The 56,550-nt window shown below is 68.2% G+C and carries 48 protein-coding genes and 1 pseudogene (2 of these 49 only partly in view); 21 read left to right on the top strand and 28 right to left on the bottom strand.

From position 1 onward, the window contains the following. Positions 1-432, bottom strand: partial view of an SPFH domain-containing protein gene (locus tag HWX36_RS17440; RefSeq protein WP_175953285.1) — the start only. The gene continues 624 nt to the left of window position 1, outside the view; the window shows 432 of its 1,056 coding nt (coding positions 1-432); the start codon lies at positions 430-432; the stop codon falls past the left edge of the window. Between the two features lie 27 nt (positions 433-459). Next, positions 460-846, bottom strand: a complete 387-nt coding sequence (locus HWX36_RS17435; RefSeq protein WP_011354425.1) for a DUF350 domain-containing protein — start codon at positions 844-846, stop codon at positions 460-462. 136 nt (positions 847-982) lie between these two features. On the opposite strand from HWX36_RS17435, the gene HWX36_RS17430 reads away from it, so the two are divergent. The 6 genes from HWX36_RS17430 to HWX36_RS17405 all read left to right on the top strand — a co-directional run bounded on the left by HWX36_RS17430 (position 983) and on the right by HWX36_RS17405 (position 6,699). Next, positions 983-2,497, top strand: a complete 1,515-nt coding sequence (locus HWX36_RS17430; RefSeq protein WP_175953284.1) for a polyamine aminopropyltransferase — start codon at positions 983-985, stop codon at positions 2,495-2,497. Continuing rightward, positions 2,497-4,116: an NAD(P)-binding protein gene (locus HWX36_RS17425; protein ID WP_175953283.1), complete on the top strand. Its 1,620-nt coding sequence runs from the start codon at positions 2,497-2,499 to the stop codon at positions 4,114-4,116. Before HWX36_RS17430 ends, HWX36_RS17425 begins: the two co-directional genes overlap by 1 nt. Positions 4,117-4,240: 124 nt before the next feature. After that, entirely contained in the window at positions 4,241-4,993 is a 753-nt protein-coding gene (locus HWX36_RS17420; RefSeq protein ID WP_175953282.1) for an N-acetylmuramoyl-L-alanine amidase, read from the top strand. Between the two features lie 54 nt (positions 4,994-5,047). Then, complete coding sequence (locus tag HWX36_RS17415; protein ID WP_175953281.1) at positions 5,048-5,437, top strand: lysozyme inhibitor LprI family protein; 390 nt, start codon at positions 5,048-5,050, stop codon at positions 5,435-5,437. Between the two features lie 93 nt (positions 5,438-5,530). After that, positions 5,531-6,109 carry a hypothetical protein gene (locus HWX36_RS17410; protein WP_175953280.1) on the top strand — a complete coding sequence of 193 codons (579 nt, stop codon included), beginning with the start codon at positions 5,531-5,533 and terminating at the stop codon, positions 6,107-6,109. Positions 6,110-6,159: 50 nt separating this feature from the next. After that, positions 6,160-6,699: a GNAT family N-acetyltransferase gene (locus tag HWX36_RS17405; RefSeq protein ID WP_175953279.1), complete on the top strand. Its 540-nt coding sequence runs from the start codon at positions 6,160-6,162 to the stop codon at positions 6,697-6,699. Here HWX36_RS17405 and HWX36_RS17400 read toward each other — a convergent pair. Continuing rightward, positions 6,694-6,834 (bottom strand): hypothetical protein, encoded by a 141-nt coding sequence (locus tag HWX36_RS17400; RefSeq protein WP_175953278.1) that lies wholly within the window; start codon positions 6,832-6,834, stop codon positions 6,694-6,696. The genes HWX36_RS17405 and HWX36_RS17400 overlap by 6 nt on opposite strands. A 30-nt stretch (positions 6,835-6,864) precedes the next feature. On the opposite strand from HWX36_RS17400, the gene HWX36_RS17395 reads away from it, so the two are divergent. Then, positions 6,865-7,050: a hypothetical protein gene (locus HWX36_RS17395; protein WP_244136440.1), complete on the top strand. Its 186-nt coding sequence runs from the start codon at positions 6,865-6,867 to the stop codon at positions 7,048-7,050. A gap of 26 nt (positions 7,051-7,076) precedes the next feature. Here HWX36_RS17395 and HWX36_RS17390 read toward each other — a convergent pair whose 3' ends face one another. The 3 genes from HWX36_RS17390 to HWX36_RS17380 form a co-directional block, all read right to left on the bottom strand. Beyond that, positions 7,077-8,423 (bottom strand): glutamine synthetase family protein, encoded by a 1,347-nt coding sequence (locus HWX36_RS17390; protein WP_175953277.1) that lies wholly within the window; start codon positions 8,421-8,423, stop codon positions 7,077-7,079. 152 nt (positions 8,424-8,575) lie between these two features. Next, entirely contained in the window at positions 8,576-9,133 is a 558-nt protein-coding gene (locus tag HWX36_RS17385; protein WP_021163465.1) for an XRE family transcriptional regulator, read from the bottom strand. 17 nt (positions 9,134-9,150) lie between these two features. Then, positions 9,151-10,440, bottom strand: a complete 1,290-nt coding sequence (locus HWX36_RS17380; protein ID WP_175953276.1) for an FAD-binding oxidoreductase — start codon at positions 10,438-10,440, stop codon at positions 9,151-9,153. Positions 10,441-11,138: 698 nt separating this feature from the next. On the opposite strand from HWX36_RS17380, the gene HWX36_RS17375 reads away from it, so the two are divergent. Both HWX36_RS17375 and HWX36_RS17370 read left to right on the top strand, forming a co-directional pair. Further along, positions 11,139-11,876 (top strand): sulfite exporter TauE/SafE family protein, encoded by a 738-nt coding sequence (locus tag HWX36_RS17375; protein WP_175953275.1) that lies wholly within the window; start codon positions 11,139-11,141, stop codon positions 11,874-11,876. A gap of 298 nt (positions 11,877-12,174) precedes the next feature. Beyond that, positions 12,175-12,504 (top strand): annotated as a pseudogene (locus HWX36_RS17370) (amino acid permease); the annotation flags it as partial. An 8-nt stretch (positions 12,505-12,512) separates the two neighbouring features. On the opposite strand, the gene HWX36_RS17365 reads toward HWX36_RS17370, so the two are convergent. The 5 genes from HWX36_RS17365 to HWX36_RS17345 all read right to left on the bottom strand — a co-directional run bounded on the left by HWX36_RS17365 (position 12,513) and on the right by HWX36_RS17345 (position 17,721). Next, on the bottom strand, positions 12,513-13,091 hold the full coding sequence (locus HWX36_RS17365; protein ID WP_175953274.1) for an NnrU family protein: 579 nt from the start codon (positions 13,089-13,091) through the stop codon (positions 12,513-12,515). A 316-nt stretch (positions 13,092-13,407) separates the two neighbouring features. Continuing rightward, on the bottom strand, positions 13,408-13,941 hold the full coding sequence (locus HWX36_RS17360; protein WP_175953273.1) for a TfoX/Sxy family protein: 534 nt from the start codon (positions 13,939-13,941) through the stop codon (positions 13,408-13,410). Further along, positions 13,938-15,047, bottom strand: a complete 1,110-nt coding sequence (locus tag HWX36_RS17355; RefSeq protein ID WP_175953272.1) for a malate/lactate/ureidoglycolate dehydrogenase — start codon at positions 15,045-15,047, stop codon at positions 13,938-13,940. Before HWX36_RS17355 ends, HWX36_RS17360 begins: the two co-directional genes overlap by 4 nt. A 68-nt stretch (positions 15,048-15,115) precedes the next feature. Further along, positions 15,116-16,570, bottom strand: coding sequence for a M20 family metallopeptidase (locus HWX36_RS17350; RefSeq protein ID WP_175953271.1), 1,455 nt, complete (start codon positions 16,568-16,570; stop codon positions 15,116-15,118). An 80-nt stretch (positions 16,571-16,650) separates the two neighbouring features. Next, the gene (locus HWX36_RS17345; RefSeq protein ID WP_175953270.1) at positions 16,651-17,721 is read right to left on the bottom strand and encodes a nitronate monooxygenase; all 1,071 of its coding nucleotides are present in this window, start codon (positions 17,719-17,721) and stop codon (positions 16,651-16,653) included. A 55-nt stretch (positions 17,722-17,776) separates the two neighbouring features. On the opposite strand from HWX36_RS17345, the gene HWX36_RS17340 reads away from it, so the two are divergent. The 3 genes from HWX36_RS17340 (at position 17,777) to HWX36_RS17330 (ending at position 22,025) form a co-directional block, all read left to right on the top strand. Further along, positions 17,777-18,058 carry a hypothetical protein gene (locus HWX36_RS17340; RefSeq protein ID WP_175953269.1) on the top strand — a complete coding sequence of 94 codons (282 nt, stop codon included), beginning with the start codon at positions 17,777-17,779 and terminating at the stop codon, positions 18,056-18,058. Between the two features lie 94 nt (positions 18,059-18,152). After that, a complete protein-coding gene (gene adiC, locus HWX36_RS17335; RefSeq protein ID WP_175953268.1) occupies positions 18,153-19,685 on the top strand; it encodes an arginine/agmatine antiporter in 1,533 nt (510 codons plus the stop codon). A 3-nt stretch (positions 19,686-19,688) separates the two neighbouring features. Next, the gene (locus HWX36_RS17330; RefSeq protein ID WP_175953267.1) at positions 19,689-22,025 is read left to right on the top strand and encodes an Orn/Lys/Arg decarboxylase N-terminal domain-containing protein; all 2,337 of its coding nucleotides are present in this window, start codon (positions 19,689-19,691) and stop codon (positions 22,023-22,025) included. A 76-nt stretch (positions 22,026-22,101) separates the two neighbouring features. On the opposite strand, the gene HWX36_RS17325 is transcribed toward HWX36_RS17330, so the two are convergent. Both HWX36_RS17325 and ftrA read right to left on the bottom strand, forming a co-directional pair. Further along, positions 22,102-22,827, bottom strand: a complete 726-nt coding sequence (locus HWX36_RS17325; protein ID WP_175953266.1) for a hypothetical protein — start codon at positions 22,825-22,827, stop codon at positions 22,102-22,104. Positions 22,828-22,967: 140 nt separating this feature from the next. Then, positions 22,968-23,942: a transcriptional regulator FtrA gene (gene ftrA / locus HWX36_RS17320; RefSeq protein WP_175953265.1), complete on the bottom strand. Its 975-nt coding sequence runs from the start codon at positions 23,940-23,942 to the stop codon at positions 22,968-22,970. A gap of 111 nt (positions 23,943-24,053) precedes the next feature. On the opposite strand from ftrA, the gene HWX36_RS17315 reads away from it, so the two are divergent. Beyond that, complete coding sequence (locus tag HWX36_RS17315; RefSeq protein WP_175953264.1) at positions 24,054-24,479, top strand: rhodanese-like domain-containing protein; 426 nt, start codon at positions 24,054-24,056, stop codon at positions 24,477-24,479. Positions 24,480-24,580: 101 nt separating this feature from the next. Continuing rightward, a complete protein-coding gene (locus HWX36_RS17310) occupies positions 24,581-24,907 on the top strand; it encodes a superinfection immunity protein (RefSeq protein ID WP_175953263.1) in 327 nt (108 codons plus the stop codon). A 15-nt stretch (positions 24,908-24,922) separates the two neighbouring features. On the opposite strand, the gene HWX36_RS17305 is transcribed toward HWX36_RS17310, so the two are convergent. The 7 genes from HWX36_RS17305 to HWX36_RS17275 form a co-directional block, all read right to left on the bottom strand. Then, complete coding sequence (locus HWX36_RS17305; protein WP_175953262.1) at positions 24,923-26,098, bottom strand: cytochrome P450; 1,176 nt, start codon at positions 26,096-26,098, stop codon at positions 24,923-24,925. Between the two features lie 101 nt (positions 26,099-26,199). Next, positions 26,200-26,466 (bottom strand): YodC family protein, encoded by a 267-nt coding sequence (locus HWX36_RS17300; RefSeq protein ID WP_175953261.1) that lies wholly within the window; start codon positions 26,464-26,466, stop codon positions 26,200-26,202. 339 nt (positions 26,467-26,805) lie between these two features. Then, on the bottom strand, positions 26,806-27,666 hold the full coding sequence (locus HWX36_RS17295) for an isocitrate lyase/phosphoenolpyruvate mutase family protein (RefSeq protein WP_175953260.1): 861 nt from the start codon (positions 27,664-27,666) through the stop codon (positions 26,806-26,808). 175 nt (positions 27,667-27,841) lie between these two features. After that, a complete protein-coding gene (locus tag HWX36_RS17290; protein WP_175953259.1) occupies positions 27,842-29,509 on the bottom strand; it encodes an ankyrin repeat domain-containing protein in 1,668 nt (555 codons plus the stop codon). 186 nt (positions 29,510-29,695) lie between these two features. Continuing rightward, positions 29,696-30,121 (bottom strand): GNAT family N-acetyltransferase, encoded by a 426-nt coding sequence (locus HWX36_RS17285; RefSeq protein ID WP_175953258.1) that lies wholly within the window; start codon positions 30,119-30,121, stop codon positions 29,696-29,698. A 55-nt stretch (positions 30,122-30,176) separates the two neighbouring features. Then, a complete protein-coding gene (locus HWX36_RS17280) occupies positions 30,177-31,037 on the bottom strand; it encodes a MurR/RpiR family transcriptional regulator (protein ID WP_175953257.1) in 861 nt (286 codons plus the stop codon). 55 nt (positions 31,038-31,092) lie between these two features. Then, positions 31,093-31,446, bottom strand: a complete 354-nt coding sequence (locus tag HWX36_RS17275; protein WP_175953256.1) for a NirD/YgiW/YdeI family stress tolerance protein — start codon at positions 31,444-31,446, stop codon at positions 31,093-31,095. A gap of 232 nt (positions 31,447-31,678) precedes the next feature. Between HWX36_RS17275 and HWX36_RS17270 the strand changes: the two genes are divergently transcribed. The 5 genes from HWX36_RS17270 to HWX36_RS17250 all read left to right on the top strand — a co-directional run bounded on the left by HWX36_RS17270 (position 31,679) and on the right by HWX36_RS17250 (position 35,574). Beyond that, positions 31,679-32,341 (top strand): response regulator, encoded by a 663-nt coding sequence (locus HWX36_RS17270; RefSeq protein ID WP_175953255.1) that lies wholly within the window; start codon positions 31,679-31,681, stop codon positions 32,339-32,341. Next, on the top strand, positions 32,338-33,714 hold the full coding sequence (locus HWX36_RS17265) for an ATP-binding protein (protein ID WP_175953254.1): 1,377 nt from the start codon (positions 32,338-32,340) through the stop codon (positions 33,712-33,714). Before HWX36_RS17270 ends, HWX36_RS17265 begins: the two co-directional genes overlap by 4 nt. Before the next feature lie 230 nt (positions 33,715-33,944). Continuing rightward, positions 33,945-34,391: a MarR family winged helix-turn-helix transcriptional regulator gene (locus tag HWX36_RS17260; protein WP_175953253.1), complete on the top strand. Its 447-nt coding sequence runs from the start codon at positions 33,945-33,947 to the stop codon at positions 34,389-34,391. Between the two features lie 40 nt (positions 34,392-34,431). After that, the gene (locus HWX36_RS17255) at positions 34,432-34,800 is read left to right on the top strand and encodes an antibiotic biosynthesis monooxygenase family protein (protein WP_175953252.1); all 369 of its coding nucleotides are present in this window, start codon (positions 34,432-34,434) and stop codon (positions 34,798-34,800) included. Between the two features lie 573 nt (positions 34,801-35,373). Then, the gene (locus HWX36_RS17250; RefSeq protein ID WP_175953251.1) at positions 35,374-35,574 is read left to right on the top strand and encodes a hypothetical protein; all 201 of its coding nucleotides are present in this window, start codon (positions 35,374-35,376) and stop codon (positions 35,572-35,574) included. A gap of 478 nt (positions 35,575-36,052) precedes the next feature. Here HWX36_RS17250 and blaPEN-bcc read toward each other — a convergent pair whose 3' ends face one another. Then, positions 36,053-37,003, bottom strand: a complete 951-nt coding sequence (gene blaPEN-bcc / locus HWX36_RS17245; protein WP_175953250.1) for a PEN family class A beta-lactamase, Bcc-type — start codon at positions 37,001-37,003, stop codon at positions 36,053-36,055. A gap of 129 nt (positions 37,004-37,132) precedes the next feature. On the opposite strand from blaPEN-bcc, the gene penR reads away from it, so the two are divergent. Continuing rightward, positions 37,133-38,023 (top strand): beta-lactamase transcriptional regulator PenR, encoded by an 891-nt coding sequence (penR, locus tag HWX36_RS17240; RefSeq protein ID WP_175953249.1) that lies wholly within the window; start codon positions 37,133-37,135, stop codon positions 38,021-38,023. Between the two features lie 496 nt (positions 38,024-38,519). Here the strand turns inward: penR and HWX36_RS17235 are convergent, their stop codons facing one another. From HWX36_RS17235 to HWX36_RS17215, 5 genes are all read right to left on the bottom strand, one after another. Continuing rightward, positions 38,520-38,771, bottom strand: a complete 252-nt coding sequence (locus HWX36_RS17235; RefSeq protein WP_011354368.1) for a hypothetical protein — start codon at positions 38,769-38,771, stop codon at positions 38,520-38,522. A gap of 96 nt (positions 38,772-38,867) precedes the next feature. After that, positions 38,868-41,090: an amylo-alpha-1,6-glucosidase gene (locus HWX36_RS17230; protein WP_175953248.1), complete on the bottom strand. Its 2,223-nt coding sequence runs from the start codon at positions 41,088-41,090 to the stop codon at positions 38,868-38,870. Positions 41,091-41,242: 152 nt separating this feature from the next. After that, positions 41,243-49,300: an autotransporter-associated beta strand repeat-containing protein gene (locus HWX36_RS17225; RefSeq protein WP_175953247.1), complete on the bottom strand. Its 8,058-nt coding sequence runs from the start codon at positions 49,298-49,300 to the stop codon at positions 41,243-41,245. Between the two features lie 655 nt (positions 49,301-49,955). Next, on the bottom strand, positions 49,956-50,615 hold the full coding sequence (locus HWX36_RS17220; protein WP_175953246.1) for a YdcF family protein: 660 nt from the start codon (positions 50,613-50,615) through the stop codon (positions 49,956-49,958). 234 nt (positions 50,616-50,849) lie between these two features. Further along, positions 50,850-51,890: a rod shape-determining protein gene (locus HWX36_RS17215; protein WP_175953245.1), complete on the bottom strand. Its 1,041-nt coding sequence runs from the start codon at positions 51,888-51,890 to the stop codon at positions 50,850-50,852. A 270-nt stretch (positions 51,891-52,160) separates the two neighbouring features. Here HWX36_RS17215 and HWX36_RS17210 point away from each other — a divergent pair, with 270 nt between their 5' ends. After that, positions 52,161-54,581, top strand: a complete 2,421-nt coding sequence (locus HWX36_RS17210) for a patatin-like phospholipase family protein (protein WP_175953244.1) — start codon at positions 52,161-52,163, stop codon at positions 54,579-54,581. A 57-nt stretch (positions 54,582-54,638) separates the two neighbouring features. Here HWX36_RS17210 and HWX36_RS17205 read toward each other — a convergent pair whose 3' ends face one another. After that, a complete protein-coding gene (locus HWX36_RS17205) occupies positions 54,639-55,262 on the bottom strand; it encodes an NAD(P)H-dependent oxidoreductase (protein ID WP_175953243.1) in 624 nt (207 codons plus the stop codon). Positions 55,263-55,570: 308 nt separating this feature from the next. After that, positions 55,571-56,550: the 3' portion of an ATP-binding protein gene (locus tag HWX36_RS17200; protein WP_175953242.1), read on the bottom strand. The gene runs 151 nt beyond the window's last position; only the last 980 of its 1,131 coding nucleotides appear in the window; the start codon falls outside the window, past its right edge; the stop codon is at positions 55,571-55,573.

The following is a 56,550-nucleotide window of genomic DNA, read 5'->3' as shown; positions in this document are numbered from 1 at the left end:
GCGATAGAACGCGCCCGCGTCGACGATCCGATACGAGTAGATGCCGAACGCACGCACCTGCACGAAGCCGAATTCGCGGTCGCGGATCGTCACCGGCTGCGCGGTGCCCCAGCGCCGGCCGAGCTGCAGCCGCGTGCTGAAGAAATAGACGTCCGACTTGAAAGGCGACTGAAAGAGTTTGTCCCAGTTCTTCAGGTACGTGAGCACCGGCAGCGTGTTCGTTTCCAGCGTGTACAGCCCCGCCTGGAAGATGTCGGCGACCTTGCCTTCGTTGACGAAGATCGCGACCTGCGTTTCGCGCACGGTCAGCTTGCCGCCGTAGCGGATTTCCATGTCTTCCATCGGATAGCGCCAGGCCAGCACGCCGTCGGTGTCTTCGGTCCATTGCAGGACGTCGACGAACTGCTTGCGGATAAACGATCCCAGACTCATGTCGGTCTCCTCGAAACGCGTGGCGCGTCAGGTCAGGCAGGCGGCATTGATGATGCCGACGACGAGCGATGCGGTGCCCATCAGGCCGCCCATCGCGACGTTGCGATCCTCGATCGCATGGTTCATGCCGGGCATCAGGCGCGTCAGCGCCGCATAGGTGATCAGTTGCACGGCCATCGCGCCGACGGCCCAGATCACGACTTCTCCGAGCGTGGAATTGTGCGCGATGCTGGATGCGAGCGTCAGGCAGAAGCCGATCAGCGCACCGCCGAACGACAGCGTCGCGGCCGCGTTGCCGTCGCGGATCAGCGCCAGTTCGTCGAACGGGGTGACCTTCAGGTACACTGCCGCGAACACGAGCAGCAGCACGAACGCCGACAATAAATGAACCGCATAGAGATAGGCACTATTCATTCTTTCCCTCGGATCTTGTGCTCGGTTCGCCGCCCCGTCGCCAGCCGGCTTGTACGGGGCGAGCGGACGGACAGACGCCCCGCAAAAGTCCGCGCCAGTATATCCACATTGCCGACCGCTGCACAACGGACGCACCATGCTGCATAGGCGCGCGCTCGTCCTGTCGATTCTCGTGCTCGCGTCGTGCGGGCTCGGCTACGAACTGATCAGCAGCGCGCTGTCCAGCTACCTGCTCGGCGATTCGATCCTGCAGTTCTCGTCGGTGATCGGCTGCTACCTGTTCGCGATGGGGATCGGCTCGTGGCTCGCGAAGTTCATCGACGACGACGACGTGCTCGACCGCTTCGTCGACATCGAGCTGCTCGTCGGCCTGCTCGGCGGCGTGTCGGCCGCGCTGCTGTTTGCCGTGTTCGCGTGGCTCGCCGCGCCGTTCCGCGCGGCGCTCTATGCCCTGGTGCTGGCGCTCGGCCTGCTGATCGGGATGGAGATCCCGCTCGTGATGCGCGCGTTCCAGCAGCGACGCCAGGCGTTCCGCCATACCGTCAGCGAAGTGCTGACCTTCGACTATCTCGGCTCGCTCGCCGTGTCGCTGATCTTCCCGCTGGTACTCGCGCCGCGTCTCGGCCTGTTGCGCACGAGCTTCCTGTTCGGGCTCCTGAACGCGTTCGTCGCGCTGTGGACGACGCACCTGTTCCGCGACGAGATCCGCAACGTGCGCGGCAAGCTGATGCGCGCGTCGCTCGTGATCGGCCTGCTCGTCGCGGGCTTCGCGCTGTCGGACCGCATCACCCACTGGGCCGAGCACGGCGTGTACGGCGACGAGACGATCTATTCGGAAACGACGCCGTACCAGCGCATCGTGCTCACGCAGTGGCACGACGACATGCGGCTGTACCTGAACGGCAACCTGCAGTTCTCGTCGCGCGACGAGCATCGCTATCACGAGGCGCTGATCCACCCGACGATCGAGGCGCTGCCGTGGGCGAAGCGCGTGCTCGTGCTCGGCGGCGGCGACGGCCTCGCGGTGCGTGAACTGCTGAAGCACCGCAACCTCGAACAGATCACGCTCGTCGATCTCGATCCCGCGATGACGAAGCTGTTCTCGACGTCCGCACCGCTCGTCAAGCTGAACCAGGGCTCGCTGAAGGACCCGCGCGTACACGTGATCAACGACGATGCGGTGCGCTGGCTCGAATCGAATGCCGACGTGTACGACGCGATCGTCGTCGACTTCCCCGACCCGACCAACTTCGGGCTCGGCCGGCTGTATTCGGTGCCCGTGTTCCGGTTGCTCGCCCGCCACCTGTCGGAGAACGGCTACGCGGTGATCCAGTCGACGTCGCCGTATTTCGCGCCGCACGCGTACTGGACCATCATCGCGACGCTGCATGAAGCCGGGCTCAACACGTGGCCGTACCACTGCTACGTGCCGTCGTTCGGCGACTGGGGCTTCGTGATCGCCGGCAAGCGCCGCGACTTCACGGTGCCGACGCACTACTCGGTGCCGACGCGCTGGCTCGACGCGCAGACGGCCGTCGAGATGTTCCACTTCCCGGCCGACATGCCGGCGCTGCCGATGACGCCGAACGAACTCAACGACCAGCCGCTCGTGCGCCGTTTCGACGACGACTGGAAACACGTGCTGCGCTGATGGACCGCCGCACGTTCCTCGTCGCGTCGGCGGCCGCGTCGCTCGCCGCCTGCGGGCGCACCGGCTGGATCGAGACGACGCCGCGTGTCGACTACCCGGGCATGCGCGAAGGCCATGCGCTGCGCGACCATGCGACGCTGCCGCCGCCGTCCGGCTCGATCGAGACCGACATCGCGATCCTCGGCGCGGGCGCTGCCGGGCTGTCATGCGCATGGCAGCTCGCGCGTGCGGGGCACAAACGCTTCACCGTGCTCGCAGGGCCCGAATTCGGCGGCAACGCGGCCGGTGGGCGCTTCGGCGATCTCGGTTATCCGAAAGGCGCGCACTACCTGCCGCTGCCATCGCTCGAATCCACGCATCTGCGCGACATGCTCGCCGATCTCGGCGTGATCGAATCGGCGCCGTTCTCCGCGCGCCCCGTGTACGACGAGCGCGTGCTCGTCCACGCGCCCGACGAACGGCTCTTCATCGCCGGGCAGTGGCAGGACGGCCTCGTGCCGACGGCCGGCCTCGGCGCCGACGAGCTCGCGCAACAGGCACGCTTCTTCGCGTACACGGACGGGCTGCGCAGCGCGCGCGGCGCCGATGGCCGCAAGGTGTTCTGCATCCCGATCGCGGAATCGTCGCGCGACCCGCGCTGGCGCGCGCTGGACCGGCGCTCGTTCCGCCAGTGGCTGCTCGACGAGGGCTACACCGCGAAGGCGCTGCACTGGTACCTGAACTATTGCTGCCGCGACGACTACGGCGCGGGATACGAGCACGTGTCTGCGTGGGCAGGCCTGCATTATTTCTCGTCGCGCGGCGGTCACGCCGGCGATGCGAGCGACGGCGCGGTGCTGACCTGGCCCGACGGGCTGCACACGATGGTGACGAAGCTGGGCGATTCGATCACCGCGCGCACCGGCTCGAACGCATGGTCGCGCGACGGCTTCGCCGTGCGCGCGACCGAACGCGCGGGCGGCGTCGACGTGCTATGCGCGCGCATCGGCAACGACGGCGCGCTGTCGACGTTCATGCTGAAGGCGCGGCGCGTCGTCAGCGCGATGCCGCTGTTCGTCGCGGTGCGCGTATTTCCGCAGCTTGCCGCGTACGGCTTCGATCCCGCGCGCGACCTGCCGCCGCGCGCGCCGTGGCTCGTGTCCAACTTCCTGCTCGACGGCATGCCGGCCGAAGCAGCCGGCGTGCCGCTCGCGTGGGACAACGTCGTCTACGACGGCCCAGGGCTCGGCTATGTCGTGTCGACGCACCAGCTGATCCGCATGTCGCCGCCGACGCGCTCAGTGTTCTCCGCGTACCAGGCGTTGAGCACGCAAACACCGGACGACACGCGCCGCTGGCTCGCGCAGGCCCAACCCGACGCGTTGCGCGAACAGGCGGCGATCGACTTGCAGGCCGTCTACGGGCGCGATCTGTGGAAACACGCGACAGCGCTCGAGATCACCGTGCGCGGTCACGCGATGGCGACGCCCGATGTCGGCTTCCTGAGCCGGCCGGGGCTGCTCGCGCTGCGCGATGCCGACGGCCCGGTCGTGTTCGCGCATGCCGATCTGTCGGGGCTGTCGCTGTTCGAGGAAGCGTCGTACTGGGGCATGCTCGCCGCCCGGCGCGCGCTGGCCTGACGGTCGTCGTCCGTCATTGCGGCGCCACCGCCACCCGCTATAATCGCCCGACATTCCGACTGCCTTGAGCAGGCCGACGGTGCCGTGCCTCCCGACGCGCCGTATGCCCTCCTCGACAACAACAATGACGAACCGAACCATCCGACGCCTTCGCCCGTTCGTGCGCGCCGCCGCGCGCGTGCTCGCCTGCGCCCCGCTGCTCGGCGCGCCGCTGGCGCTCCATGCGGCCGGCACCGACACCGCACCCGCCTCCGGGCGCTACATCGTCGTCGACACCGGCCATACGCCGGCTCACCCGGGCTCCACCGGCGCGAGCGGCCGCGTCGAATACCTGTACAACCTCGACCTGTCCGCGGCGGTCGCCGAGAAACTCGTCGCGCATGGCGACCGCGTGCTGCGCACGTCGGCCGACGGCCGCGAGATCGCGCTCGACCAGCGATCGACGCAAGCGCCCGACGCGAACCTGTTCGTGTCGATCCATCACGACTCGATGCAGCAGCAGTTCATCGACGCGGGCCGCCAGCGCGAATTCCGCGGCTTCTCGGTGTTCGTGTCGGAACGCAATCCGCACTATGCGGAAAGCCTGCGTTGCGCGAAGGCGATCGCCGAGCGGCTGATCGCGTCCGGCGAGCGGCCGTCGCTGTATCACGCGCAGCCGATCCGCGGCGAGAATCGCCCGCTGATCGACCCGCTACTCGGCATCCACCGCTTCGACGATCTCGTCGTGTTGCGCACCGCGCCGATTCCGGCCGTGCTCGTCGAAGCCGGCGTGATCGTCAATCCGGACGAGGAAGCGCGGCTTGCGCGGCGCGAGACGATCCAGAAGCTGTCCACTGCGATCGCGGGCGGCATCGACGCGTGCACCGCGCCGAAATAAATGACGGCATCCCCCGTCGGACTCAACGGTTTTCATCCAGTCAGGAGCATCACCATGAAAATGAAGAATCTGCTCGCATCCTGCGCGCTGCTCGCGCTTGCCGTTCCGTTCGCCGCGCACGCAGCCGGCTGCGCGAAGCCGCACAGCGCGTTCGACCAGGTGTACTGCAGCAGCACCCAGTTCTCGCAGACCGACCGTGACCTCAACGACGAGTACGGCCGCCTGCGCAAGCAACTGAGCAGCGACCAGCAGGCGACGCTGAAGGCCGGCCAGCTCGCATGGCTGAAGCAACGCGATGCGCAGTGCAGCGAGACGCGCAACAACGGCTATCTCGTGGATCTCCAGTGCGCGACCGACATGACGCAGTTGCGGCTGTCGTTCCTGCGCGAGCTTGAACGCGAATGCACGAGCACGGGTTGCGTGACGTCGAAGCTTGGCGACTAAGAGCTTCGTGCGAGCCGCGCCGCGAAGCGTTTCGCGACGCGGCGTTTCATGCCCTTGCGAACCCTCCGCTGCGGCACCGCGAAAGGAGCGGCGATGCGACAAGCATTCCCTGAAGTCCTCAACGATCTGGTCGACTACTTTCTCGTCGGCGATCTCCTGCTGCTGAACCGCTTCAAGGAACGGCAGGGGCTGCCGGACGACGTCGCGACGGCGTTCACGACGAGCGACAGCGGCGACCGCGCCGTGCTGGAAGGCGTCGTCATTCCGCTAGCCGGCATCGAGAATCATCCGTATACGGTCATCTTCACGCTGGACGACGCGACACCCGAACTGCTGAAGACGGGAAGCCGCCTGCAGCATCGGCGCGACGGGGACGTGCTGCGCGTCGAACATCGTTCGGTCATGCTCTACACGTGGCGGATTCTCGAACGCTTCAACGACGCAACGGTCGATGCGCTGCTCGCGCGTTACCGCGAACCGGGCAGGCCCGTGATTGAAATCGACAACGGCTGGTATGGCGTCGAGATCCTCGGTGGCGAAGTGCCGCGCAACGGCGGGTTCGAGCCTGCGTTCGAATTCGTTTTGAAGAAAGCCGACGTGGCGGGCGATGCATCGCAGGTGGATATCCACTACCGTTTTGCGATCGACGCCAGCCTGGATCCGGCGAATTGAATCCCGCGCGCGACGGCGCGGCACACCGCAATCCATCAGGCGGAGGACACATGACACCGAGCACGATGAACATCGACATCCGCCCTGCCGCGCCCGCCGATGCCCCGGCCATCGCCGCCATCCACGTCGCATCGTGGCAGGCCACCTACCCGGGCATCATGCCGGCCCCGTTCCTCGCCGGCCTGTCGGTCGAAAAGCGCACCGCTTCGTGGCGCCATGCACTCGACGCCGGACGGCCGCGCGTTGCGCTCGCGTTCTCGGCCAGCAGCCCGACGGGCTGGATCGCCTACGGTCCGACGCGCGACACCGACAAGGATCGCGCCTGGGGCGAAATCGAAGCGATCTACCTGCACCCGGCGCATTGCGGGCAACGCGTCGGCGCGGCGCTGGTCGACCATGCATGCGATGCGCTGCATGACATGGGCCATGCGTGGGTGTCGCTCTGGGTGCTGGTCAAGAACCATCGTGCACGGGCGTTCTACGAACGCGAGGGTTTCGTTGCCGAAGACGACATCAAGACGTTCGAGATCGACGGTGTGCCGATCGAAGAAGTGCGGTACTGGCGCGCGTTGCCGAAACGAACGTCATGACGGCATCGCTTCTTTCACCACAAGGCGCGCCTGCATCAGCTGCAGCAACTCGCGGATCTTCGCGTTGACCGAAGACCGGGCGCTTGCCAGGCGCTCGAGGATGCGTGGCATCTCGCGCGTTGCCTCGACGAGCATGGAAAAGGCAGCGACCTCAACGCCGCGCTCGTGTCGTTCACGGTGCGACGCAGCCGGAAAACCGCAGCGATCACGCTACGCGCACGCGCGTTCGCTCACCGGCTGTTCGGCAACGACACGCATGAAGCTGCCCGACAAGCCGATCCGGTCGCCGAAATCGAAGCGCTCGCGAACGCGTGGGGAGCGGGTCTGCCGATGATGCAGGCGCGGGACTGACAAGCCCCGCAAGCGATGGCATGCGGTCACAAGAACCACCGATACTCCCGCGCGCCAATCTCGTTGCGAAAATCCAGTTCCTCCTGCCGCTTGTTCTCGCAATACACCATCACGAACTCGCTGCCGAGCCCTTCGCACACGGCCGCATGATCCCGCATCGACGCGACGGCCGACAGCATCTCCTTCGGAAAGTCGATCCCGCTGCCGCGATCCTCGTTGAGCGGCGCGATCGGCTCGAGCTTCGCCTCGAGCCCGTGCTCCATCCCGGCGAGAATCGCCGCGAGCACAAGGTACGGGTTCGCGTCCGCGCTGGCGAGCCGGTGTTCGATCCGCAGGTTGCGCGCATCCGACTCGGGAATCCGGATGCACGCATCGCGATCCTCGAAGCCCCAGCTCGCGCGACTCGCCGCGTTCACCATCGACCCGTAACGCCGAAACGCGTTGTGATTCGGCGCGAACACGGGCATGCAATGCGGCAGCAGTGCGAGGCATCCGGCCACCGCATGCCGCAGCGGCCGCTTCCCATCCGCCGCGAGCAGGTTGCGCCCCGCATCGTCGTAGAGGCTCACGTGCACGTGCATCCCGCTGCCCGGCGCATGCAGGTACGGCTTGCCCATGAAGCTCGCGCGATAACCGTGCTGCAACGCGACGCCGCGCGTGCTGCGGCAGAACATCGCCGACCAGTCGGCCGCGCGCAGCCCGTCGTCGCAATGGCCGAAGTTGATCTCGAACTGGCCCGGCCCGAGTTCGGCGGTGATCACGGTCGCGTCGATTCCCTGCATGCACGCGACGTCGACCATCTCGTGCAACACGTCGGAGAAGCGCGACAGGCGCTCGATATGCATGTTCGGCTGATCGTCGCGATCATCGGACAGGCGGTCACGCGGATACGTCGGCATCCCCTCTTCGAGCTGCGCGGCGAACAGGTAGAACTCGAGCTCGAATGCGACGACCGGCCGGATGCCGCGCCGCGCGAACCGCTTCAGCACGCGCGCGAGCACCTCGCGCGGCTCGAACTCGACCGGCGCGTCGGTGCCGTCCGTCGTGATCAGCATCTGGCCGAGCGGCTGCTTCTCCCAGGTCACCGGCTTCAGCGTGCCGGGGATCAGCCGGCGCACGGCGTCCGGGTCGCCGTCGTTGAAACAGTAGTCGCCGATCTTGTAGAGGCCACCCTGCGTGCCGAGCAGGATGCAGTTCTGCGGCAGCTTCAGCAGCGCACCGGCCGCCACCTTTTCGAGCGCATCGACCGGATAGCGCTTGCCGTAGAAATGTCCGGGCAGGTCGAGGCAGATCAGGTCGACATAACGGATCTCCGGGTGCGCCTGCCGGAATGCGCGGACTTCAGCGACCAGCGCGGGAACGACGTCAGCCATGTCTCATCCTTTCCATGTCTTGTATGGCGGTGCCGCAGCGCGGCGAACCGGATTCGCGCGGCGCATTCGGCAACGAACGCCGCATTTAAATCAGTACTGCAAACAGGCTGCGCGGCGCGGCGGCCTGCAACGCCGCCCGCCCCGCCGGCAACTCAGGTGAATACCCAGATCACGCGCGTCGGCGCGTCGGTCAGGTTGGCATAGCGAAAGCGCTTGTGCGCAGGAAGCTGGAATGCGTCGTTCGGGCCGAGCGTGACGGGCGTATCGTCGCCGTCGATCCAGATCGTCAGTTCTCCTTCGAGCACGAAGCCGCCCTGCTCGTCGCTGTCGTCGACGGGCCGTTCGCCGCTGCTCGCGCCCGGCGCGAGATGGCTTTCGAGGATCGAGAAGCGCGAGCGCATGTTCGGCGACACGAGGATGTCGGTAATGCCGGCCGCGTAATACACGGTGCGCCGCTCGTCGGGCCGCGTCACCCACGGCACGCTGCGCGGCTTGCTCAGGCTGTAGAAATAGGTGGTCGGCACGCCGAGCGCCTCGCCGATCGCGGTGAGATCCGCAACCGTCGGGCGCGACAGCCCGCGCTCGACCTGTGAGAGAAAGCCGACCGAGCGGCCGATCCGTTCCGCGAGATCGTTGAGCGTGACCTTGCGATGCTTGCGCAGGTCGCGGATCAGGATCGCCAGGCTTTCTATCTCTTCCTGTTCATTCATGGTGAGTTCCGATGCAGTCAGACGGTATCGCGCAGACGGTACCAGGCCTTGCCGATCGCTTCCAGCGGCGCGGCGAATCGGCCGCCGCCGGGGAAGCGCGGGTTGCGGATGCGCTGGTACTGCGCGAGCAGGCGGTCGTCGCCGAGCACCGCGTCGGCCACCGCGCGCGCACCGGCGAGCGTCGGCAGCACGCCGTGCCCCGAGAACCCCTGCAGCCAGAAACGCTGCCCGTGGCGGCCGATGTCCGGCGTGCGGCGCATGCTGATGTCGATATGGCCGCCCCACGCGTAATCGAGCGGCACGCCGGCCAGTTGCGGAAACACGCGTTCGAGGTGCGGGCGCGTCGCCGCCGCGATATCGGCCGGAATGCCGCCGAGATACGTGCAGCCGCCGCCGAACAGCAGCCGGTTGTCGGGGCTCAGGCGGAAATAGTCGGGCACGAACTGGTTGTCGATCACGCAACTGTTCCGCGGCAGCAGCGAACGGGCGACGTCGGGCGCGAGCGGCGCGGTCGCGACCTGATACGTGCCGACCGGCAGCAACCGGCGCGCGAGACCGCGATCGAGCCGGTCGACATACGCGTTGCAGGCCAGCACCAGTACGTTAGCGCGCACTTCGCCGCGCGCCGTGCGGGCAACGTGACCGCCGGCCGTCTCGCGGCACTCGAGCACGCGACTCTGCTCGAAGATGCGGCCGCCCGCGCGCTCGATCGTCTGCGCGAGGCCGAGCGCGAGCTTCAGCGGATTCAGGTGGCCGGCCTCGGGATCGTAGAGCGCCGCAAGATAACGCGTGCCGCCGATCCATTCGGGCATTTCAGCGTGGCCGATCACGCGCAGCCGGTCGTAGCCCCAGCGCTCGGCCGCTTCGTCGCGGGCCTGCGCGAGCATCGCGACACGCCGTGGCCGCACCGCTGCCCACAGGCTGCCGGGCCGGTAGTCGATATCGAAACCGTGCCTGGCCGGCAGTTCGCGCACCTCGGCCGCGGCCCAGCGCATGCTGTCCCACAGCAGGCGCGCGCCGTCGCGGCCGAGCGAATCCTCGAGCGGCTGCATGTCGCACGACCAGCCGAGCAGCGCCTGCCCGCCATTGCGGCCCGATGCGGCCCACGCGACGCGGCTCGCTTCGAGCACGACGACGCGCTTGCCGGCCAGCGCCAGGCGCAACGCCGTATGCAGCCCGCTGAAACCCGCGCCGATGACGAGCACGTCGGTGTCGATGCGCTCGTCCAGTTCCGGACGATGCGGAATCGGCGCCGGGTAGGTGCCGGCGTAGTAGCTTGCGACGTGACGGTCGGACTGCACGAACATGCGGACTTCCGTGAAAATTACGCCGTGAAATTTCATGAAAAATTAGCACGGCAATTTCACGGAGGCAAGCGGGTAAACCGCACCCCTGACGTTGAATGTTCGACGAACTAAGGTTGCGCTCCTGTTAGCCAATTTCGGCGCTGCCTTCCAACATGCATGATCGTACGGTGCGCGACACACGCACCCCGACTGCGACATTCATTTGCTCCGCCGATACGGCGGAGCAACGGCAACGAAGCGCCATCGCGTGGCTGCGATCGACACCCGGTCGCCTGTTCGCCCGCCGGCGCACATGCGTGTCCCCCAGGAAAAGGCGGCCCGATTCCGACGCGCCGGCACCGCGTGGCCGGAATCGACCCCGTCAACAGGAACCGCGTCCCCGAGCCCCCGGGCGCCGGCTGCCCCCAACCCTGCCGGTACTTTCCCGCTGCTCATCAACCAGTCTATTGCGCGCGCATCGTTCGACAACCCGACATTGGCCGCGCGACGTCGTAAGGCCGCCCGTCCACCCGCCCGGGCCGTCATCGACCTTGGTCATGGGCGGTCCGGCACCGTCGCCCGCACCGGCCAGGAAGGCCCGCAACGTCACCGCAATCGCAAAGGTTCACGCCGCCTCCGGTCCTGCATTACCATCGTGCGTTCGCCCGAACCTGCCCGCTTCCGGCAGGCGAGGCCCGTCACCTTCCGCTTCCGCTCCGATGCTCGCACTCGTCATCCTCGCCGGCCTGTGGGCCGGACTGCAGAACACCCTCGCCGGCGGCGGCTCGTTCGTCACGCTGCCCGCGCTGATCGTGTCGGGCATGTCGCCGCTCTCGGCAAACATCACGTCGACGGTCGCGCTGTTTCCCGCGCAGGTCACGACCGGCTGGGCGAGCCGCAACATGGTGCGCGGCGTCGGCAAGCTGTCGTTTCGCGCGATGTTCTTCATCAGCGTGGTCGGCGGTGCGCTCGGCGGGTTGCTGTTGCTGAAGACCCCGTCGTCGATCTTCTCGCGCCTCGTGCCGTGGCTCGTGCTGTTCGCGACGATCGTGTTCGCGTGGGGCAGCTTCTTCCGCAAGCCGAGCGAAGGCACGGCCCACCTCGGCACCGTCCCCGCCGCGCTCTCGCAGTTCATGATCGCGATCTATGGCGGCTACTTCGGCGGCGGGCTCGGCTTCCTGATGATGGCCGTGCTGACGATGGCCGGGCTCTCGCCACGTCACGCGATGTCGACAAAGAACGCGCTCGCGGGCGTGATGAACGCATCGGCCGTCGTGCTGTTCCTCACGTCGCCGCACCTGCACTGGGGCAAGGCGCTCGCGCTCGGCGGCGGCGCGATCGTCGGCGGGCTGCTCGGCACATGGGCGCTGCATCGCGTGAACGAACGCGTGCTGCGGATCGGGATCGTCTGCATCGGCGCGGCGCTGACCGTCGGCTTGTTCGTCAAGCCGATCTGACGCGCACGCGCCTGCCGCCGCTGCGGCAATTGATGAGCAAACGGCAAGGCGTCTTTCGCATACCTCGTTTGCCGTGACGACGGTGTCCGCCCACAATCCTGGGTTGTCGTCGTCATCGCCCTCTCGCGGGCGCCGACCGGCACTTCGCGGCCGCCATTCCGATTCACCGCCGGCGGCCCGGCATATCGCGTCACACACGCTCCCTCGACATCGGCGCCCTTTGCGGCGGCAGCACGCTTGCCGCCGCGCCGCCCGATGCGCTAACGGCCAACGGGCCAACAATAACTAGCGGCAGAAGATGCAGGACAACTCGTTGAGGCAAAGCCTCAAGCAACGGCACATCACGATGATCGCGCTCGGCGGCGTGATCGGCGCGGGCCTGTTCGTCGGCTCCGGCGCCATCATCGCGACCGCCGGCCCCGCGGCGATCCTGTCGTACCTGATCGGCGGCGTGATCGTCACGCTGGTCATGTTCATGCTCGGCGAAATGGCGTCGCGCAATCCCGACAGCGGGTCGTTCTCCACCTACGCAAGCAGCTATCTCGGCGAATGGGCCGGCTTCGCGGTCGGCTGGCTGTACTGGTTCAAGTCGATGATGACGATCACCGTCGAGGCGATCCTGCTCGGCTTGACCGCTCAGCCGAACGGCCGCACGCCGATCAGCCAGCCGTGCAGGAACCGCGCGAAGACGGCCCACACGACGAGCCCGGCCACGATCGCCACGACGTCGCCCGACAGCTTGCCCGCCGGATAGCGAACGCCGTCACGGCGGTCACGCGCGCGCCACACGACGAAATCGACGAGCGACCACACGAAGAACGCGCCGAACAACACGACGGCATGCAGCGTGCCGTTCGCGAGCAGGTGCGCGATCGCCCATACCGCGACGCCGGCCACCATCGGATGGCCGACGAGCGTCTTGATGCGGTTGCCGGGCACATAGGACGCGGCGATCAGCACGAATGCGATCGCGGTCAGCATGCCGGTGAGGTGGCGCACGCCGACCGGCGACACCCACAGCAGCGTCGCGCCCTGGCGCGCGATGCCGTAGCCCCAGACGATCAGCACGAAGCCGATGATCGACGCGATCGAATAGAGGCCCTTCCAGCCTTTCTCGCCGATCCGCTCGATCGTCGCTGACCGCCAGCCGTCCGCGACGATCCGGATCGAGTGCACACCGAGGAAGATCGCTAAACCGAGAATCAGGACGAGCATCGGTTGTCTCCGTCTGGAATGATGAGTGGGGAAGCGTCCCGCGCGGCGTACGATGCGCCGTTCGCGGGGCCGGCGGCGAGGCCGGCCCGGGTCGAGCCAGGCACGGGTGCAACCCGCGCCGATCATAAACGCCGTGGCCGCCGTTGTGAAGCACGGGGAATGTGCAGTGCGGCAAGGTGAATGATTTTGCGCACCCGTTTGGGCGCGCCGCAGAGTACCCACCACGCACGACGCGCGACGCGAATCGCCCCGACACGGCCGAGATCGAAAGAAAGGAAAACGAAATTCGCGAAGTTTTCGCTTCCCTCGATCGGTATCAAGTTTGCTTGCGCTTTGCCGCAGGTTTCGCCGTTGGTTTCGCCGTTGGTTTCGCCGTTGGTTTCGCCGTTGGTTTCGCCGCTGGTTTCGCCGCTGGTTTCACTGCCGGTTTCACTGCCGGTTTCGCTGCTCGCTTCGCCGCCGCTTCCCCTTCCGCCACCGGCTTCGCCACCGCCCGCGCCTTGCGCTTCGGCGGCCCCGCCAGCAACGCCGCGCGATACGCACTGCGGCACCAGTCGAACAGCGCGCCTGCGTCCTCGAGCACGTCGGCCGGCGTTTCGTAATAGCCTTCGAGCGACACCGTGCGCGTGGGCCGCTCGTACAAGAACGACCCCATCCCCGCCGCGACGAACGCCGGACGGTTCACGTCATCCACACGCAGGAACAGCGACCCGCGCGACATGAAGCCGAACATCATGCCGTCGAGCCGCATCGCCGCACCGCTGAAGAACCGCACGACCGTCACGTTGCCAAGCGGCGCGAGCTGATACGCGATCTCCTCGCCGCGCGCCTTTTCCGATTGCCAGCTCATGCGGATCCCGTGCAGCGCTGCGTCCACGCATCGAGCCCGGCTTCGTCGAAGCCGACCGCCGCCGCGCTCTCGCGAATCTGCCGCCACGTCGCGCGATCGACCGGAATGCCGCCGGCGCCGCGTGCCGCGCGGCTGGCCTCTTCCGGCTCGCCCGGCACCTGCACCGGCGCGTCGCCGGCCTGCGGCGACGCCTTCGCCCATGCGACGAACGCATCGGCTTCGCGTTCCGCGTCGGCCGCATCGAACGCGTTCGGATCGATCAGCACCGACAGCATTCCGTTCACGATCGCGCTCGTCTTCTGCAACGTGTCGCCGTAGGTCGTGTGCCCGCCGACCAGCGCGCCGCCGAAAATCTCGCACATCGCCGCCAGCGCGTACCCTTTATGCATCCCGAACGGCAGCAGCGCACCGAACGGCTGCTCGTGCATCACGGCCGGATCGTCGGTCGGCTGGCCGCGATGGTCGATCAGCGAGCCGGCCGGCACCCGCTTGCCCTGGTTGTACGCGACGCGCGTCTTGCCGTACGCGATCGCGCTGGTCGCGAAATCGAGCAGCAGCGGCGGCCTGCCCGCACGCGGATACGCGGCGCAGAACGGGTTCGTGCCGAAGCGCGGATCGGCGCCGTGCAGCGGCGCGACCAGCAGGTCGCCCGGCACGTTGACGAAATGGAACGATACGAGCCCCGCGCGCGCGCACTGCTCGGCCCAGTGCCCGATACGGCCGAGATGATGCACGTCGCGCAGCCCGATCGCGCAGATGCCCATGCGTCGTGCGCGGTCGATCCCTTCGACCATCGCCTCGAACGCGATCACCTGGCCGAAGCCGCGCCCGCCGTCGATCGTCAGCACCGCACCGCCGTCGCGGACGATCGACGCGTGCCCGTTCAATTGCAACTGCCCTTCCCGCCACGACGCGACGTAGTTCGGAATCATCCCGATCCCGTGCGAATCGTGGCCCGCGAGATTCGCGCCGACCAGGTGATCGGCGACGAGCCTTGCCTCCCGCTCGCTGCTGCCGGCCTGTTTCCAGAGCGCCGCGACGAATGCATGCAGCGGTTCGGCGCGCATGCGCAGCGGTTCGGTATCGGGCGTCGGCAGTGCGGTCATCGGCAAGGCTCCGTCAGGTCGGGTCGGGCAGTTGTCACGCCAAGCGCTAAACACTCGGCACCAGACGATCAGCGCGCGGTCGCGATCACGTCCGCGACCGCCGCCGTCAGCTTCTTCGCATACGGCACGTGCAGGAATTCGTTCGGGCCGTGCGCGTTCGACTTCGGTCCGAGCACGCCGCACACCATGAACTGGGCGGACGGGAAACCTTCCTGCAGCACGTTCATCAGCGGGATCGTGCCGCCGAGGCCCATGTACGCGCAGTCGGCGCCGAAGTGGCGGCGTGACGCGGCATCGAGCGACGACGCGAGCCACGGCGCGAGATCCGGCGCGCTCCAGCCCGTCGCGGCGCCCGCGTCCGGCTTGAACGTGACCTTCGCGTTGTACGGCGGATCGAGTTCGAGCAGTGCCTTCAGCTGCTGCACGGCCTGCGCGGCGTCGACGAGCGGCGGCAGGCGCAGCGACAGCTTGAACGCGGTACGCGGACGCAGCACGTTGCCCGCATCGGCGAGCGCCGGCATGCCGGCCGCGCCGGTGACCGACAGCGACGGACGCCACGTCGAATTCAGCAGCGCCTCGCGCGGATCGGTCGTGGTCGGCAGCACCGGCTTGCCGTCCGCGCCGCAGGCCCACGGCAGCCCCTTCCACACGGCGTCGCCGAGAATCGCGGCGGCCGCGTCGGCTTCGCGCACGCGGCTGTCGGGAATCTCGCAATGGAACACGCCCGGCAGAAGGTTGCCGTTCTTCGCATCCTCGAGGCGCTCGAACAACTGGCGCATCACGCGGAAGCTCGACGGCGCGATGCCGCCGAACACGCCCGAGTGCACACCTTCCTCGAGCACCTCGACCTGCAGGTCGCCGGACACGAGCCCGCGCAGCGACGTGGTGAGCCACATCTGGTCGTAGTTGCCGGCGCCCGAATCGAGGCACACGACGAGCGACACCTGGCCGAGCCGGTCGCGCAGCGCATCGACGTACGGCAGCAGGTCGTAGCTGCCCGATTCCTCGCAGGTCTCGATCAGGCCCACGCAGCGCGGCCGCTCGATGCCCTGCTCGTCGAGCGCACCGAGCGCCGCGAGGCTCGCGTAGATCGCATAGCCGTCGTCCGCGCCGCCGCGGCCGTACAGCTTGCCGTTCTCGTACTTCGGCGTCCACGGGCCGAGGTCCGCGCGCCAGCCGTCGAATTCGGGCTGCTTGTCGAGGTGGCCGTACAGCAGGATCGTGTCGGTGCTGCCCGAACGCGTGGCGGGCGATTCGAAGAAGATCACCGGCGTGCGGCCGGGCAAACGCACGATCTCGAGCTTCAGGCCCTTCACGGGCTGCCGCTCGGCCCACTGCGCGGCATCGGTGACGACGCGCTCGAGATAGCCGCGTTTCGCCCAGTCGGGGTCGAATGCGGGGCTCTTCGCGGGGATCGCGATGTAGTCGGTCAGGGCGTGGAGGATTTCATCGTTCCACTTGCGCTCGATGAAGGTAACGAGCTTGTCATGGTCGAGGACGGGGGTAGTGTCGACGGAGGTCATGGTGGGGGTGCCTGGATCGGGCTGACGAAAACCCAGATGATACGCCGATGCTCCCGCGCCAGCGCCCCCTTCCCGGTGGTTCAGGCCGCCTGCGGGAACGCGTCGCGCAGCCCCGCCGCGCACGCCAGTGCGTCGCGCCACAGGCGCTGCGTCAGTTCGCCCGCATCCTCTTCACGTGCAAGCGCCGCGGCCTCGCCCGCCCACAGCAGCGAGAAGTCGTCGCGGCCTTGCCGCTCGAACGCGCCGCGCAGCGGATCGACCGCCGCCGTCGCGAGCGGGAACGCCGGCGCGAGCGCGCTCATCGGCCCCTGCTCGCGCATGAAGCGCGTCAGCAGTCCGCGCGCGGGGCGGCCCGTGTACAGGTTGGTCATGCGCGTGCCGTCGTCGCGCGCGGCGCGCACCGCCGCGCGATGCTGCGCCGAACGGCCCGCTTGCGGCGTCAGCAGGTAGCCCGTGCCGATCTGCACGGCGCGCGCGCCGAGCGCGAACGCTGCCGCGATGCCGCGCCCGTCGGCGATCGCGCCGGCCGCGATCACCGGGGCGCGCACCGCGTCGACGATCTGCGGCAGCAACGCGAACAGGCCCGGCTGCGCGTGGATGTCGTCGGTCAGGAACATCCCGCGATGGCCGCCGGCCTCCGCGCCCTGCGCGACGATCGCGTCGACGCCGCGCGCATCCAGCCAGCGCGCTTCCTCGACGGTCGTCGCGGACGACACCACCTGCGCGCCCGTGCGCCGCACGCGCTCGAGCAGCGTGTCGTGCGGCAACCCGAAATGGAAGCTGACGACGGCCGGCCGCAATTCCTCGACGACCGCGCACATCGCGTCGTCGAACGGCGCGCGGCCGGGGCCGCCCTTCACGTCGGCCGGATCGAGCCCGGCTTGCGCGTAGTAGCCGGCGAGCGCCGCGCGCCAGCGCGCGTCAACCTCGGCATCGGGCGCCGGCGGCGTATGGCAGAAGAAGTTCACGTTGAACGGCGCGGGCGTGCGCGCGCGGATCGCCGCGATCTCGTCGCGCAGTTGCTGCGGGCCGAGCGCCGCGCATGCGAGCGAGCCGAGCCCGCCGGCTTCGCACACCGCGATCGCGAGCGGGCTCAGCGAACCGACCATCGGGGCCTGGATCAGCGGCAAGCGGGAAGGCAGCGTCGTCATCGGAATCGTCCTCGGGGAAGAAGCGAAGCGTGCGCGCGCAGGCGGCGCGCATCAAATGCGCTCGATATTAACCGACAAACCCGCACCCGATTGCCGCGCCATTTACATCACAAATCGATTCAATCGATTCGGAGAAACGATTATTCACGGCAGCTTCGGCGGCGTGATCCCGGCGTCCGGATTCGAGACCGACAGAAACGCCTTCCAGCGTTGCCGCACGGACCACCTCCCCCCGCCTTCAAACGCCGATTTACCGGTTTCAATGACATTCATCAATCTTCAAATTATTAAATACCGGCGTTTACCCTTATTCGAAACCATCCAGGCGATAACATGAACACGTCAATTAAATCGACGATCCGCACCGGAATCGCCGACCGGCGCCCCGCCGCGCCACCTCAACCGCAACACGTCTCGTCAAGGAGCGTCGCATGTCCGATGCCAGCTCGTCCTCGTCCCGCTCCGCCGCCACGCCGGCAGCGGCTTCCGCGCCGAAAATCGGCGTCATTCCCGCCACGCTGATGGTCGCGGGCAACATGATGGGCTCCGGCGTCTTCATGCTGCCCGCGAACCTCGCCGCCACCGGCGGCATCGCGATCTTCGGCTGGCTGATCACCGTCGTCGGCGCCGTGTCGCTCGCGCTGGTGTTCGCGAAGCTCGCGGCGATCGACCCGGCCGCCGGCGGCCCGTACGCGTATGCGCGCAAGTCGTTCGGCCCGTACATGGGCTACCAGACCAACCTGATCTACTGGCTCGCGAACGTGCTCGGCAACGTCGGCCTCGCGGTCGCCGGCCTCGGCTACCTCACGCATTTCTTCCCGGTCCTGAAGGATCCGCTCGTGTTCGCGCTCGCGCAGATCTTCGTGATCTGGCTGTTCACGTACGCGAACATCCTCGGGCCGAACGTCGTCGGCCGCGTGCAGTCGGTCACGACGGTCTTCGCGCTGGTGCCGATCCTCGGGATGGCCGTGTTCGGCTGGTTCTGGTTCAGCAAGGACGTGTATTTCGCCGGCTGGAACGTGTCGGGCACCAACAGCTTCAGCGCGATCGGCGCGACGCTGAACTTCACGCTGTGGGCGTTCATCGGCGTCGAGAGCGCGTCGGTATCGGCCGGCGTCGTCGAGAACCCGTCGCGCAACGTGCCGATCGCGACCGTCGGCGGCGTCGTGCTTGCGGCCGTCTGCTACGTGCTCAGCTCGACCGTGATCATGGGGATGATCCCGAACAAGGCGCTGCTCGCATCGAGCGCGCCGTTCGCGGATGCCGCGCGCCTCGCGCTCGGCGACACCGCCGCGAACGCGGTCGCGCTGTGCGCCGCACTGGGCTGCCTCGGCTCGCTCGCGGGCTGGACGCTGCTGGTCGGGCAGACCGCGAAGGCCGCCGCCGACGACGGCCTGTTCGCCAGCGTGTTCGCCCGCGTGAACTCGAAGAACGTGCCGTCGGCCGGCCTTGCCATCGTCGCGCTGATCATGTCGGTGCAAGTGCTCGCGACGATGTCGCCGAGCGCCAGCGAGCAGTTCGGCAAGATCGCGTCGATCGCCGTGATCATGACGCTGCTGCCGTATATCTACTCGTGCATCGCGATCAAGGTGCTCGGCTACGGCAAGATGCCGTCGCACCAGTTCACGTTCTACACGATCGTCGGCCTGATCGGCGCCGTCTACGCGCTGTGGGCGATGGTCGGCTCCGACGGCCAGCAAACGCGCTGGTCGCTGATCTTCGTCGTCGCGACGATCGTCTTCTACGAGCTGTCGATCAACCGCCAGCGCGAGATCGAGGAAACCCATATCCATCCGGGCGGCCGCTCGCCGCGCTGGGTCCGCTATCTCGCGCTCGGCGTGACCATCGCCGCGCTCGCCGCCACCTTCTGGATCTCCGTGGGCCGTCACCAGGCCGACACCCTTCACGCGCGCTCGCCGGCCGTTGCCGCGAGCGTCCAGGCAACCCAGCAAACGGGGGAATGACACATGACCGCTTCCTTGACCCAACCGGCCTTCCGCCGCCTCGGCATGAAGGCGCTGCTCGTGCAGCACGACATCGATGAACGCACGGCCACCGGGCGCGCCGCAACGGCGCTTGCCGAGGAGCTGCGCACGCGGCTCGTCGACGTCGTGATCGCGACGTCCGCCGACGATGCGTGCGCGGTGGTCGCCGCCGATCCGGCGATCCAATGCCTGCTGCTCAACTGGGAACTCGGCAACGATGCCGGGCACGCACCCGCGCAGGCCGTGCTCGACGCGATGCGCGCGCGCAACGCGACCGTGCCCGTGTTCCTGCTGGCGAGCCGCGCGAGCGCGTCCGCGATTCCGGTCGACGCGATGCGCAAGGCCGACGACTTCATCTGGATGCTGGAGGACACCACCGCGTTCATCGGCGGTCGGATCGTCGCCGCGATCGAGCGCTACCGCGAGACGGTGCTGCCGCCGATGTTCCGCGCGCTCGCGCAGTTCTCGCGCGTGTATGAATACTCGTGGCATACGCCCGGCCACACCGGCGGCACCGCGTTCCTGAAATCGCCGGTCGGCCGCGCTTACTTCGAATTCTTCGGCGAATCGCTGTTCCGCTCCGACCTGTCGATCTCGGTCGGCGAACTCGGCTCGCTGCTCGATCACTCGGGCCCGATCGGCGAAAGCGAACGCTACGCGGCGCGCGTGTTCGGCGCGCATCGCACGTATCACGTGACGAACGGCTCGTCGATGTCGAACCGCGTAATCCTGATGGCGAGCGTCACGCGCAACCAGGTCGCGCTGTGCGACCGCAACTGCCACAAGTCGGCCGAGCACGCGATGACGATGTCGGGCGCGATTCCGACCTACCTGATTCCGTCGCGCAACCACTACGGGATCATCGGCCCGATCATGCCCGAGCGGCTGACGGCGGCCGCCGTGCGGCTCGCGATCGACGCGAACCCGCTCGTGCGCGGCCGCGACGGCATCGACCCGACGCCCGTGCATGCGCTGATCACGAACTCGACGTACGACGGCCTCTGCTACAACGTCGCGCGCGTCGAGGAGCTGCTCGGCCAGAGCGTCGATCGATTGCATTTCGACGAGGCGTGGTACGGCTACGCGCGCTTCAACCCGATCTACCGCGACCGTCACGCGATGCACGGCGATCCCGCGCAACACGACGCGAGCAAGCCGACCGTGTTCGCGACGCAATCGACGCACAAGCTGCTCGCCGCGCTGTCGCAGGCCTCGTTCATTCATGTCCGCGACGGCCGCAACCCGATCGAGCACGCACGCTTCAACGAGGCGTACATGATGCATGCGTCGACGTCGCCGAACTACGCGATCATCGCGTCGAACGACGTGAGCGCCGCGATGATGGACGGCCCCGGCGGCGAGGCGCTGACGACCGACGCGATCCGCGAGGCCGTCGCGTTCCGCCAGATGCTGGCGCGCCTGCATGCGGAATGCGCGGAGAACAACGACTGGTTCTTCAATGGCTGGCAGCCCGATAGCGTCGTCGATCGCAAGACGGGCCGGCGCGTGCGCTTTCACGAAGCGGACGAGACGCTGCTCGCCACCGACCCGTCGTGCTGGGTGCTGCATCCGGGCGACACGTGGCACGGCTTCGGCGATATCGAGGACGACTACTGCATGCTCGACCCGATCAAGGTATCGATCGTCACGCCGGGCGTCGCATCGCACGGCGGGCTGATGCCGGTCGGCATTCCGGCGTCGGTCGTCACCGCGTATCTCGACCGGCACGGGATCGTCGTCGAGAAGACGACCGACTTCACGATCCTGTTCCTGTTCTCGCTCGGCGTGACGAAGGGCAAGTGGGGCACGCTCGTCAACACGCTGCTCGACTTCAAGCGCGACTACGATGCGAACGCGCCGCTCGAACAGGCATTGCCCGAACTCGTCGCGCGCTATCCGCAACGCTACGGCAAGCTCGGCCTGCGCGACCTGTGCGACCTGATGTTCAGCGCGATGAGCGACCTGAAGACGACCGAGATGATGTCGCGCGGCTTCTCCACGCTGCCGAAGCCCGATTACAGCCCGGCCGAGGCGTTCGAGCACCTGGTGCACAACGACATCGAGATGCTGGAGCTCTCGGAGATGGAAGGTCGCACCGTCGCGACGGGCGTCGTGCCTTATCCGCCCGGCATTCCGCTGCTGATGCCCGGCGAGAACGCGGGGCCGGCCGACGGCCCGCTGCTCGGCTACCTGAAGGCGCTCGAGCAGTACGACCTGCGCTTCCCGGGCTTCACGCACGACACGCACGGTGTCGAAGTCGAGGATGGCGTGTACCGGATCGCGTGCATCAAGCAAAAGCGCGATACCCACACGCGCTAAGTGCAGCGCGTGTGCACGGCGACGCCGCGCCGCCGCCCGGCGGCAGGCGTCGTCGCTCGCAGCCGGCGTCGGCCGTTCAGGCCGCCGGCCGCCCCTTCAGTTGGCCGACCCACTCGGCGAGCTGCGCCGCCCCCTCTTCGTCGAGCTTGCCATCGAGTTCGCCGTACCACGACGCGATCGCGTCGGCCGGCTGCGTGGCCTTCAGGATCTCGAGGCTCTTCTCCAGGAACGACGGGAAGAACGGAATGCCGCGCATGGAGAGGAAGGTCGAATCGGTGATGCGCACCTGCGCGTAGACGTCGCGCATCCAGACGAGATGCGGCAGCGCCTCGCGCAGGTGGCCGCTCTGCATCAATGCGGAAATGAAGTTCACGCACGCGGCGACGTCGGACTGCTCGCGCGTGTCGTGATTGACCTGGGCAGCCTTCAGCAGCCACGCTTCGCCGCGCTCCACTTCGCCGCACATCACCGACGTCGTCGCGAGCTGCAGCGCGTTGTGCGCGCTCGGCTCCTGCTCGAACAGCTTGAGCCAGTACGGGAAGGCTTCCGGGTAGCGCGCCATCTCCGAGTACGCGAGCGCGCACAAGCGCGCCGCATCGGCCAGCCGCTCCACGTGCGGCATGGCGCCCGCGATCGCGTCCTCGGGCCGGCCCGCCTGGAACGCGGCCAGCGCGGGCGCGAGTTCGGGGGCGATGTCGGGCTCGCGCGACGCGCCCGGTTCGCCAGCGTCCTGCGTCGACGGCGCAGGCGGCGACGCCTCAGCGCGCGGTTTCTTTCCGAACAGCTTTCCCAGCAGGCCCATGATGTTGTCCTTGTCGTTTTCGTCGTGCCGCGCGAACGGCGCAAGCCGGCGGCCACGCAACCGGCTTCTCTCGGTGATGCGCGATCTTACGCCACTGCGGTGTCACCCGAGGAAAGCGTCGCCAGGAACCGGTACCGCGCTCAAGCGTCCCGCGTGCCTTCGCCGCGACTCATCCCGCGCCGGTACGCGGCCGGGCTCGTCGCCGCGACGCGCCGGAAATGCCGGCGCAGCGATTCCTCGGAACCGAACCCCGCTCGCGCCGCAACCTGCGCGAGCGACAGCCCGGGATGGGCTTCGAGCATGTCCTTCGCGACGTTCACGCGTTCGCGGATCAGCCATGCGAGCGGCGACATTCCCGTCGCGTCCGCGAACTGACGCTGCAGCGTGCGCGTGCTCATCGCGGCCTGCGCGGCAAGCGACGCGAGCGTGTGCGGCTCGGCCGCGTGCGCACGCATCCAGTCGATCAGCTTCGCGAGCCGGTCGGTGCCGCCCGGCGCGACCGGGCGCGGCACGAACTGCGCCTGGCCGCCGTCACGATGCGGCGGCAGCACGAGGCGCTGCGCGACCCGGTTCGCGATCGCGCCGCCGTGATCGCGGCGCACGAGATGCAGCAGCATGTCGAGCCCCGCCGCCGATCCGGCCGATGTGATCACCTGCCCTTCGTCGACGTACAGCGCATCGGGATTCACGCGCAGCGCCGGATAGCACGCCTGCAGTTTCTCCGCATAACGCCAGTGGGTCGTCACCGTGAGGCCGTCGAGCACGCCGGCCGCGGCCAGCACGAACACGCCCGAGCAGATCGAGCAGAGCCGCGCGCCGCGGCGATGCGCGGCCCGCAGTTTCTTCAGCAGCGGTTCCGGCGGCATTTCGTCCGGATCGCGCCAGCCGGGAATCACGATGGTATCGGCGCGATCGAGCGTCGCAAGCCGATACGGCGCGACGACCGTGATGCCGCCCGCCGCGCGCACGGGCCCCGGCTCGCTCGCGCAGACCGCGAAGCGATACCAGTCGACCCCGAGCTCGGGGCGTTCGAGAGCGAACAGTTCGACCACGCAGCCGAATTCGAACGTGCAGAGGCGGTCGTAGGCGAGCGCGACGACGAGATGATTGTGCATGGCGTGATGTTACCGGAACTTGTCGATCGCGCCACTGCCGCGAAACGTGCGGAACCGCGATACTGCCCCTCATTCCACCGCGTTTTGCGCAACCTTCAGGAGAACTTTCCCATGTCCTACGTCACCGACGTGCCCGCCGCCGACAGCCCCGCCGCCCTCGCGCATTTCGAGGCATCGCTGCGCTTCGAGACCGATTGCTGGGACGTGCACGACGCGCTCGCGTCGGGTACGCCCGATTTCGTGCTGCTCGACGTACGCGGCCCCGACCCGTTCGCCGCCGGCCACGTACCCGGCGCGCGCAACCTGCCGCGCCGCAAGATCATCGAGAGCAAGCTCGCCGGCTATCCGGCCGGCACGCTGTTCGTCGTCTATTGCGCGGGCCCGCATTGCAACGGCGCCGCGCGCGCGGCGATCAGGCTCGCGCGCCTCGGCCGGCCGGTCAAGCTGATGATCGGCGGCGTGACGGGCTGGCTCGACGAAGGTTTCGCGCTGAGCAACGAAGTGCAGCCGGCAGACGCCGAAGCCGAAGCCGGCTGATCGTCATTAAAAGCGCAACAATCAATTGCCTGGGCACGGCCTGCACGCAGACGGAAAAAGCGCGACAATCAGTCCCATTGCAGTTCGGATGGAGCAGCAACATGCAGAACGCAGTCCTGATTCAAGTGGCCGGTTCGGTCGCCGCGATCGCGATCTATTTCCTGCCGGCGGTCATGGCCGACCGGCGTGGCCGGCACGACAAGCTGACGGTCGCGATGTTCAACGCGCTGTTCGGGTGGACCGGCATCGGCTGGCTGATGACGCTCTACTGGGCCTGCCAGCCGAACCCGCGCACCGATGTCGCGCAGACGATCCTCGCGAAGCGCCGCGGTATCAGCATGCGAACCTTCTCGACCGGTCTCGTCGAACGCGTGCAACGCCGCGTCGCCGCCCAGGAACGATGGGCGGAGAAGCAAGGCTGCCGTTAAGTCCCGCTTTCCCCTTCACCGCGCCGCGTCGAACTTCGGCATCCTGACGTTGGTCGACGCACGGTAATGCCACGCCAGCCCGTCGTGCGGCGCTCCGCCGCCCGCACGCAGCCACGCCCCGAACGCCCCCGCCGTCACCGCCCGCGCGATCCGCTCGCCCGGGCAACCATGCGGCCCCGTGCCGAAGCCGAAATTCGGCCCGGCCGCGCGATCAGGCATGAACCGGTGCGGATCGCGATGCACGGCCGGGTCGCGATTCGCCGCGGCAAGCACGACGAGAATCGCGTCACCGGCTTCGACGGTCACGCCTTCGATCGTCGTGCGCGATGCGACGAAGCGGCGCGTGTTCTGCACCGGCGAATCGAAGCGCCCGACTTCGGCAACGAATGCGTCGAGCGCGGCATCGTCCGGAACGCCGCGCGCAGCGCTCGCTCCCGCTTCCCCGTTCCACGCCACCAGCGCATTGCCGAGCCATGCGGCGGTCGCCTCGCAGGTCTGCGACAGCAGCCCGACGAGATTCGCGACCAGCGCGCCGCTCGCCTGCCAGCCCGACGCACGGGCGGCCTGCTGCACCGCGGCCACGAGCGTGCCGTCATGGGCATGCGTGTGCGCGACGCGCTCCGTCATCCGGGCGAGCAGCTGCCGCGCGGCGGCGCTCGCGCGAGCCAGTGCCGGGGCATCCGACAACGGCGAAAGCGCGGCGACGAAGTCGACGACCTGCCCCGCGATATCGTCGAGCTGCGTCTCGTCGAAGCCGAGCAGATCGGCGACCGCGCAGACGGGCACCGTCATGCACCATGCGTTCAGTGCGCCGGCATCGCCCGGCGCCGGCAAGCGCCGCGCGGCAATCCGCGTGGCACGGCCGCCCAATGCAACCGTGTCGATCGGCGCGAACGCCGTGCGCAGCGCCTGCTTCGGCACGTCGTGCCGCAACGCGCCGTCGTTCATGCGCACCAGCTCGCCGAACAGCGCGCCGGCCGTCGTACCGCGCAACGCGGGCGGCACGGGTGCGTCCAGCGGGCGAACACGGCAGGCCGGATGGCCCAGCACGGCCGTCACGGCGGCCGCGCGGCTCGCGACCCACAGGCCGAGCGTGGCGTCGAACGCGAGCGGCGGCCCGTCGACGAGCGCCGCATAGTAGGGATAGGGATCGCGGTGCGTGACCGCTGCGATAGGATCGATCGGGTTCATGCGGACAGTATCGGCGCCGCGCACCGCCGCATGTTTCGGGCCGACGTGAAATGTCGCGGCGCGGGTACCGGGCGCGGCCGCATCGCGACGACAGGTGATTGTCAGGCAGCCGAGCGGCAGCGATGCGACTGCATGCGCATGCGGACGCGCCCGGCCGAAATCGCGCGCGGCTCGGGCACCACCGTGTCGTGAGGGAACATTTCCTGCCGGAATTCGCCGTTTTCGTCGAACCACTGGCAGATCAGCCAGTCGCCGTCGTCGAATACGACCGGCCCGGCATAGGCGATGGTCATGCGCGGCCCGCCCGTCTTCAGCGTCACGACATCGCCGACACGAAACCTGACGCGTTGATTTTCTCGGTTCGTCATCGCTCTCTCAACATTCTTATATATCGATATTACCGGCGGCTTACCAATCGTTCATTCGAACGTGCCGCAGATTATCAATCAAAAAAACAGCCTGCAACTCCCGCGTTCAAAAAACATCCTGAACGGGGAAATGCAACAATGCGCGGCATCGACCCGCACGGCGGGCGCCCGATCGCCCGATCCGGCGCGGCTTGCGCGCCGGCGAAGGTCGAACGGGATGAATGCGGAGAATAGACGATGTATTTTACGCCGTCACCGATTTTTAATCTTGACGCGAAATCGATTGATTATAGTCAATTGAAAGTTTCGGCTGGAAACGATCCCACGGTTTATTTACACTTATTCTCCGAACAAAACCGGTGAATTATCGGGTGATGCAAACCAGCGGTTGATATCGCGCCCCGGTACGGCAGCTTGCGCAAACGTAAACGTGCCGTCCTGCGCCATCTCCTTCGCCGCGCGCAGGAATGCGCCAAGCGCGGCCCGCGCCAGCGCGCCGCCGACGCTCACGCGCTTCACGCCGAGCGCCGCCAGCGCGTCGAGGCTCAGCAAGCCGCCCTGTAGCCCCATCACGACGTTCACGGGCGCGCCGACCGCCTGCGTCACCGCCGCGATTTCGTCCGCATCGGTGATACCCGGCGCGTACAGCACGTCGGCGCCCGCGTCGCGATAGGCGACGAGCCGCGCGATCGTGTCGGCGAGGTCGTGGCGGCCATGCAGGTAGTTTTCGCAGCGCGCGGTCAGCGTGAATGGGAACGGCAGCGCGCGTGCCGCGTCGACGGCGGCCGCGATACGCTCGATCGCCGCTTCGCGCGCGTAGATCGGCGCGTCGGCGCGGCCCGTCGCGTCCTCGATCGAGCCGCCGACCGCGCCGGCCTCGGCCGCGAGCCGGATCGTTTCGGCCACCGTGCCGGGCGCGTCGCCGAAGCCGTTCTCCAGATCGGCGCTCACGGGCAGGCCGCCCGCGGCGACGATCTCGACGATGTGATCGAGCATCGCGTCGCGGTCGATCGCATTGTCGGGCTGCCCCTTCGAAAACGCGTAGCCGGCGCTCGTGGTCGCGAGCGCCTCGAAGCCGGCCATCGCGAGCAGGCGCGCGGTGCCGGCGTCCCACGGGTTCGGGATGATGAAGGCGCCGGGGCGCGCATGCAGGGCGCGGAAGGCTTCGGCTTGGCGGGCTTGCAGGTCGGAACGGGTCATCGCGGACTCCGGAGGGAAGTTGACGACCGAGCTTACGCCGGACGTGCACGCGACGTTTCAGCGTTCGCCGAAATGTCGTCGTGCGACCGGAACGACCCGGCGCGCCGACTGTGCGCCGGCAGCCGGCAACGAGCGTGCCGGCGCCGCCGCCTGCCCGCCACCGGCCCACGGTCGTTCAGATCGATGCGGTCGGGCCGTCGTCGATGCCGAGCAACACGTCGGTCACGGCCTCCGAGAAGCGCATCGCGCGACCGTCGATCAGCACGCCGTCCGGATTCGACGGATCCCGCGCGGCATGCGGCACGCCGTGCGCGAGCAGCACCCGCGCGCAAGCCTCCCAGTCGGACGCACCGGCATGCTCCGGTTCGTTGACGGATGCCCAGGACAACGTGCCGAGCGCGTCGCTCCCGAACCCGTGCATGTCGCGCCAGCTCGCGCCGTGCGCGAGCAGGAACGCGAGCAAGTCCGCATCGCCGCGGAACACCGCGTGATTCAGCGCGCTCGCATCCCAGTCGCCGCCCCGCGCGGCGATCGGCCAGCCGAGTTCGACCATGACCTTCACGGCGTCGCCCGAACCCCACGCGGCGGCGTCCGGCAGCAACCGCAGCCGCTCGCCCGACAGCGCACCGGGCAGGTCGGGATGGCGCGCCTGGATGCGCCGCGCATCGTCGGCGTCGGCGCGCGCGCAGGCCGCCACGAACGCGTCCTGCGCATCGAGCGCCTCTTCCGCGCCGGCCGCACGCAACAACGCCGCGACGTCGGGCAGCCCGGTCTGCATCGCCAGCCGGTACGCACTGACGCCTGCCGGCGTCCGCGCGCCGGGATCGGCGCCGGCCGCCAGCAGCGCGGCGACGTGGCGCGCCGAGCAGCGCACGCCGATCGCCCGCAACAACGGCGCGCCCCAGGTCTGCGCCAGCCCCGCTCCGGGCGGCTCGTTCGGGTCGCCGCCATGCGCGAGCAGCAGTTCGAGCGCCTCTGCGTCACGCATGTCGAATGCACGCCGCAACGCATTCGTCCCGCCCACCCGCGCGCCGTGTTCGAGCAGCAGGCGCGTACAGGCCGGGTTCTCCACCGAGTGATACAGCGATTCGCCGTCGTTCGGATCGGCGCCCGCTTCCAGCAGCATGGCGGTAAGAACCGGATCGCGATTGACGCCCGCTGCGCCGTACAGGGCCGACAGCGGGGCCGCTTCGTCGGGCTCGGCGAGCGAAGCCGGCGGAAAGCGGTTGCCGATCCGCTGGTTCGGATCGGCGCCGGCATCGAGCAGAAGACGCGCGCAGGCGCGCAGCCTGGCGGCAAACCCGGGAAGCTGCCCGAGCCGCGAATGCGTGACGGCGACCAGCGGCGGCAGCTTCAGCACGCCGCCGGCGCGCGCGATCCAGCCGGGATCGGCGGCCAGTGCCGCCTTCACCGCGTCGAGGTCGCCGGCCGCGCATGCGACGGTCGGATCGCCCGCAACGAGATCGGGATGGTCGAGCAGCAATTGTGCGGCGACGCGCGGCCGGGGTGCGTCGAAGCCGCCGGTCACGTCGCCGCCGTACGCCAGGTCGAGCCAGCGCCGGATCAGCTGCGACCGCGGTTGCCCCGCCAGCGCATGCGTTTCGACGAATGCGCCGAGATCGGCCCATGAGGCAAAGCCGTACTCGCGCGCAATGCAGGATTGCGCGTCATGCAGGCGAAGCCCGAGCGCGCGCGCTTCGTCGTGCGTGCGGTTCGCGGCGGCGGGGAGAAACCGGACAAAGCGCGCGACGGCATCGGCGTCGCCTTGCCGGTACAGGCGCAACAATGCCTTGGCCTGCTTTTTCAGATGATCGGGATTGGCCTTGGGAGGCAGCTTTTTCATGCGAATCCTCGTGCAGTCGTGGCCGAAGGTCCGCAATACCGCCAGCACAAAGGACAGGGGGAAAGTGAATTTGCCGCGACAGGTGGGTTCAACCCTTTCCGCGGACCCGGAAGCGACCTGCATCGCTGCCCGGTATCCTAGGCGAGCGCCAGCGACCTCGTCAACCGCGCCACGCCGCGGCGATGCTCAACCCGCGAGCCGCTTCGTCAGGAAAATACGCGTGTGTCCGACCGGATAATCCGGCAACTCGCCGAAACGGGCATAGCCGCGCTTCTCGTAGAACGGCCGCGCCTGGAAGTCGAAGGTGTCGAGCCACGCGCTGTGGCAGCCGCGCGCGACGGCTTCCGCCTCGGCCAGATCCATGATGCGCGTGCCCGCGCCCTGGCCGCGCGCGGCCTCGGGCACCACGAGCAGGTCGACATGCAGCCAGCCGTACGCCGTGCTGCCCCACAGGCCGCCCACCACCGCGCCATCGCCATCGGTCACGACCACGGCCAGCGGACGGGCATCGTTCGGCCCCGCCTGGCTTTCGTTGAACCGGATGAGCGGCGCGACGATCTGCTTGCGCACGTTCGCGTCGCCCGCGTCCGTCACCTCGTATGTGAACGTCATCGGTCGAGTTCGCCTGAATCGAAAACAAGGAAGGATTGAAGCCGCACGTACCGCGTCAAACGACGTAAGCACCCTTCGCGTGCAGTTCCGCTTCCGTGCGCTCGAGCGCGGCGACCGCATCGCTGCCTTCGAGCGCCAGCAACTGCGCGACCAGCGTTTCGGCCATCGCGTGCGCGGCCACCAGTGACGGGAAGAACGACGGGCTGTCGTGCGTGAAGATCAGTTGCGCATCCGCGTGCAGTGCGATCGGCGACACCGCGCTGTCGGTGATCGCGACGATCCGGCTGCCCTGCGCCTTCGCAGCCTGTGCGACGCGCGTCGCTTCCGCCGAATACGGTGCAAAGCTGACGACGACGGTCACGCTCTGCTTCGCGATCGTCCGCAGCTCCATTTCGAGCGAACCGGCGACGCCGTTGAGCAGCGACACGGTCGGACGGAACAGCCGGTAGCCGTACACGAAGCCGAACGCGACCGGATAGCACGAGCGAAACCCCGCGACATGCACGTGCGACGCCTTGCGGATCAGTTTCGCGGCATCGGCGAGCGCGTGCTCGTTCTGCGCGGCGGTGGCCGACAGGTTGTGTTGTTGCGCGGCGAGCAGGTCGTGCGCGAGCGACGCCTTCGCGTCGGGCCGCACGAGCGAGCGCGCCCGCTGCGTGAGCGGCTCGGGGCGCGTGCGCACGCGTGCGACGCACAGGTCGCGCAACTCGTTCCAGCCGGGGAAGCCGAATTGCTGCGCGAGCCGCACGAGCGAGGCGGGCTGCACCCGCGCGCGCTGTGCGACCTTGCGCATCGACGAGGTGGCGACCTCGTCGGGATGATCGAGCAGGAAGGCAGCGCCCGCCTGGAATTGCGGGCTCAGCTCGGAAAATTGCGCCCGGATCCGGGACGCGAGTTCGTCGAAATTGGCGGCCATCTTGGTGGGTACGGGAACCGGTCGTCCATGGTATCACCGGCCCCGCGCGCACCGGTCAGCGCAGCACTTCGACGTGATCGGCGTCGACCTTCACGCTACCCGACCATTTGCGCTCGAATTCGCCGGTCACCTTCACTTCGTTCCTGTCGCTGACGGGCTGGCCGGCCGCCCACAGCTTGTGGTCGATCTCGACGCGGATCGTGCCGGTCGCATCGGCGAATTCGTAATCCTCGCCGCCAACATGCTTGACGATGCGGCCCTGCAACTGCACGTGCTGGTCGTCCTTGCCGTTCGCGAGCAGTTCCTTCACGGTCGTCGGGGTCAGCGCGGACGGCCCCGTATATTGCGCGTAGACGGCGGCGGGCAGCGTGGCGAGCGCAACCGTCAGGATTCTGGCCAGGTGTTTCATGATCGTGGTCCTCTTCTTCGATGTGACGCCGCGCCCCGTTGAACGCGACGGCCGTAGATTACGGACCGTAAGATTAAGCAAACCTGAAGGCCGCGCCGAAGCGACACGGCGCCGCATCGGACGCCTGCCAACGCCCGCCGCGCGCCGCCCGCATTTAAGGTCCGCCTAAGACACGGGCGCTTATGATGGGAACCCCGGGTGCCGCGGCGCCCCGTTGAAGAGACACCAATCCATGCGCGTATTGCTCGTCGAGGACGATCCGCTGATCGGCAGCGGGCTCGAACAGGGCCTCAAACAGGAAGGCTTCGCGGTCGACTGGGTGAAAGACGGCGACGCCGCATCGCTCGCGCTGCGCGCGACCGGCTACGGCCTGCTGCTGCTCGATCTCGGGCTGCCGAACCGCGACGGCCTGTCGGTGCTCGCCGCGCTGCGCCGCCGCGACGAAAACCTCCCCGCGATCATCATCACCGCGCGCGATGGCGTGCCCGAGCGCATCGCAGGCCTCGACAGCGGTGCGGACGACTATCTCGTCAAGCCGTTCGAGCTCGACGAACTGCTCGCCCGTATCCGCGCCGTGAACCGCCGCCATGCGGGCCGCGCGCAGACGACGCTCGCGATCGGCCCGCTGCGGCTCGACCCCGTCAAGCACCTCGTCTGGCTCAATGACGACGAAGTGCCGCTGTCGCCGAAGGAGTTCGTGCTGCTGCACGAGCTGATGCGCGACCCGGGCGCGGTGATTTCGCGCGAGCAGTTCGAGGAGCGGCTGTACAGCTGGGGCGAGGAAATCGAGAGCAACGCCGTGCAAGTGCACATCCACAACCTGCGCAAGAAACTCGGCCACGACACGATCCGCACGGTGCGCGGCGTCGGCTACCGGATCGGTGACGGCCCATGACGCGCATGCAACGCGCGATCGCGCGCTGGCGCAACGCATCGCTGCGGCGGCGCCTGCTGACGTGGCTGCTGCCGGCCGCGTGCGTGATCGGCCTCGTCGCGAGCGCGGGCACCTACTGGGGCGCGCTGCGCGAACTCGACGACCTGCTCGACGACCAGATGCGCAGCATGTCGAAGCAGATCGTCGTCGGTCCGAACGGCGAGCTGTCGTTCAGCAACCACGCCAACGGCAAGCACGGTTTCGAAGCGAGCGACCCCGACGCCGTGCTGCTGCAGGTCTGGCGCAACGGCACGCTCGTGTATTCGACCGACCGCGATTCGAAACTGCCGCCGCCCGAGCAGAAGGGCATCGCAAGTGTCGACGTCGCCGGCCAGCCGTGGCGCACCTATGTGACCCAGCGCGGCGGCACGACGATCCGGCTCGCGCAGGCACGCCATGCACGATGGGAAGCGATCGCGGGCATCGCCGTGCACCTGCTGTGGCCCGTGTTCTCGATGCTGCCGCTGCTCGCGATCGGCCTGTGGTTCGGCATCGGCGCGGGGTTGCGGCCGCTGCGCACGATTGCATCCGGCCTCAAGCGCAGGAATGCGAACAATCTGGAACCGGTCGACGTCGGCTCGATGCCGAACGAAGTCCGGCCGCTCGCCGAAGCGATCAACGACCTGCTCGCGCGCCTCGACCGCTCGTTCACGCTGCAGCGTCACTTCATCGCCGATGCCGCACACGAGTTGCGCACGCCGATCATGGGCCTGTCGATCCAGTCGCAATTGCTGCGGCGCGCGGCGACCGCCGAAGAACGCGAGCAGATCCTCGCGCAGATCCATGCAGGCACGACGCGCCTCAGCCACCTCGCCGAGCAGTTGCTGACGCTCGCGCGCCTCGAACCCGATGCGCAGGCCGCCGCCGCCGTGTCGGCCCCCGTCGATCTCGCCGCGCTGTGCCGGTCGGTGGTTTCGGATCGCACGCGCGTCGCCGACGCACACCGGATCGATCTCGGCGCGATCGTGTCGACACCCGTGATGACGTCGGGCAACGCGGACACGCTGCGCGTACTGCTGAACAACCTCGTCGACAATGCGATCCGCTATGCGGGCGACGGCGCGCGTGTCGATGTGTCTGCACGCATCGACGGCGCGACGCCCGTGCTCGAAGTCGCCGACGACGGCCCGGGGATCCCGGAGGCCGAACGCACCGACGTGTGGGAGCGCTTCTATCGCGGCGCGGGCGCGCAGGCCGTCACGTCGTCGGGCAGCGGGCTCGGGCTGTCGATCGTCAAGCGGATCGCCGAACAGCATCGCGCGACGGTTGCGCTCGGCACCACGCGCGGCGGGCGCGGGCTGACCGTCACGGTGCGCTTTCCGCTGCCGGCCTGACCCGCGCATCGCGCGGCTTGTCCACAGATTGTGTTGGCAAGCTTGTGGACAACCGTCCATTAACAGCACCAAGCCATTGACCGGAAAGGGATTGCCAGGCGTGCGCGGTAAATGCGCCAGCGCGGGTCGGCTAAGCATCCCGCTCAGCTGTCGTCGGCGATTCGCTCGCAACATTGACAACCAGTTGTCCATGACGTAAAGTAGTTGTCAATTCATCCCGCGTATCGAACATGACGAAATCCGCGAAGCTGACCACCGTCGCGCTGTCCGTATTCCGCCTGAACGGCCTGCTGATCGAATGGGGCAACACGTTTGCCGGGCCCCACGGCCTGACCAGTGCACGCTGGCAGGTGCTGGGCGCCATCTCGCTCGCGCCGGAAGCCCCGAACATCCCGCAGGTCGCCGACGCGATGGGCATCACGCGGCAGGCCGTGCTGAAACAGATCAACGTGCTGACCGACGAAGGGCTGGTTCAATCGCTGCCCAACCCGGCGCACAAGCGCTCGCCCTTGTATGCGCTGACGCCTCGCGGCGAGGCGGCCTATCAGGCCGTGGTCGGGCAATGGCAACAGCATGTCCGCGACATCGCCGGCGACTTCAGTTCGACCGATCTGGATGCGGCGATCCGCGTGCTGTCAGCGATGTCCAGCGCGCATGGCGCCGCTACACCGACGTGAGCGCTCAATCGCCCCGTCCCCCTCATCCGAAGGAATTCCCATGCCTCATTTCAAGCCGATGGATCCGGCCTTTCCGATCCAGCAACAGATCGCCATCGACGCGGAGCCGGTCGTCCTCGTCAACGTGTTCACGTTGGCCGCCGCCGACGAAGCCGACTTTCTCGCCGTGTGGAAGGACGACGCCGAATTCATGAAGCGGCAGCCGGGATTCATCTCGACCCAATTGCATCGCGCGCTCGGCGATAGTCCGGCTTACCTGAACTACGCGGTCTGGGAATCGACCGAAGCGTTTCGCGCGGCCTTCACGCATCCGGCGTTCGTCGCCAAGCTGTCGGCCTATCCGTCGTCCGCCGTCGCGAGCCCGCACCTGTTCCAGAAAGTCGGCGTGGCCGGTATCTGCACAGCGTGAGTGCACGGGTGAAGCGGGGCAACGCGTGGCATTCGCGGGGGTGTCGCGCATCGCTCGCGCACCCCGACTTCTCCACAGAAAATGTTGGCAAGCTTGTGGATATCCTGCGCACCGCAACGCTAAGCCCTTGATCCGATGGACTTTGGCACGCGTGATGCAGACGAGGCCCCGGGGATGGCCGCCGCATACCCCGCATCGCCGCACGACGCATCACAACGCCACGACGATGCACGCCGCAGTCGGTTCTCGCACGTGCCCGCCATGCGCGGCGCACTTACCCACAGATTGTGTTGGCAAGCTTGTGGATATCCTGCGCAAGCCTGCGCTAACCCGTTGATCGGCCTACGGTTCGTGCGCGGCGTCACGGTTTCGGCACCATGCGGCCCGGGCATGCACGCAGGCGGCCGATCCCGCGCAACGACAGTGCATCGCCGTCGCCTTGACGCTCGCGCCTGCCTCGCGTCAAGATCACGCGAGCCGCACGCAGACGCGCATCGCCGGCTTCGCGCGCCGGCTCGACGGCCCGGCCGTTCCGCCGGCGCCGCACCACGACACTTCACTCCGAGGAAGACCATGGAACACTTCACCGCGTGGCAGTTGGTCGTCTCAATCGTGCTCGTCGCCGTCGTCATCTATCCGTACGTCCGCATCGTTCGGCGTACCGGGCATTCGGGCTGGTGGATCCTGACGATGTTCGTCCCGATCCTGAACTTCGTCATGTTGTGGGTGTTCGCGTTCGCACGCTGGCCCACCGTCGACGATCGGCAGCCCTGACCGTCGCCACCACGGCTGCGCGGCTTGTCCACAGATTTTGTTGGCAAGCATGTGGATAGCCTGCGCATACCGCGACCAAGCACTTGATCCGAAAGACTTTGTCCGCGCCGCTTCAAATGCGGCACGCGGCCGGGAAAGTGCCGCTCACACGCCCGTTCGCGACGTGACGGGGCGCCCTGCGCGCGTGCGAACCGGCTTGTCCACAGATTGTGTTGGCAAGCGTGTGGATAGCCTGCGCATACCGAGGCCAAGCGCTTGATCCGAAAGACTTTGTCCGCGCCGCTTCAAACGCGGCACGGCGGCCCGCGCCACGCCGGATGCGGCCGCGCGCGGGCTTGTCCACAATTTTTGTTGGCAAGCATGTGGATATCCTGAGCATGCATGACCTAAGTCGTTGATCGCACAACGTTTGATCACGCAGGTCACGGCAGCGGCACGGCATGCATGCGGATCACACACGCACGCCGCGCCGCCCGCCTCAACCGAATGCGCGGACCACGATGCGTGCGACCGACGCGATCACGTCTTCCTTTGCGCGTGCATCGGCACTGGCTTGCGTGTAGTACACGACCAGCACGATCGGCGCACCCGACGGCGACCACACGGCACCCGCGTCGTTGGTCGTGCCGTAGTCGCCGGTGCCCGTCTTGTCGGCGACCGTCCACCCGGCCGGCACGCCCGCACGGAACCGCTTGTCGCCGACCTTGTTGCCGCGCATCCACGCGACGAGCTGCGCACGCTGCGCGGCCGGCAGCGCCTCGCCGAGCATCAGCGCGTTCAGGCTCGCGGTCATCGCGGCCGGCGTCGTCGTGTCGCGCAGGTCGCCCGGCACCGCGTCATTCAATTCGGTCTCCCATCGATCGAGCCGGAACGTGTCGTCGCCGATCGAGCGCGCGTAGGCCGTCACCGCCTGCGGGCCGCCGAGCAGCTTGATCAGCAGGTTCGCGGCCGAGTTGTCGCTGTACTGGATCGCGGCCTCGCACAGCGCTGCAACTGTCATGCCCTCACCGACATGCTGTTTCGACACCGGCGAATAGTTGACGAGGTCGGCCTGGGTATACGTCACGCGCTGTTGCAGCAACGCGGGTCGCTCGACGCTCTGCGCCAGCACCGCCGCGCTCAGCATCGCCTTGAACGTGCTGCAGAACGGGAAGCGCTCGTCCTGGCGATGTGCTACGCGCCGGCCGCTTGCGATGTCGATCGCGCACACGCCGAGGCGACCGCCCGCGCTGCGTTCGAGCGCCGCCAGCGCATCGAACGTCGCCGCGTCGAGCGAGGCCGCCGTGGCCGCCCCGCCCGCGGCGGCGGCCTCGCTCGACGACGGATCCGGTGCAGCAGTCTGCCGCGACGCGCAGGCGGCGACGGTCAGGGCGAGCGGCGCTGTCGCAGCGGCCAGCAACAAGGTTCGACGTTTCGATGAGTGGGTCATGTCGGTTGTCTCGTGGTGGAATGAGGTGAGCGAAAGGGGGTTGAAGCGCCGGCCGGCGAGACAGCACTATCGGGACTTTACGGTTGCCTGACAAGCAACGATAATTGGGCACTGACAAAAGAAATCCTTATGACTAAGCTCCGCCCTCATCTTCCGCTCAATGCGCTGCGCGCGTTCGAATCGTCGGCGCGCCACCTGAACTTCACGCGCGCCGGCCTCGAGCTGAGCGTGACCCAGGCCGCGGTCAGCCAGCAGGTGCGTTCGCTGGAGGAGCGGCTCGGCTGCACGCTGTTCACGCGACTGCCGCGCGGCCTCGGGCTCACCGACGAGGGGCGCGCGCTGCTGCCCGTGCTGAGCGACGCGTTCAGCCGCATCGAGACGGTGCTCAAGCAGTTCGACGGCGGGCGCTTCCGCGAGGTGCTGACGCTCGGCGTGGTCGGCACCTTTGCCATAGGCTGGCTAATGCCGCGCCTGAAGCAGTTCGGCGATACGCACCCGTTCGTCGAGTTGCGGATGCGGACCAACAACAACGTCGTCGACCTCGCCGCCGAGGGCCTCGACTTCGCGATCCGCTTCGGGGAAGGCAACTGGCCGACCACGCGCAACGAGCGCCTGCTCGACGCGCCGCTGACCGCGCTGTGCGCGCCGGACATCGCGCGGCGGCTCGCACAACCGGCCGATCTCGCGAACGAAACGCTGCTGCGCTCGTACCGCACCGACGAATGGCACGGCTGGTTCGATGCCGCGCAACTCGCGCCGTGGGCGGTCAACGGGCCCGTGTTCGATTCGTCGCGGCTGATGGTCGAGGCTGCAATGCAGGGTGCGGGCGTCGCGCTCGCGCCGGCATGCATGTTCGCGCGCGAACTGCAGCTCGGCCTGCTCGTACGACCGCTCGACATCGACGTGCGCACCGGCGGCTACTGGCTCACCTCGCTGAAGTCGAAGCCGCTCACACCGGCGATGACGCTCTTTCGCGACTGGATCGTGGCCGAAGCGGCCGCCACGGCACCGGCCGAATGACACGGCCCCGCTTGTCCACAGAAAGTGTTGGCAAGGATGTGGATATCCTGGGTACCCGGGACCTAAACCCTTGATCGCGTACGAATTAGCGGGCCGACGCAGACATCGGGCAGCCGTGTATCCACGGGCTTCACGCGCCGGCTTCAGACGGGCCGATCCTCAACTGGCGCGACGCAATCGATTGCGAGTTGTCCACAGAATATGTTGGCAAGCCTGTGGATATCCCCCCAATGCGGCGCGTAACACCCTGATGCAAAAGGGGATTCAATACACGGACCTTGCGAGGTCAACCCTGTGGCAGCGCCGGTGCTTTCGCACGGGCCTCGCCGCACCCGGCCCGGGGCCGGACGGTTCTCCACAGATTGTGTTGGCAAGCGTGTGGATATCCTGCGTATCGGCCACCTAACTCATTGAGCGCACGGGGTTTTGTGCTGCGTCTGCAGAATCGGGCAGCACCGGCGCGGCCCGTGCGGCGAGCGCCGGCGCCATCCGGGGATCAATGCCGGTCGAGCCCGCCGCGCAATTCGCTCGCCTTGTCGCGCAGCGCCTCGTAGCCCGAGCGCGCATGCTCGGGCAGGTCGGGATCGCCGATCAGCGCGCCGAGCGTTTCGATCAGGCTGAACAGGATGCCCTTCGCCGCGCCGACCGCGATGCTCTGCGATTCGATCGACTTGTGCAGGTGGTCGACCGCCGCTTCCAGATTCTCGAGCTTGTGCTCGCTGTCGTCGGGCCGGTTGTCGGTCGTCATCGTCTACCTCCGCCATTGTTCAAGGGTCATGTCACGATTCTATGCCGCTGCGCGCGAACGTGGCACGACATCGCGCAACATTCGCGCCGCGCCGCGCTACAGCACCGCGACCACCTTCACGGCGCCCGGCTGCTCCGCCGACGCGACGACCTGGCCGTCGACGCGGCGGAATGTGAGCGACACGGTTTCGTCGCCGACGCGCAACGCGTCGATCCGCAGCCAGTCGACGCCTTCCGGCAGCGCCGGGCGCTCGACACGCACCTCGTGGCGCGACGCGTCGATGCTCACGCCGAGGCAGGCCTGCAGCATCATGAACGGCGCACCGGCCGCCCACGCCTGCGGCAGGCAAGCCACCGGATACGCGGTCGGCGGTTCGCCGCGCCGGCGCGGGAACCCGCAGAACAGCTCGGGCAAGCGCATCTCGAAGCTCACCGCCGCCTCGAACAGCGCGCGCAACAGGTTCACCGCGGCGGTCTTGTCCCCGTAGCGCGCCAGCCCGCGCGCGATCAGCGCATTGTCGTGCGGCCATACCGAGCCGTTGTGATACGCCATCGGGTTGAAGCGCGGCTGGCCGGCCGCCAGCGTGCGGACGCCCCAGCCCGTCTGGAACAGCGTCGAGCCGAGCACGCCGGCGACCGCCGCGCCGCGCTCCGCGTCGGGCAGCCCGAACGCGAGCAGGTGGCCCGCGTTCGACGCGAACACGCGGCAGAGGTCGCCATGACCATCGAGCGCGATGCCGTAGAAATCGCCTTCCGGCATCCAGAACAGCGCGTCGACCTGCTCGCGCAGCGTCTTCGCGCGCAACGCGTAGCGTGTCGCATCGGCCGCGTGGCCACGCCGGTGCGAGCACACCGACATCGCATCGAGCGCCGCGCACGCATACGCCTGCACTTCGACGAGCGCGATCGGCCCATCCGGGAAGCGGCCGTCCGCGTGGAACACCGAATCGTGGCTGTCCTTCCAGCCCTGGTTCGCGAGGCCGCGCTCCGACGTGCGCTGATAGTCAAGCAGTCCGTAAGGATTGCGGTCGCACTTGTCGATCACCCATTGCGCGGCGCGCTCGAGCGCGGGCCACAGCTCGTCGATCAGCGCATCGTCGCCGGTGCGCTCGACATACGCGCCCGCGAGCACGATGAACAGCGGCGTCGTGTCGACCCCGCCGTAGTACAGCGCGAACGGCACTTCACCCGTCGCGGCCATCTCGCTGCGGCGGAACTCGTGCATGATCTTGCCGGGCTCGGCATCGCGGAACGCGGAGGTCTCGCGCGCCTGATGCTCGGCCAGGAAGCGCAGCACGCCGCGCGCGAGCGACGGCTGCAGCCACAGCATCTGCAGCGACGTGATCACCGCGTCGCGGCCGAACGGCGTCGAGAACCACGGAATGCCCGCATACGGGTACGGCCCCGTGTCGAGTTGCGTCGTGAGCAGCCCGAGATCCGCGAGCGAGCGGTCGAGCCACGCGTCGAACAGCGGATTGCCGGTGTTCACGCGCGCCATCGATTCGCGCCGCGCGCGCATCTCGCGGTGCACCCCGACGAGCGCGGTGCGCAGCACGACGCGGCCACATCCCGGCCCTTCCGCATGCGCCGGGCCGAGCGTTGCATCGACGGTCAGGTAGATCGACACGCAGGCCTGCGCGGCGATCGTCAGCGTGTAGTCGGCACGATCGACCGACAGCGCATCGGGCGCCGGCGAGAAATGCACGGTCACGTTGCGCTCGACGCCGTCAAGGCCGTCGTAGCGCAGCCGCACCGCGCCCGCGTCGACGCGCGGCGCCGCCACGGTGCCCCGCTTCGGGCGCTGCGTGCCGCGCACTTCGAACATGTCCTTGAAATCGGCCGCGAACGACAGCGACAGCGGCACCTCGGCTTCGCTCGCGCCGTAGTTCGTCAGCGTCAGCGCTTCGTAAAGCACGTCGCCCGCGAGCACGCGCATCCGCTCGATATGGATCACGCCCTCGGGCGTTTCGCGGCCCCCGAGCGGCGGCAGCGGGCGGTTCGTCAGGTGCGCGGTGAACGACGCGTTGTCGGCGCTCGTCGCGCCCGACAGCAGCGACGGCGCACGGCCGCCGAAGGTCAGGCGCCACTTCGACAGCACGCGCATGTCGTCGACGAACAGGCCGTCGTCATGACCGCCGATGTCGCCGAGCGCGTCGCTGACCACGAACGCATCGCCGGATTTCAGGACGTACTGGTTGTTGCGCGCCAGTCCCTGCGGATCGGCTTCGGGCGCGATGAATGCGGGGCCCGACGTCGGGTTCGGGGCAACAGGCGCGGCTTGCGGCGCCTGGGTCGTCGTGGCTTCAGCGTGATTCGGCATCGATGCTCCTGTGTCGGGTCGCAACGCGCGGCGCGTCGCGTGTTTCGCACAGGATAGGACAGAACGGGGGACGCGCGCAGCGACGAGGCAGACGCGATGGCCTGCGACGTTGCCGTCGCCGCATGCCATCGCGCAGGCGCGTCAGGCGCCGGTCAGAACTTCCACAGGATGTTGCCGAGAATGGCGTTGTCGCGCACGCCGCTGCCGTACTGGCCGCTGTACGTGAGGCCGAGCGTCAGGCGCTTCGTGATGTTCGCGTCGATGCCGGCCTCGAGCACGGCGCTGTCGCGGGCAATCGGCACGCCCGATACCTGGAACGACGTACCGCCGTTCGCGAACGTGAACGCCGACGACGGACTCGCGTTGCCGAACGCATGCCGCCAGCCGACCGTCCCGCGCGCGGTGAACGTGCCGCTCCCGATCGAGCCGAGTTGCGACGCCGCGCGCAAGCCGAGGGTCGAGAAGCCGACATGCGTCGTCTCGCCGCCGGCGCGCAGCGCGGCCGCGCCCCCGGTTTCCGTGTAGCCGTCGGTATGCAGGTTCACATACGCGAGGCCCGCGAACGGTTCGATCGCCACGGGCCCGACCGGCAGCGCGTAGCCGATTTCGCCGAACACCTGCGCCGAATTCGCGTCGTAGCCGGCCGAATCGTGGTCGGAGAAGCCCGCGAAGCTCGGCGAACGGTCGCTGTTGATCCGGTACCACGTGTACGACGCGCCGCCGCGCACGCCGAGTGCACCGTACTGCGCACCGCCGTACAGCGACAGGTAGTAGCTGTTCACCGACGCCGACGAACTCAGGTCGTTGTCGAGCGAGCTGTGCGTGACACCCGCGGCCAGGCCCGCACGCCACTTGTCGTTGAGCGCCATGTCGGCGCCGGCGATGAAGCCCGTCATGCTGCGGTTGATCGTCGACGCGTTGCCGTCGCCGGTGAGCCGGCTGCGGCCGCCGAACGCCTGCCCCCAGACGACCGGCTGGTAAGGCGTGCCGCCGTAGCAGCCGTCGCGCGAGCCGATCCGGCGTTCCGGCGGCAGCGTCGGGTCGACCGCACCAGCCGTGTTGTCGCCGCACAAGGCCGCGCCACCCGACGACAGCGCGGCGAGCGGGCCCGCTCCGGGCGCGAGGCCCTGGCGGACACGATCGGTCACCGCGTCGCGCACATAGCGGCTGTCGAGCAGCAGCATGCTCTTCAGGCTTGCCTGCAGTTCGCCGTCGAGCAGCCCGTATGCGCGGCGCGCGGTCGCCGCGTCGGTCGTCATCACGGCGTCGTACAGCGGGTTGCCGGCGCCGAGCCCGCCGAGCGCGGCCGCGACGGAGCGCTGGTTCGGCGTCGTTGCGACGTCGGGCAGCGACGTGCCGTTCGCGACCAGTTGCAGGTAAACGTGGTTCGGATCGTAGCTGAGCTTCGGCATCAGGAACGCGTAGTTCGCGCTCACCTGGCTGAACGCACCCTGCACGCCCGACGCGGCGGTCAGGATCGTGTAGGTCGTGCTCGGCTGGTAGCTGCCCTGGTTCGCGAGCACCTGCACGTTGCCGCCGTTCAGCGTCGCCGTGCCGCCCGCCGCGAGGCTGCCGCTTTGCTGCGGCGTGGCCGCGACCTGGAACGTCGAACCCGGCTGGAACGTGACGTTGCCGCCCACGTTCAGCGCCGCGCCCGGCTGCGACGCGGCCGCCTTCGCGCCGCCCTGCACCACGAGGCCGCCGATCGTGCCGGTGCCCGTCAGCGTCGCGCCGCTCTGCACGGTCACGGTCGACTGGCCGAGCGAACCGTTGACGGCGAGCGTGCCCGCGCTGACCGTGGTCGGGCCGCTCAACGTGCTGGTGCCCGTCAACGTCAGTTGCCCGCTGCCGGCCTGCGTCAGCGAACCGGCGCCCGAGATCGCACCGCCGAACGACGTGTTGTCCGAACGGTTGAAGATCAGCGATCCCGCGTCCGCGATGTTGCCCGCGAGGCTGCCCGTGGTGCCGCCGCTGCCGATCTGCAGCGCGCCGCCGCTGATGGTGGTGCCGCCGGCATACGTGTTCGCGCCGGACAGGATCAGCGTGCCGCTGCCGCTCTTGGTCAGCGAGCCGCCGCCCGCCAGCGTGCCGCCGTAGGCGCCGCTGCCCGTGACCGTGAGGCCGCCCGTGCCGGTGTCGAGCGTGCCGCCCGCTGCCCCGCTCAGCGTGGGCAACGTCAACTGGGTATTGCCGAGTGCGATGCTGCCGCCGTTCAGCGTGAGCCCGCCCGTGCCGAGCGCGCTGCCGTTGCCGAGCACCAGCGAGCCGCTGTTGAGCACCGTGCCGCCCTGGAAGGTGTTGCTGTTGTTCAGCGTCAGCGTGCTCTGGCCGTTCTTGACAAGACCGCCCGCGCCCGATACCACGCCCGACAGCGTCAGGTCCGCGGTGCCGCCGATCGTCGCGCCGGCATTCAGCGTCACCGGGTTCGCGACGGTCACCGCGGTCGTCGTGTCGATCGTGCTCGACGCGCCGACCGTCAACCCGCCGGTGCCGAGCGCGCCGTTGCTGCCGAGCACGAGCGTGCCGCCCGTGACCGTGGTGCCGCCCGCATACGTGTTGTTGCCCGACAGCGTCTGCGTGCCGGTGCCGCTCTTCACGAGGCCGCCGGCGCCGCCAAGCGTGCCGCCGAACGACGTGTTGCCCGAACCCGCGAGCGTCAGCGTATTCGTCCCGAGCGAAACGTTGCTGCCCGCGACGCCGGCCAGCCCGCCGATCGTCTGCGCGCCGGCGCCGTTGCCGAGCGTGAATCCCGTGCCCGCCGCGCCGAGATTGACGGTGGTCGCGTTCGACAGGCTGCCGCCCGAGCCGATCACCAAATTGCCCGCGTTGATCGTCGTCGCGCCGGTATAGGTGTTCGCGCCCGTCAGCGTCTCCGTGCCGCTGCCCTGCTTCACGATCCCGCCCGTGCCGCCGAGCGCGCCGCCGAAAGTCGCGTTCGTGCTGTCGCCGAACGTGAGCGTGTTGCCCCCAAGCGTGACGTTCGTGCCGCCGATGCCGGACAGCGAGCCGATCGTCTGGTTCGCGCCCGATGCACCGATGTCGAGCGACGCGCCCGAGCCGGCCAGGTTCACCGCGCCCGTCGCCGCGAGACTGCCGCCCGCACCGATCACCAGCTTGCCGGCGTCGATCGTCGTGCCGCCGGTATAGCTGTTGGTCCCCGTCAGCGTCTGCGTGCCGGCGCCGACCTTCGTCAGCGAGCCATTGCCCGTCAGCGTGCCGCCGAAGGTCGCGCTGCCGCCGCCGTTGCCGAGCGCCAGCGCGTTCGCGCCGAGATCGACCGTCGTACCGCCCGTGCCGGACAGCGCGCCGATCATCTGCGCCCCGCCGGCGCCGCTCAGGTCGAGCGTCGAACCGTTGCCGGTGAGGTTCACCGCACCCGTCGCCGCGAGACTGCCGCTCCCGCCGATCGCCAGCGTGCCGCCCGCGATCGTCGTTCCGCCCGTGTAGGTATTCGCGCCCGTCAACGTCTCCGTGCCCGCGCCCGCCTTCGTGATGCCGCCCGAGCCGCCGATTGCGCCGCCGAACGTGCCGTTCGTGGCCCCGCCCAAAGTCAGCGAGTTGCCGCCCAGGTTCAGGTTCGACCCGCCCGCGCCGTTCAGCGCGCCGATCGTCTGCGCGCCACTGGCCCCGCTGATGTCGAAGGTCGTGCCCAGGTTCGCGAGCGTCACCGTGCCGGTCGACGCAAGGCTGCCGTTGCCGCCGATCGCCAGCGTGCCGTTCGCGATCGTCGTCCCGCCCGAGTAGGTGTTCGCGCCCGTCAGCGTTTCCGTGCCGGTGCCCTGCTTCGTGATCCCGCCCGAGCCCGTGATCGCGCCGCCGAAGGTCTGGTTCGTGCCGTCGCCGAACGTCAGGCCGTTGCCGCCCAGGGTCACGTTCGACTCGCCCACGCCGCTCAGCGCGCCGATCGTCTGGTTCCCGTTCGCGCCGCTGATGTCGAACGTCGTACCCGAGTTCGCGAGCGTCACCGTACCCGTCGCCGCGAGGCTGCCGCTGCCGACGATCGCCAGCGTGCCCGCGTTGATGGTCGTGCCGCCCGTGTAGGTGTTCGCCCCCGTCAGCGTTTCCGTGCCGCCGCCTTGCTTCGTGATCCCGCCCGAGCCCGCAATCACGCCGCCGAACGTGCCGTTCGTCGTCCCGCCGAGGGTCAGCGACTTGCCGCCGAGACTCACGTTCGATCCGCCCACGCCGTTCAGCACGCCGATCGTCTGGTTCCCGTTCGCGCCGCTGACGTCGAACGTCGTACCCGAGTTCGCGAGCGTCACCGTCCCCGTCGCCGCGAGGCTGCCGCTGCCGACGATCGACAGCGTGCCCGCGTTGATGGTCGTGCCACCCGTGTACGTGTTCGCCCCCGTCAGCGTTTCCGTGCCCGTGCCCGCCTTCGTGATCCCGCCTGTACCTGCGATCACGCCGCCGAAGGTCTGGTTCGTGCCGTCGCCGAATGTCAGCCCATTGCCGCCCAGGGTCACGTTCGACCCGACCGCGCCGCTCAGCGCGCCGATCGTCTGGTTCCCGTTCGCGCCGCTCAGGTCGAGCGCCGCGCCGTTGCCCGTCAGGCTCACCGCCCCCGTCGACGCGAGACTGCCGCTCCCGCTGAGCGCCAGCGTGCCGTTCGCGATCGTCGTGCCGCCCGTGTAGGTATTCGCGCCCGTCAGCGTCTCCGTGCCGCTGCCCTGCTTCGTGATTCCGCCCGTGCCCGCAATCGCGCCGCCGAAGGTCTGGTTCGTGCCGTCGCCGAACGTCAGCCCGTTGCCGCCCAGGGTTACGTTCGACCCGCCCGCGCCGCTCAACGCGCCGATCGTCTGGTTCCCGTTCGCGCCGCTCAGGTCGAGTGTCGCGCCGTTGCCCGTCAGGCTCACCGCCCCCGTCGACGCAAGACTGCCGCTGCCGCTGAGCGCCAGCGTACCGTTCGCGACCGTCGTGCCGCCCGTGTAGGTGTTCGCGCCTGTCAGCGTTTCCGTGCCCGTGCCCGCCTTCGTGATCCCGCCCGTACCCGTAATCGCGCCGCCGAAGGTCTGGTTCGTGCCGTCGCCGAACGTCAGCCCGTTGCCGCCCAGGGTCACGTTCGACCCGCCCGCGCCGCTCAACGCGCCGATCGTCTGGTTCCCGTTCGCGCCGCTCAGGTCGAGTGTCGCGCCGTTGCCCGTCAGGCTCACCGCCCCCGTCGACGCAAGGCTGCCGCTGCCGCTGAGCGCCAGCGTGCCGTTCGCGATCGTCGTGCCGCCCGTATAGGTGTTCGCCCCCGTCAGCGTTTCCGTGCCCGTGCCCTGCTTCACGATCCCGCCCGTACCCGTGATCGCGCCGCCGAAGGTCTGGTTCGTGCCGTCGCCGAACGTCAGGCCGTTGCCGCCCAGCGTCACGTTCGACTCGCCCACGCCGCTCAATGCGCCGATCGTCTGGTTCCCGTTCGCGCCGCTCAGGTCGAGCGTCGCGCCGTTGCCCGTCAGGCTCACCGCCCCCGTCGACGCAAGACTGCCGCTCCCGCTGATCGCCAGCGTGCCGTTCGCGATCGTCGTGCCGCCCGTATAGGTGTTTGCGCCCGTCAGCGTCTCCGTGCCGCTGCCCTGCTTCGTGATGCCGCCCGAGCCCGCGATCACGCCGCCAAACGTGCCGTTCGTCGTCCCGCCGAGGGTCAGCGATTTGCCGCCGAGACTCACGTTCGATCCGCCCACGCCGTTCAGCGCGCCGATCGTCTGGTTCCCATTCGCGCCGCTGACGTCGAACGTCGTACCCGAGTTCGCGAGCGTCACCGTACCCGTCGCCGCGAGACTGCCGTCCCCGACGATCGCCAGCGTGCCCGCGTTGATGGTCGTGCCGCCCGTGTAGGTGTTCGCCCCCGTCAGCGTTTCCGTGCCCGTGCCCGCCTTCGTGATCCCGCCCGTACCGGTGATCGCGCCGCCGAAGGTCTGGTTCGTGCCGTCGCCGAATGTCAGCCCGTTGCCGCCCAGGCTCACGTTCGACCCACCCGCGCCGCTCAGCGCGCCGATCGTCTGGTTCCCGTTCGCGCCGCTCAGGTCGAGCGTCGTACCCGAGTTCGCGAGCGTCACCGCACCCGTCGCCGCGAGACTGCCGCCCCCGACGATCGACAGCGTGCCCGCGTTGATGGTCGTGCCACCCGTGTACGTGTTCGCGCCCGTCAGCGTTTCCGTGCCGCCGCCTTGCTTGGTGATCCCGCCCGTACCCGTGATCGCGCCGCCAAAGGTCTGGTTCGTGCCGTCGCCGAATGTCAGCCCGTTGCCGCCCAGCGTCACGTTCGACCCGCCCACGCCGCTCAATGCGCCGATCGTCTGGCTCCCATTCGCGCCGCTCAGGTCAAGCGTCGCGCCGTTGCCCGTCAGGCTCACCGCCCCTGTCGCCGCGAGACTGCCGCTCCCACTGAGCGCCAGCGTGCCGTTCGCGATCGTCGTGCCGCCCGTGTAGGTGTTCTCGCCTGTCAGCGTTTCCGTGCCCGTGCCCGCCTTCGTGATCCCGCCCGTACCCGTGATCGCGCCGCCGAAGGTCTGGTTCGTGCCGTCGCCGAACGTCAGGCCGTTGCCGCCGAGGGTCACCGTCGAGCCGGCCACCCCGCTCAACGCGCCGATCGTCTGGTTGGTCCCCGCGCCGCTGATATCGAAGGCCGCGCCCGCGCCCGCCACGTTGACCGCGCCCGTCGCCGCGAGGCTGCCGCCCGCGCCGATCGACACGATCCCGCTGTTGATCGTCGTGCCGCCCGTATAGGTGTTCGCGCCAGTCAGGGTGGTCGTGCCCGGGCCGTTCTGCACCATTCCGCCCCCGCCCGAGATCGCGCCCGACAGCCCGAGATTGTTGCTGCCGCCGAGCGTCAGGGTCGTGCCGCCGTTGATCACGACGTTGTTGGCGACCGTCATGTTGGCGGTCGTGTCGAGCGTGCCCGCCCCGCCGACGGTCAGGGTGCCCGAGCCCAGCGCGCCGCCGTTGCCCAGCACGATCTCGCCGCTGTTCAGCCCGGTGCCGCCCGAATAGGTGTTCGCGCCCGACAGCGTGAGCGTGCCCGTACCGTTCTGCGTGAGGCCGCCGCTGCCGCTGATCGCCCCCGACAGCGCGAGATTGTTGCCGCCCTGCACCGTCAGCCCGCCTGCGCCGAGCGTCACGTCGTTGCTCAGGTTGACGCCGGAATTCGCGCTCTGGATCCCGCCGCCGTTGCTCGTGATGGTGCCGGTGCCGAGCCCCGCATTGTTGTCGATGCTCACCACGCCGCCGTTCAGCGTGGCGTTCTGCGCGCTCGACGCGCCGGTCGTGGTCCAGTTGCCGCTGTTGACCTGCAGGTTCTGGAAGTTGATGTAGTTGTTGTTGTTGATCGAGCCGGTCGCCGGGCCGCCGCCGTTCTGCTGCAGCACCAGCGTGTTGTTGCCGCCCGCGCCGCCGTCCACCGTGCCGGTGGCCGCGATGCCGATCGTGACCGCGCCGACCCCGAGGTTCAGCGCAGCCCCGGTGCCGCCGTTCGCATTGACCGACGAGCCGGTGGTCGCGGTGAAGGTATTGACGCTGTTCCCCCCCATCGAGACGCTGCCGTTGATGGTGCCCGAGTTGGTGAAGGTATTGCCGGCCCCCGGCGTGCCGGATGCCTCGAACGCGACGCGGCCGTTGATCGTTCCACTGTTGTTGAAGTTGACCTGCGCGCCGCCGTAGGCAACCACGACCGGCGCGTCCGAGCCGATCAGGGTCGCGCCGATCAGGCCGTTCGAGCTGATGGTGCCGGTGTTGGTGATGTTGGTGGTGCCGCCCGTGCCGTTCTGCGCGGCGAGCGCCATCCCGGTCACGCCGGACAGCGCGACGCCCGTCGAGCCTTTCATCGTGCCGTTGTTGGTGATGGTGGTCGTGCTCGCCAGGTTGTTGCCGACCAGCGCGCCGCTCGACAGCACGCCGAGCCCGGTGCCGAGCGCGGACGGATCGATGGTGCCATTGTTGGTCAGCGTGGTGCCGCTGCCCTGCAACGACAGCGCGGTGCCGCCAACGCCGAGCAGCACGCCGAGGCTCGCGCCGGCGTTGACCGTCACGTTCAGGTTGTTGCCGCTGTTCGAATAGCTGGGCGCAAGCGGATTCGCGACGCCCGAGCAGGACACGATGGACCCCGCCGAACTACAGGTCGCATACGCCGGGACGATGCCCGCGCCGGACAGCGCCAGGAACACCCCGGTCGGCAACAGCAATCTCGGAAACGGCTCGCCGGCTTTTTTCGAACGCGCAAGATTCATGCTTTTCCTCGTTATTGGAATTGGCATTGCAATGAAATCGAACGGCCGGCAGCAGAAAATCACGGACGAAAGGATTCGCCCCGGCCGTCGCGACGCGACGTCGGTTGATTCTCGGATCAGTCTTTAATTGGCCCTTGAAGGCAGGTGTGAAACTAGGTTGACGACATGACGATGGCCCCTGTTTTTTTACGCAGCGACTTTCTGGTTGATTTGATTCCCGCCCCGCTTTTGTCAGACAAGGCTACATCAAAAAAACAGGGTTTTCCAGTCGATCTTTTTCTTTTCGGATCAGGGGAAAATTGGCACGCATTTTTTACTTATTGGAGCGCTTAATACGTGAAATTTTGCATACCTCCTGCCGGGCAATTTTAATTTCCCGAATAAACACAATCTCCGCATCAGCGAGAAAATGATATTCCGAGACGATTATCCGGATAATTTCTCGCGGCGTAATACTTACGCTTCCGTCAGGCACCGGGGCAATATAATTCGCACCCGATTAATTCGCACCCGATCACTCGCCAGACCGGAACCGGTATGCCCCGTACTCGGCGGATCGCGGCGATTTCCGCCGCGCCTCGCTCCGACAACCCGTGCCGCCATCGATTGCTTCGCAGCGAAAGCGTCGACACGGTCACGGGAAAAGCGCGCCGCGCTACGAAAACAGGCGCATCAGATAAAGCATGGGCCGAAACGAAACCGGCCGCGCATCGGGATTCGCCCACAGCCGCACCGCATACACCGCATACGCCGGCACTTCGCGCCAGCTCGAGTAGACGTCGCGCAACTGGAAACGGCGCGGATACGCGGCGGAGATGTCCGCCCGCGCGATGCCGATGCGCTCGAACGCGAGGCGCGCCCGCGCGAGGTGGTAATACTGGCTGACGATCAGCACGCGCGACACGCGGTGCGCCTGCAGGTACGCGAGCGTGTGCTGCGCGGTCGCGAGCGTGTTGTCGCCCTGGTCGTCGACCGTGATCCGGTCGGCCGGCACGCCGCGCGCCACGAGATAGTCGCGCATCGCGGTCGCCTCGTTCAGCCCGGGGCCGTCGATCGCGCCGCTGACGAGCAACGCCGGGCACTGCCCGCTGCGGTAGCAGCGCACGCCGACGTCGAGCCTGGCGGCAAGCACGGGCTTCGGCGCGCCGGTCTCGTCGAGCGCGTTGCCGAAGATCACGGCGACATCGGCCGCCTCGCTCGGCATCCGCATCCCGTACGCGACGAGCGCAACGGCCGCGACGATCCAGACGCAAGCGACGACGGCCAGCAAGCGGCCCAGGCGGGCAAACGAGCCCCGTTTGGTGTGGTTTTTCAAGGTTTTCGATCTCTCAGGTCGTCGGGCGTATCGGCTGGCCCGGCCCCGGACGGGCGCGTAACGCTAGCACGCGGCGCGCTCGGGTGTCCACGCGACGGACCGATGCCGGACGACGGCCGGCCTACCGGCAAGTCGACCGGGGAAGCGTGCCCGGCGACGCGGGTATGCAACAGGGAGATCGAAAGAATGTCGCTGCGCGCGCCGCTCGGCGACGCCCGCCCGGCACGGCCCGGATCAGTCGACCTGGCACATCGTGAGCCGCCCCATCGCCTCGCCCGCGCCGCGCACGGCGCAGGTGGCCGGCTCGTCGGCGATCCGGGCGACGAGCCCCGTCTCGTCGTACAGCAGGCGTTCGAGATCCGCGAGCAGCGCGCCGCCGCCCGTCAGCACCACGCCACGATTCGCGATGTCGGTCACGAGCTCGGCCGGCGCGTTCTCCAGCACCGACTTCACCGCGCCGATCACCTGCTTGAGCGGCGCGGCCAGCGCGTCCGCCACATCGTGGTTGGACAGCTCGATCGAGCGCGGCAGGCCATCGCCGACACCCCGCCCGACCGCGCGCGTCGACCTGCGCGGCACCGCGCTGGTGGCCGAGCCGATCGTCTGCTTGACGTGCTCGGCCGTCTGTTCGCCGAGCAGCACGCCATACAGGTTGCGCACATGGTTGACGATCGCCGCGTCGAACTGGTTGCCGCCCACGCGAATCGCTTCACGGTAGACGATGCCGCCGAGCGCGATCACCGCGACTTCGGTCGTCCCGCCGCCGATATCGACGACCATCGAGCCAACCGGCTCGGTCACCGGGAGGCCCGCGCCGAGCCCGGCCGCGAGCGATTCCTCGATCAGTTCGACCTCCGATACACCCGCGGCGAACGCGGCCTCGCGGAGCGCGCGGCGCTCGACGGCCGTCGCATCGGACGGCACGCACAACGTGACCTCGACGCGGCGGCCGAAGCGCGAACGCGTGCGCGACATGTCGATGAAGCTGCGGATCATCTGCTCGGCTGCGTGCGCGTCGGCGATCACGCCGTGCCGCATCGGCCGCACGGCTTCGAGATGCCCCGGTTCGCGGCCGAGCAGCGCCTTCGCAAGCTCGCCGACGGCCTCGAGCGTCGGCCGCGCGTCGGTCACACCGGCGCCGGCCTTGCGGAAGCAGACGACCGACGGCTGGTTCAGCACCACCCCGCGTTCATGCGTATAAATCCGCGTACTCGCCGTTCCAGGATCGATCGCAACGGGTTGCGCAAACAACTTTCCGAACAGCGGTGTCGACATATCAAACCTTTGTAATCGAACAGGCCAAGGCAGCCGGGCCGCATTTCCGTGGCCCGTCCATGCCGCCCCATCACGAACTTAGCGGCAAATCGTTCCGATACTTTAGGCAATTCCGATGATTTTTTCGCGACTGAATTGTCAAAAATACTGTTCCGGACGCATCCGGCTACGCAACAGCCACTCGCATTGCGCCTGTAAAACACGGTAATCTCTCGGTCTTGCCTGCTCCCGGCAGGCCTCAGACGCCCGATCACGCCAGCTATTTCCACCATGACAGCGACCGTTTCCTCCCGCTGGGCGCGGTTGCGCCCGCTTTGCACGACGCTCGTCGCCTTCTGGTGCTGCACGGTCGCCGCGCAACCGCTGCCGGCCGCCGGCTCCGCCGCTACCGCCGCTACCGCCGCAGCAGCCCCGGCCCCGGTCGCTGCCGCCAGCGCGCCGGCTGCGGCGCCCGCCGCGGCCGGGCACACCTGCGAAGCCGACGGCGGCTCGGCCGGCCGCCCGTCGATCGGCCTGGTGCTGTCCGGCGGCGGCGCGCGCGGCTATGCGCACCTCGGGGTCCTCAAGGTGCTGGAGGACAACCGCATCCCGATCGACTGCATCGCCGGCACCAGCATGGGCGCCGTGGTCGGCGGCCTGTACGCGAGCGGGATGGCCGCCGGCGAGATGCAGAAGCGGCTGTCGGAGGTCAATCTCGCTGACATCGCGTTCGACGTGACGGAGCGCGCGGACCTGCCGCAAACCAGCCGGGAGGACGAGCGCCTGTACGTCAACGGGCTGACGCTCGGCTTCGGCAAGAAAGGCGTGAAGGCGCCGGTCGGCCTCGTGCAGGGCAACCGGCTGCAGGCGCTGCTCGCGAGATGGACAGCCGCCGTGCCGACCAACCAGCCGTTCGACCGCCTGCCGATCCCGTTCCACGCGGTCGCGACCGACCTGCAGACGGGCCAGATGGTGGTGCTCGACCACGGCTCGCTGCCGCTCGCGATCCGCGCGAGCATGGCGATGCCGGGCCTGTTCGCGCCGGCCGAGATCAACGGGCGCGCGCTCGTGGACGGCGGGCTCGTCAGCAACCTGCCCGTCGACACCGCGCGGCAGATGGGCGCGAACGTCGTGATCGCGGTCGACATCGGCTCGCAACTGCGCCCGCTCGACGCGCTCGCGTCGCCCGCCGACGTGATGCAGCAGATGGTCGGCATCCTGATCCGCCAGAACGTGACCGCGCAGCGCAAGCAGCTCGACGCGCAGGACGTGCTGCTCACGCCGGACCTCGGCTCGCTCGCGTTCACCGATTTCCAGAACGCGAAGCAGGCCATCGCCGCCGGCGCGGCCGCCGCGACCGCGGCGCTGCCGAAGCTGCGACGCTTCGCGCTCACGCCGGAACAGTACGCGGCCTACCGGTCGGCGCACGCGCAGCCACTGCCCCCGCCGATCCGGATCACGCGCATCGACATCAAGACCAGCGGCGGCGTGCCGAAGCGGGTCGTCAGCAACGCGCTGCACGTGAAACCCGGCGACACCTACGATCCGGACACAGTCAGCCAGGATCTGCTCGGGCTCACGACGGGCGGCAACTTCGAGAGTGTCACGCAGCAGATCGTGAGCCACGGCGACGAAAACGTGCTCGAGATCAACGCGCGCGAAAAATACTGGGGGCCGAATTTCCTGCTGTTCGGGCTCGGCATGTCGAGCAGTTCGACCGACGAGGGCGGCTTCCGCCTGCACGTCGGCTACCGCCGGCCGTGGCTCACCGAATCGGGGCTCGAATTCCGCGCGGACACGACGATCGGCAGCGACCTGCAATCGGCGCGCATCGAGTTCCGCCAGCCGCTGTCGATGGCATACGGCGTCTATCTGTCGCCGTACGCGGAATACCAGCGCCGCTACGCGAACCTGTACGACGACAGCGGCGACGTGAAGATCACGCAGTACCTGATGCAGACCGCGCGCGCCGGGCTCGATCTCGGCCTGCCGATTGCGCGGCTCGGCGATTTCCGCATCGGTATCGGTTATGTGACCGGGCACGGCTCGCCGACCTACAACCTGCCGTTCGATGACGGCAGCGGCCAGGCGCTGCTGTGGTCAAGCTTCACGTCGCAGGCGCTGACCGCGCGCGCGCGGCTCGTCATCGACCAGCTCGACGATCCGCTGTTCCCGCGCAAGGGCTATTTCACCGAGCTGCGCGTCGAGCGCTCGTTGGTGTCGCGCAACGGAGAGTCGGCGTCGGAGTTCGACGACAGCATCACCAACGCGCCGTACACCGAGATCTACGGTAAGGCGATGGTTGCGCAGCAGTTCGGCCGGCACAGCGTCAGCGCGACGATCGAAGGCGGCAAGAGCATCGGCGGCACCAACCTGATCAACGCGTTCAACTTCACGCTCGGCGGCTTTCAGCATCTGTCCGCGTATGCGGCCGACCAGCTGAACGGCAACGAGCTCGCGTACGCGCAGGTGACCTACATGAACCAGCTGATGACGTTCAACGCATCGCCGATCAAGGCGCTGTCGGTGGGCGCCAGCGCGGAAGTCGGCAACGTCTGGTCGAGCGGCCAGCAGATCGGCGGCGGCGCGCTCAAGCAGAGCTACACGTTCTTCACGAGCCTGTCGACCGCGTTCGGGCCCGTCTACATCGGCGTCGCGCTCGCGCCCAGCGGCCGCCGCAACTTCTACCTGCAGCTCGGCCGCACGTACTGAGCGTGCGCGGATGCCGTTTCGGCGGCATCCGCGTCTGCGTCGCGCCGCCCGCCCGGATCAGAACTCCGCCGCCATCGCGACCGCGCGGGCTTGCGCCCGCTCGATGCTGTCGCTTGCCCGCGCACTCCACGTGTGTTCGACGGTCAGGCTTCTGACCTCGCTCACGCCGATGAACCTCAACCAGAATTCGATGTAGTCGGCCTGATGCCGGAACCCGGGGTTGTCGGCGCCCGCGCCGGTTTCGCGGCTTTGCCCGCGCACATGGATCACCAGCGCGCGCGGAATCGCCAGCAGCGGCGCGTATGCGTGGCCGTCGAACGTAAACAGCATGTTGCGCTGGCTGACGAGATCGATCAGTTGCTTGAGCTTGTACGGATAGCCGAAATTCCACATCGGCACGCCGACGACGATCCGGTCCGCCTCCTGAAAACGCTTCACGAGCGACTGGATTCGCCGCCAGATCGACTGCTCGGCCTCATCCATCGGCGCGTTTGCGACGCCCTTGTACTTGGCGCCGATCGCGTCGCTGCCAAAATCCGGCAAGTCTTCTTCCCAGACATTCAGCGTATCGACGTCGATCGCGGCGCCCGTCTCCCGGTACGCATCGACAAAGGCATTGGCAACCGCGATCGAAGCCGACCTGGCGCCGCGAGGAGAAGACACGATATTCAAAAGCCGCATGATGGGTGACCCGGACAGGAATGCATGATCAACGGGGCGGCCAGCGTGGCGGCCCCGGCTTCACTGCTGCGTCGCGGGCCGCACGTCTTCATTGTCATGGATCGGCCCGCCCATATAATTGCAATTGCAATCGTAATGCAAAGCGCGCACGAGCGGCAACCGAATCGTCACGCGATTACGGTGCGGGAAGGTGTCGATACGGGAAGGTACGGCGTGAATGGCCGGCGACGCGCTCGAAACCGGCGCGCGCGGCTGGGCGCCGTCGTGCTGTTGTGACTGTCGAGGCCCGGCGCCCGTGCGGCGACTCGCTAGACCGGCCAGCTGATCTCGAAGCGCGCGCCGCCGAGTTCGACGGGATCGACGACCGCGATCCGACCGTTGTGCGCATGAAGCACCTGCCGCGTGATCGACAGGCCGAGGCCATAGCCGCCGGTGCGGCGGTCGAGGCGTACGAACGCGTCGAAGATCCGCTCGCGCTCGCTCTCCGGCACGCCGGGGCCGTCGTCCTCGACGAAGACCCCGATATTGCCGTGCACGAGCGAGATCCCGACGACGATCCGCGATTTCGCGTACTTGCTCGCGTTGCGCAACAGGTTGCGCATCGCATACGACATCAGCCGCCGGTCCATCTTCACGCGCAGATCCGACGCGATCGCGATGCGCGACTCGATCGCGCGCTCCGGATACAGCAGCTGCGCATCGTTGACCTGATGCTCGAACCACGCGACGGGGGCCGTCATCTCGAGGTTCGACTGCAGCGAGCTGTATTCGAGCCGCGCATACGTGAGGCTCATGTCGATCAGCTCTTCAAGCTCGGTCACGTCCTGCGCGATGCTCTCGAGCGCGCCCTGGTATTCGGCCGCGGAACCCGGTTCGCGCAGCATTTCGAGCGCGAAGCGCACGCGCGCGAGCGGCGTGCGCAGCTCGTGCGAGATGCCGTTCGTCAGATCGCGCTGCGCGGCGATCAGCCGTTCCATGCGCATCGCGAGCGCATTCAGCGTCCGCGCGAGCGGGCCGATGATCACGCTGTGCGATTCGCGCGCGCGCGTGTTGAAGCGCCCGCCCGTGAAATCGATCGCGCGCTCGCGCACCATCACGAGATCCGACCACACGGGCCGCATCCACCGGTACGCCGCGAGCGCGGGTGCGGCGAACACGAATACGAGCACGATCCAGATGTCGCCGGGCAGCGAATCGAACGCATGCCACACGACCTGCGGCGACAATTCGACGCACAGCGCGAGCGCCGGCACGAGCACGGTCAGCAGCACGAGGCCGAGCAGATGCA

This window comes from Burkholderia sp. BCC0405 (assembly GCF_902833075.1).
Lineage (GTDB): Bacteria > Pseudomonadota > Gammaproteobacteria > Burkholderiales > Burkholderiaceae > Burkholderia.
This window is presented reverse-complemented; position numbering and strand designations above follow the sequence as displayed.

What these genes read in the sequence shown, in the direction of transcription:
- HWX36_RS17435 (WP_011354425.1), bottom strand. Translation starts at nt 846, where the DNA reads ATGAATAGTGCCTATCTCTATGCGGTTCATTTATTGTCGGCGTTCGTG.
- HWX36_RS17430 (WP_175953284.1), top strand. Translation starts at nt 983, where the DNA reads ATGCTGCATAGGCGCGCGCTCGTCCTGTCGATTCTCGTGCTCGCGTCG.
- HWX36_RS17425 (WP_175953283.1), top strand. Translation starts at nt 2,497, where the DNA reads ATGGACCGCCGCACGTTCCTCGTCGCGTCGGCGGCCGCGTCGCTCGCC.
- HWX36_RS17420 (WP_175953282.1), top strand. Translation starts at nt 4,241, where the DNA reads ATGACGAACCGAACCATCCGACGCCTTCGCCCGTTCGTGCGCGCCGCC.
- HWX36_RS17415 (WP_175953281.1), top strand. Translation starts at nt 5,048, where the DNA reads ATGAAAATGAAGAATCTGCTCGCATCCTGCGCGCTGCTCGCGCTTGCC.
- HWX36_RS17410 (WP_175953280.1), top strand. Translation starts at nt 5,531, where the DNA reads ATGCGACAAGCATTCCCTGAAGTCCTCAACGATCTGGTCGACTACTTT.
- HWX36_RS17405 (WP_175953279.1), top strand. Translation starts at nt 6,160, where the DNA reads ATGACACCGAGCACGATGAACATCGACATCCGCCCTGCCGCGCCCGCC.
- HWX36_RS17400 (WP_175953278.1), bottom strand. Translation starts at nt 6,834, where the DNA reads ATGCTCGTCGAGGCAACGCGCGAGATGCCACGCATCCTCGAGCGCCTG.
- HWX36_RS17390 (WP_175953277.1), bottom strand. Translation starts at nt 8,423, where the DNA reads ATGGCTGACGTCGTTCCCGCGCTGGTCGCTGAAGTCCGCGCATTCCGG.
- HWX36_RS17385 (WP_021163465.1), bottom strand. Translation starts at nt 9,133, where the DNA reads ATGAATGAACAGGAAGAGATAGAAAGCCTGGCGATCCTGATCCGCGAC.
- HWX36_RS17380 (WP_175953276.1), bottom strand. Translation starts at nt 10,440, where the DNA reads ATGTTCGTGCAGTCCGACCGTCACGTCGCAAGCTACTACGCCGGCACC.
- HWX36_RS17375 (WP_175953275.1), top strand. Translation starts at nt 11,139, where the DNA reads ATGCTCGCACTCGTCATCCTCGCCGGCCTGTGGGCCGGACTGCAGAAC.
- HWX36_RS17365 (WP_175953274.1), bottom strand. Translation starts at nt 13,091, where the DNA reads ATGCTCGTCCTGATTCTCGGTTTAGCGATCTTCCTCGGTGTGCACTCG.
- HWX36_RS17360 (WP_175953273.1), bottom strand. Translation starts at nt 13,941, where the DNA reads ATGAGCTGGCAATCGGAAAAGGCGCGCGGCGAGGAGATCGCGTATCAG.
- HWX36_RS17355 (WP_175953272.1), bottom strand. Translation starts at nt 15,047, where the DNA reads ATGACCGCACTGCCGACGCCCGATACCGAACCGCTGCGCATGCGCGCC.
- HWX36_RS17350 (WP_175953271.1), bottom strand. Translation starts at nt 16,570, where the DNA reads ATGACCTCCGTCGACACTACCCCCGTCCTCGACCATGACAAGCTCGTT.
- HWX36_RS17345 (WP_175953270.1), bottom strand. Translation starts at nt 17,721, where the DNA reads ATGACGACGCTGCCTTCCCGCTTGCCGCTGATCCAGGCCCCGATGGTC.
- HWX36_RS17340 (WP_175953269.1), top strand. Translation starts at nt 17,777, where the DNA reads ATGCGCTCGATATTAACCGACAAACCCGCACCCGATTGCCGCGCCATT.
- adiC (WP_175953268.1), top strand. Translation starts at nt 18,153, where the DNA reads ATGTCCGATGCCAGCTCGTCCTCGTCCCGCTCCGCCGCCACGCCGGCA.
- HWX36_RS17330 (WP_175953267.1), top strand. Translation starts at nt 19,689, where the DNA reads ATGACCGCTTCCTTGACCCAACCGGCCTTCCGCCGCCTCGGCATGAAG.
- HWX36_RS17325 (WP_175953266.1), bottom strand. Translation starts at nt 22,827, where the DNA reads ATGGGCCTGCTGGGAAAGCTGTTCGGAAAGAAACCGCGCGCTGAGGCG.
- ftrA (WP_175953265.1), bottom strand. Translation starts at nt 23,942, where the DNA reads ATGCACAATCATCTCGTCGTCGCGCTCGCCTACGACCGCCTCTGCACG.
- HWX36_RS17315 (WP_175953264.1), top strand. Translation starts at nt 24,054, where the DNA reads ATGTCCTACGTCACCGACGTGCCCGCCGCCGACAGCCCCGCCGCCCTC.
- HWX36_RS17310 (WP_175953263.1), top strand. Translation starts at nt 24,581, where the DNA reads ATGCAGAACGCAGTCCTGATTCAAGTGGCCGGTTCGGTCGCCGCGATC.
- HWX36_RS17305 (WP_175953262.1), bottom strand. Translation starts at nt 26,098, where the DNA reads ATGAACCCGATCGATCCTATCGCAGCGGTCACGCACCGCGATCCCTAT.
- HWX36_RS17300 (WP_175953261.1), bottom strand. Translation starts at nt 26,466, where the DNA reads ATGACGAACCGAGAAAATCAACGCGTCAGGTTTCGTGTCGGCGATGTC.
- HWX36_RS17295 (WP_175953260.1), bottom strand. Translation starts at nt 27,666, where the DNA reads ATGACCCGTTCCGACCTGCAAGCCCGCCAAGCCGAAGCCTTCCGCGCC.
- HWX36_RS17290 (WP_175953259.1), bottom strand. Translation starts at nt 29,509, where the DNA reads ATGAAAAAGCTGCCTCCCAAGGCCAATCCCGATCATCTGAAAAAGCAG.
- HWX36_RS17285 (WP_175953258.1), bottom strand. Translation starts at nt 30,121, where the DNA reads ATGACGTTCACATACGAGGTGACGGACGCGGGCGACGCGAACGTGCGC.
- HWX36_RS17280 (WP_175953257.1), bottom strand. Translation starts at nt 31,037, where the DNA reads ATGGCCGCCAATTTCGACGAACTCGCGTCCCGGATCCGGGCGCAATTT.
- HWX36_RS17275 (WP_175953256.1), bottom strand. Translation starts at nt 31,446, where the DNA reads ATGAAACACCTGGCCAGAATCCTGACGGTTGCGCTCGCCACGCTGCCC.
- HWX36_RS17270 (WP_175953255.1), top strand. Translation starts at nt 31,679, where the DNA reads ATGCGCGTATTGCTCGTCGAGGACGATCCGCTGATCGGCAGCGGGCTC.
- HWX36_RS17265 (WP_175953254.1), top strand. Translation starts at nt 32,338, where the DNA reads ATGACGCGCATGCAACGCGCGATCGCGCGCTGGCGCAACGCATCGCTG.
- HWX36_RS17260 (WP_175953253.1), top strand. Translation starts at nt 33,945, where the DNA reads ATGACGAAATCCGCGAAGCTGACCACCGTCGCGCTGTCCGTATTCCGC.
- HWX36_RS17255 (WP_175953252.1), top strand. Translation starts at nt 34,432, where the DNA reads ATGCCTCATTTCAAGCCGATGGATCCGGCCTTTCCGATCCAGCAACAG.
- HWX36_RS17250 (WP_175953251.1), top strand. Translation starts at nt 35,374, where the DNA reads ATGGAACACTTCACCGCGTGGCAGTTGGTCGTCTCAATCGTGCTCGTC.
- blaPEN-bcc (WP_175953250.1), bottom strand. Translation starts at nt 37,003, where the DNA reads ATGACCCACTCATCGAAACGTCGAACCTTGTTGCTGGCCGCTGCGACA.
- penR (WP_175953249.1), top strand. Translation starts at nt 37,133, where the DNA reads ATGACTAAGCTCCGCCCTCATCTTCCGCTCAATGCGCTGCGCGCGTTC.
- HWX36_RS17235 (WP_011354368.1), bottom strand. Translation starts at nt 38,771, where the DNA reads ATGACGACCGACAACCGGCCCGACGACAGCGAGCACAAGCTCGAGAAT.
- HWX36_RS17230 (WP_175953248.1), bottom strand. Translation starts at nt 41,090, where the DNA reads ATGCCGAATCACGCTGAAGCCACGACGACCCAGGCGCCGCAAGCCGCG.
- HWX36_RS17225 (WP_175953247.1), bottom strand. Translation starts at nt 49,300, where the DNA reads ATGAATCTTGCGCGTTCGAAAAAAGCCGGCGAGCCGTTTCCGAGATTG.
- HWX36_RS17215 (WP_175953245.1), bottom strand. Translation starts at nt 51,890, where the DNA reads ATGTCGACACCGCTGTTCGGAAAGTTGTTTGCGCAACCCGTTGCGATC.
- HWX36_RS17210 (WP_175953244.1), top strand. Translation starts at nt 52,161, where the DNA reads ATGACAGCGACCGTTTCCTCCCGCTGGGCGCGGTTGCGCCCGCTTTGC.
- HWX36_RS17205 (WP_175953243.1), bottom strand. Translation starts at nt 55,262, where the DNA reads ATGCGGCTTTTGAATATCGTGTCTTCTCCTCGCGGCGCCAGGTCGGCT.